This window comes from Serinicoccus sp. CNJ-927 (genome assembly GCF_001942435.1).
GTDB classification, from domain to species: Bacteria; Actinomycetota; Actinomycetes; order Actinomycetales; family Dermatophilaceae; genus Ornithinicoccus; species Ornithinicoccus marinus.
The window spans coordinates 112,801-170,471 of sequence record NZ_MKKF01000022.1; the positions used below are offsets into that span (position 1 = coordinate 112,801).

Genomic DNA, 57,671 nt, shown 5'->3' on the forward strand with positions numbered 1-57,671 from the left:
GCCACACGGCCACTCAGTCAACGGGGAGGTGGAAGTGATTTACGCAGGATCCGGACCCCTGCGATCGGTGGCTAGGTACTGGTACGTCATCCTGGCGCTGGTGGTCGCGGGTGCGATTGGCGCGGGTGTCGCCGGACAGGCACTGCCTGGAAGGACCTACTCTGCCGAGGCCGAGCTGATCGTTCCCATGGGGCAGACCGACGCCGTGCCAGCCGCCTCCAGCAGTACTCTGCCCACTGAGCCGTACGATGCCACGCAGCTGGCTAGCTCGTATGCCATCATCCTCCGCTCTGAAGCTGAGTTGATCGGGGAGTTGGCTGAGGCGACCTCGTTGTCGACCGCGCAGGTAAGGGATGGCCTGACAGCGACCCACCTTCCGTCGACCCGAATTATTCGCGTGAGTTTTGTCGCAGAGGATAGCGACACGGTCGCTCAATTCTTCGAGGCTCTCGACGGACTCCTGGCGGAAAGCCCGAGCCCACATCTTCCGTCGGGGAACCTACAGTTCTTGTCTGAGCCTGGGCAGCCGACAGCGACCACCTCGATGAAGATGCTGGCTCCGTGGGCCGGTGCCGCGGCGGGTTTCATTCTTGGTCTCGCACTTGCGCTGTCCCTCGCCCGTAGCAGGGACACGCGGCCTTGACCCGTCCCGTCGCTTCGGGTTTCCAGGCTGCCGCAGCGTGCGCAACTGTAGGTCTTGGAGTGGGGGCCAGTGCTGTGCTGGCCTGGTACATGCCTGTTCTTGCGGCTGGAGCCGTGCTCTTGACCACCGCGATGTGGCACCGTCCGCCCTTGGCTGGAGCCGTGGTCGTGGCGCTGTGTCCTGTCCTCTCCGGCCTTGGGCGCGGCTTGGTGGCTCCTGGGTTAAAGATCTCGGAGCTGCTCCTGGTCCTCGCGGCGGTGGTGGTCTTCCTCCGCGCCCCGCAAGCGCGACGGCCGCTCAGCTCAGCGGAGCAGTGGCTGCTGGTTTTCGCCGTGGTCAGTGCCGGTCTGGCGGTACTTCACCTGCAGGTCGGACAGGTCGGCCTGGGTTCCACGATCCGGATCGGCCTTCAGCCGGTGATCCTCTACCTGACTTGGTGGACAGCATCGCGCGCTGTCACGTCAGTGGAGGAAATACGTTTCGTGCTGCGGTGGGTGGTGCTGGCCACGGCGGTCATGGCGACCGTAGCGATCCTGCAATATTTCGACATCGCCGGCGTGCGGGAGGGCATCATTGCCGTGGTGGGGCCCAACGTCGCCCCTGAGCCGGGTGTGCACCCGGCGCGGGTCACAGGACTCTTTCCCATTGCCCACAGTATGGGTGGGCAGATGCTCGTCCCCCTCGTGCTAATGGTTGCCCTCCTTCTCCGACGGGACAGATCGGTGCTACCGCTGTTCGTCGTCGGGATGGCACTCGCTACCTGCGTGAGCGCGGTGATGCTCAGCGTGACGGTGACCATCATCTCGTGGGTTTTTTTCGCCATCATCATTGTGGCATTGCGGGTCGGCCGAATAGGTGGTGCTCTGACGTATGTGGGGGCCGCCGTACTAGGCGGGGCACTGCTCTTCCGAGAGGCGTTCGCCACCCGTCTGGCCCAGCAGAGTGTGGAGAACGTGAAGGTGCCAGGGACGTCCGTGCTGCCCGAGACCGTGGCCTACCGCATCTTCATCTGGCAGCGCGACTACATCCCCCTACTCCGGCAGAGCCCGGTCGTCGGCTTCGGGACTGACGCCCCACCGTCGGTCATGTTCACCTCCACCGAGAACCAGTTCGTCACGTACATGCTCAGGGGAGGTTTGTTTCTGACGGTGTTCGCGATCATCTGCTTCGCAACCATCGTCGCGGGCGCTATTTCTACAGCCGAGACCGGGTAGGTACGGCGGCCCTGGTGCAGCACGCCGTCTTTGCTGTTGGACTACTGCTGCCCCTAACTTGCTTGGCCTGGCCTTACCTGACGAACGCGGGGTTCCCGCAGTCGTTCCTGGCCCTTGCTGCTCTAGCATCAGCCGGTTCTGGAGAACCGAGTAGTCGCACGGCCAGCCCGCCGCTGGCACAGAAGGTTCACGCAACCGCGTCTAGGACTTCGCGGACCTGACGGACGAACACCTCTCTGCCAAAATTCTCCTGCGCATAAGAGGCTATGTCTTCCGAGTCCCACTCTTCGCGCTCGAAACGGTCGATCGCGGCCACGATCAGCTGCGGCTCCGCCTCGGAAAAGAACACGCCAGTGCGGCCCTCCTTTACGGTCTCCTTGGGGCCGCCTTTCTGTAGAGCCACAACGGGCGTTCCTGCGGACATCGCCTCGACGGGAACCAGCCCGAAGTCGTCCTCCGACGGAAAGATGACGGCTCGTGCCCGGCTGTAGGCGCGGGCGAGAAGGGCGGTGGTGACCTGTCCGTGGAAGCGCACGTTCGTGGGGGCTGTTGCCTGCAACCGGTCTTTGTCCCGCCCGTCCCCCATCACGACGAGGCGCCGGTCAGGCCGCATCCGGAATGCCTCGATGAGCGGCTCAAGACGCTTGTAGGGTTCGACAATACGACCGACCCACAGGTAGTCCCCACCCCGCAACACCTCGGGCTGGTAGGTGAACGATGGATCTACCGGCGGGTAGGCAGTCGCCGCGGGCTCGATCCCGTAGAACCGTCGTATGCGGTCCGCAACGACGTGGCTGTTGGCGACATAGGCGTCCGCCGACAGAGCGGCGCGCCGGTCCAGCATGCGATATGCCTGACGGGGGCCGGTGGCGGACCTGGAAGCCAGGCGAGCCACCCGGGGCATGGACCGCTCGTACATCTGCGTGCCGCTCCAAAGTTGGCGCATCGGGCTGTGGCAATAGACCACTTTGGCGCCTGATGTGTGAACGTGGTGTGCAAAGGCATACGAGGAAGCGAGCACGTTGGTGCTGAGTGGTCGGCTCAGGGCCAGCGCCGGCGGCAGGCCAGGAGAGAGGCGCCGGTAGGTCTGCTCCGTCAGGCACGGAAAACGGAAACTCTGCTTTACCACTCCCAATGAGGCGAGCACCTGAGGCTCTCCCGCCAACGATAGGAGGGGGCGGCTAGGCGCCAGTTCTTGAGCCAGGACGGCTGAGACACGTTCCGCACCCCCCACGACGAAAGAGAAATCATGTACTACCTGCCAGTCAAGGACCGGGTCCACGTCTGTCTCATCCGGATCAGTCGAGGGAGGACGCCCACTCATGTTTGGCACCTCTGCCGCACGGAGAGCGACCTGACCGTGCGGAGATCCTCGAACGTCACCTCGTGCGCTTCTCTCCTGAGCGCTAGCCCACGCGAACTCGCGACGCTAGCAATCTGATCTTGATGGTCGTCCACGTGCTCGTCAAAGGACGCGCGACGAGGGATCATTACCGGCACCTTACCCGCGGACAGGCAACTGATGAAGGTCCCGACACCGGAGTGGGTGACCACCACGTCTGCAGCAGCAATCTCGGCCTGGAACTCTTCGTCCGACATCATCGAGGTGTAGTCGATATCCAGGTCTGATACCTCGGTTACTCCCGTCTGGTACCTCACCTTTACGTTAGCGGGAATGATCTCGTGCATGCGGTCGACGAGCCGTCGGAACTGCCAGGGCTTGGTGGTCCCCAGTGTTACGAAGACACGTCGAGGGTCCTGCATGCTCTGCCCCTGGGTCGCCTCGAAGCGGTCCAGCAGGCTGTGCTCGTAACGCCACCTCCCCTTGGCGTTCTGCGGGTACTGGGTGTAGACGGGCACCCACGGGAGGTGAGAGAGGACGCGGCCGGTGAGCGATGGGGCGGAGGGGCGCGCCAAGCTGTCGATATAGACGGGGCGCACCCCGGCCAGGCGGGAGAGTGGCAGACCAGCGAGCGCGAGAGCAGCCCCGGTGCTGTATACCGCGTCCACCCGGTGTTTGCGCATACCACGCAATACCTGGGCGGTCCTACGCAGAACGGTGGCCCATTGCCGGGCATGGATCTCAGGGATCCATAGCACTCGTCTGTCGACCAGCATGCTTTCTGACTGGGGGTGCGGTGGGTGATCCACAGGGCGTCATGGTGGCGAGTGGGCTCCAGCACCGGCGACAACATCATCATCTGAACCAGATGGCCACCTGTTGTCGCTAGAAACGCGGGACGCGAGTGCACGTGCTTGGGCCTCCTGCCATGTAGTTTGGTGGATAGAACGACTTCTTTGTGTGCCGAGGACGTACTAACTCGACCGGCGACCATATCTGCGTCAGCCATGAGTGACACCTTAGGCTACGACACTGTCCGGGGGCCGTGCGAGAACGCCCAGACTGTCGGCTTGAACACCCGCCTTCGCGACGGGCAGACTTGTGGCATGCCTCGTCAGACCACTCCCGTGCTCTACGTCACTTGGCAGAAGCATGCCGGTCGTGCGGTGGAGATCTCAGCCGCGCTGGGCGGCCGCGCCCTGCACGTTTTTCACTCACGGATTTCCCGAAGGGCCTGGGTGCCGCTGCGGTATGCAGTCAGTGCTGTCCACACAGCCGGTGGCCTGGCTCTGCATCGGCCAGGCTCGGTCATCGTCGTCAACCCTCCGGTGATCCCCGGTCTGGTGGTCGCCGCCTACTGCAAGCTGCGGGGTGTGCCCTTCGTCCTTGACTCCCACCCTGGGTCCTTCGGCGACAAGCACAACGACGTCAGCAGGCGGCTGATCGGGGTGACGCGGTTCTTGGCGCGTCGAGCCGCCGCGGTGATGGTCACCGTTGACGACTACGCGGCGCAGGTGCAAAGTTGGGGCGGTCGAGGAATCGTTGCGCACGAGGCGCCCCCCGGCTGGTCACTGCCGCACAAGATGGTCGGGGAGCGGTTCGCTGTCCTGTTCATCTGTGTCTTCGCGCCTGATGAGCCCGTGGCGGCCGTCTGGGAGGCTGCTCGGCGCCTCCCGCAGGTGGACTTTCTGGTCACGGGTCAGCGCGAAAGGTGCCCAGAGCAGTTGCGACGGTCGGCACCCTCCAACGTGACCCTGGTTGGATTCCTGGACCAGGCCCGCTACGTCCAGCAGATCGGGGAAGTCCATGCCGTCCTCTCGTTGACCACCGCTCCCACCTCGGTGATGCGCTCGGCCTACGAGGCTGTCTACGGGCTCCGTGGGCTCGTGACCAGCGACTGGCCGGCCCTGCGCAGGTACTTCCCGTCGGCTGAGCATGCGCAGAACGGCGGTGCGGAGATCGCGGCTGCCGTCAGTCGGCTCGAGGAGCGGCTGCGCCGACCCGGCGCGGCCGCCCAACTAACCCGTGCCAGGGCGGTGCAGCTGGAGCGCTGGAAGGCACAACTCACTCAGGTCCGCACGGCGCTGTCGCATGAACCCGCTGGGTTGCCGGTGTGAGGCGGATCGTCCTCGTCGCCGTGGGGTTCCTCGTACTCCTGTTAGCTGTGGCAGCGCTGCCCCGCATCCTGCGTTCCGATGCACCGCCACCGCAACATCAGGAGGAGAGCGCCTCTGCGAAGACTTCACCTGCCCCGAGCCTGTTGACCTGGGAGCCACCGGAGCTGGACGACCCCGCAGTAGTCAAGGTGTCGGACGAGCGCCGCAGCCTTGAGCTAGATCCGGACGGCGACTACATCATCCAGTTGCCCGAGCAGCCGCTCATTGTGGACGGCGGTCTGACCATTACTGGCGGGAGGAACGTTGTGCTGATCGGCGGTGAGATTCGGATGGAGGAGGGAGAGGGACTCTCCGGCCGCGCCCTGCTGCTCAGGGACCAGACGGGCACGGTGCACGTCGAGGGCCTGCTGCTCACCGGCCCAGGTCTGACCGAGGGCATCAATCTGGACCAACGACAGGGTGCCGTGGTGCAGCTGCAGAACATCCACGTGAGCCTGGTCGACGGGTCCAGCGGCGATCACCATGCCGACCTCGTCCAGTCATGGGCGGGACCAGGCGAGCTGCGCGTGGACCGGTTCACCGGCGTGACCGCCTACCAGGGGTTCTTCCTGCAACCGCTGCAGTTCGGCGACCAGACGCCACGCCGCTTCGACTTTCGTCGAATCGATATCGTCGGCACCGAAAAGGCTGGCTACCTCCTCTGGCGCGACGATGCCTCCTGGCCGATGACGACGTCCGACGTCTGGCTCCGGCACGAGGGAGATGTCGATGACTTTGTGTGGTCCGACGGCAATCTCCGGGACGAGGTCGGTGACGGGATAAATCTCGGCACGCCGCCTGGAGGCAGCTTTGCGCCGGCCGACGTGGTCGGAAGAGACTACGTGAGCCCCGGCTACGACGAGCAGCGACAGTGAGCAGCTTGCATTCTGTGGGACACTCACGCACAGTGGAGCGATGTCTGCCGACACCATCCGGTCGCCCGTGATGACGACCCCGTCGGTCAGCGTGGTCGTGCCCACCTATCGACGTCGAGACAACTTGACCGCCGTGATCACCCCGCTGCTGGACGACGCCGCCACGGGGGAGTTGATCGTGGTCGTCGACGGGTGTGATGACGGGTCGCTGGAGCTGCTGCAGGGACTGGCGCGCTCCAACCCTGCCTTGCGTCCGGTATGGACCATCAATCAGGGCGGGGCTGCTGCCCGCCAGCACGGTATCGAGTTGGCGACGCACCCAGTCGTGCTTCTTATCGACGACGACGTGATCGCCGGCCCCGGGCTGGTCAGTGGGCATGCCGCCCACCATGCCCAGGCGGACGACCTGGTAGTACTCGGCTATATGCCCACGCGACCGGCCCCAGAGGGAGCACGAGGCCGCTTCGCCACCGGCCTGTACGCCCAGGAATACGAGGCGGTCTGCCGCGAGTACGAGCGCGATGAGTCGATGATCCTCAAGAAACTTTGGGGCGGGAACGTTTCTATCCGCACCGCACGACTGGCGGACGTGCCATACGAGTCCGGCCGCTTCAGCGCGACGAATCACAGCGACCGGGACTTCGGGCTCCGGGCACACAAGTCCGGTCTCCGCGGTGTCTTCGACCGGGAACTGCTCGCCCAGCACGAGCACGTCCGACCTTTGGACGCCTACCTCAGGGACGCTCGTCGGCAGGGCGAGGGCCGAGTCCTGGTCCACGCGGCGCACGCCGATGTGGCCGGGCAGCTCGATATGGGGGGTACGATTCGCGATCTACCTGCCCCGCTGCGGGTGGCGCTCGTTGGCCTGGAGCGCCAGGACCAGGTGGCGGGGCTCTTGACTTGGCTGCTGCGCCTTGTGACATTGGGCGCGGGCAGGCTGGGCCTCCATGGGATAGAGCTCGGTCTGGCCAAGTTTCTGCGGCGTTACGAGACCCGCGCGGGGATGCGTGAAGGACTGCAGCGGCTGGAGCTCGAGCGGCAGGACGCTGCTTAGTTCTTGGCCTTTCCCGTCAACCACCTGCTTCGCCGAGCCAGAGGCGGTGGCAGTGTCTTCGCAATGACGTCCATCGACTCGCGGCAGAAAAGGCGCACGCCGATCAGGTAGAGAATGCCTCCGACCAGCAAGCTGGTTGCGATGAGGGGGACGCCGTCCAGTCCGAGACCGCGGCAGGTGCCCCATGCCACGCCCCCTGCGAGAGCGCTCACCCCCAGGACGCGCACTACCTCTGAGTAGGAGGAGAGGTGGACAGGGGAAACGCGAGACACGACGACGGTCCGCACAAGCGCCATGAACACGCTCCATCCGGCGATTGCTGCCGCCACCGCGGGCAGCCCGGAGCTGATGACAAGTGCGATGCAGGCAAACTGTCCCGCGACCTGCAGCACCCACAGCCAGAGTTCGGTCCAGGGCTTGCCGGTCGCCAGAAGTAGCGAGCCCTGAGCGCTCTGCAGAGACTCAGCGAGACCTCGGAAGGTCAACCAGATGACCAGCGGGACTGCTGCCTGCCACTTCGAGCCAAAGACTAGTGGAACGAGTTCAGACGCCACTACGGCGACGAGGACTAGGAGGGGAGCAACCCCCATCATGCCCGTTGCGGACGCGGCTTTGAAGGCGGTGCGTAGCCGTGGCGGATCGTCCCGGACCTTAGCCAGCACGGGCAGCGTGACTCGACTGAAGGCTGCGCTCGCCACGTCTGAGACCACGCGCAGGATGCGGTTGGCGACGGTCCAGTAGCCCAGGGCAGTGACGCTGCCCATCGCTGCGATGAGCAGGCCCTCGCCCTCGGTTGACACCTGGCGCAGGAACCCCACGAAGAAGGTGGCCGAGCTGTAGCGAGAGAGCTCGCGCAACACCGCACGGGAGATGGTCCACTGGGGTTTGAAGTCGGTGGCGATCCAGATGACGAGTGTGGAGACCACTAGCCGAACCAGAGTCTGGGCGATGAGTGCCCATACCCCGAGCCCGCCGATGGCCAGCGCCACGGCAACGACGACTGACAGAACTGTGGCGAGGACCTGGCGCATCGCCAGCTCACGAAACTGCATCTGCCGTTGCATCAGGCTCGCGGGCACGATGGCCAGCGCAGACAGCACCAAGGCCCCCGACAGGGTCGGGAGAATGACCTCAAGGACCGGGACGTTCAGTAGGTCGGCAAGCATGCCGGATGAGGCGAGCAGGCCCAACCCCAGGACGATCCCGATCCCGGTGACCCCGAAGAAGACCGTGCTGGCCGCCGCCCGGTCCATGGTGCGGCGCTGCACGAGATACTGGCTGAAGCCGCCCTCCATCAGGGCGGTCAGCACGCCGACGAAGACCATGGCCAGGGCGGCCACGCCGAAGTCGACGGGGTCGATCAATCGGCCCAGGATGACGAACCCCAGTAGAGTACTGCCCCGTACGAGCCACTTTTCGAGAGTCGCCCATAGGACGCCTTGTGCCGCCTCCTGACGTAGGTCGGCTTCTTTGTCCTGCTTAGTCACACCATCACCCGCTCGAATCTGGCACCCTCACGCAGGATAGTATTGTGCGTCGACAGGTGTGTTGTCGCCCTACGGGGCCCGGGAGCCACACGGCAGGAGAATCCTTGTTCTACCGCAGCGTCAACCAGTTGAACCGTGATCTGGCTCGATGGAGTCATACCTTCCCTTCGGACATTGTCGGGGTGGTGGGGATACCCCGCAGCGGGATGTTGCCAGCCACCCTGTTAGCTCTTCATCTCCACCTTCCACTGGCCGATCTGGAGAGCCTCATCCAAGGCCGGTGGTACAAACCGGGCGAACGGATGAGCGGAGGGGGCAGCCGGCCCGGAACTGAAGCTGGTCGGGTGCTGGTGCTGGACGACAGCGTCAACAAGGGTGGAGCGTTGAAAGCGGCCCGCGAGCGTATCCTCAGCATGGCTCCTCACCTGGACGGCCGTATCATCTGGGCCTCTCCGTACGTCACGGGTTCTGGCAAGGCGCTTGTGGACCTCTACTACGAGGTGGTCCCCCAGCCTAGGGTGTTCCAGTGGAACGTCTTGCACCACAGCGGCCTTGTAGACGCCTGTATGGACATCGACGGCGTCCTATGCCCCGACCCGGGTGCGGACGACGACGACGGTCAACGATATGCCGCCTTCCTCGATGGCGCACCTTGTTTGCATGTGCCGGCGAGTGAGGTTGGCTGGTTGGTGACCTCGAGGCTGGAGCGCTACCGGCCGCAGACGGAGGAATGGTTGCGTCGTCATGGGATCCGATATCGGCAGCTGCTCATGCACCCGGCTCACACCCGTGCTCAACGTCTTGCCGAAGACAACCACGGAGAGAGAAAGGCCGAGCACTATAAGAGAACGGGAGCCTGGCTGTTCATCGAGAGCGATATCCGCCAGGCCCGAACCATTGCCGATATCGCGAAACGCCCAGTCTACTGCACAGACGCCCATGAGATGATTTACCCTGGAATGTCAGTAGGAACGCGGCCTCTGGGGGCTCGGACCCTCAGTTGGCGGGCACGGGAAGGCGCTCGCCAGAGCCGCAAGCGGATTCAATACCTCTTGCGGAAGCGGAAGTAGAGGAGTGCTCACCTGGAATTCGATGAGACTCGATCTATATGGCCCCGGGTATAGTGAAGACCCTCGTGTGTGGCCAGTTCCGGTGCGTTGGCCTGGTGGTTGTTGTTCCAGTCGACGCATTCGGTGACGGCGATCGCGACGTTGTTGATACCCAGGCTCAGGGAGCTTCGTCGCGGATCAGCTCAGCTTGAACGGTGAGTTCAGCGCGTGAGCGGCGGCGCTGTCGTAGCTGTCGCCCTTGCGCGAGCGAGGCGATGGCTCCGGCCTCTACTATTCGCTCGGTGTAACGGCTGGCTCGGGTATTGGGCTGGCCAGGGGTCGATGCAGACCCACCGTCGGGTGGGAGAGCAGCTGCTCTGTGTAGACCTTGCTGGGGTGGTTCATCGTAGGACCTTATGGAGCCGTGCGCGGAGGGTCACGGCGACGGCTTGAACTTCATCGGCGGACCGTCGTCACCAGTCGGTGGCTTGGGGAAGTACTGGCGCAGCAGTCCGTTGTTGTTCTCGTTGCTGGGCCGCTAGTCGACCTCTACGAGCAGAATCGCGTCACCGGCAGCTTGATCCTCATCGACCAGGCGTCTGGCGTCACGGTCGGTGCGGGGATGATCCGCGGCTAACGGACGCGCGGCCGGGTCCGACCGGCCTGACTACACTCGGCGTCCATGAGTGAGCAGGCGGGGGCTCCCGCGGACCGGCAGGAGCTGCGCAAGACCCTCAAGCCCCGGTGGGTGTGGGCGGTCGCGCTCGGCTCGGCGATCGGCTGGGGCGCTTCGTGCTCCCCGCAGGACCTGCTCGCGCAGGCGGGCCCGCTCGGGGCCAGCCTCGGCCTGGTCATCGGCGGGGCGCTGATGTGCCTCATCGCGGTGAGCTACGGCCTGCTCATCCGCCACTTCCCGGTGAGCGGCGGGGAGTATGCCTACGCCTTCTCCTTCTTCGGCCGCACCCACGCCTTCGTCGCCGGGTGGGCGCTGGTCCTGGGCTACGTCTGGATCATCGCGCTCAACGCCTCGGCGCTCGCGCTGCTCTTCCGGCGGCTGCTGCCGCCGGTGGTCGAGTGGGTGCCGCTGTGGGAGGTCGCGGGCTGGCAGGTCTATCTCGGCGAGGTGGTCGTGGCCTCGGCCGCGCTGCTGCTCTTCGCGCTGCTCAACGCGCGGGGCGGGACGCTCTCCGGACGGGTGCAGTATGCCTTCTGCCTGGTCATGCTGGCCTCCGTCGCCTGCACCCCCTCGTGGATCGCGCTCGGCGTCTGGGTGCTGCTGGGAGTCGTCTTCTACCTCATGCGGCTCCCCGCGAGCCGGCAGATCGACGACGAGGAGATGCGCCGCCTGGTGCTGGGCGAGCACGCGAGTGGGCGCCCGGTCGACGCGCCCTGAGAGCCGCCATACCCGCACCGCCGCCAGGGCCATAGGGTCTTCGCCGTGAGCCTGAGATCCCTGCGCACCCAGCTCTGGCACCTACGCCGGGGTGGCATCGACCAGTGGCGGCGCCATCGGGCGCGTCGGCACATCCCGGCAGCTCACCGCGTTTCGGTGCCGGAGACGCGTGGCCCGGACGAGAGCTACCAGCCCCGGGAGTGGGACCTGCCGACGCACCGGTCCCCTCGTCGCGCGCTCCGGGTGGGGTTGATCGCCGACGAGTTCACCGAGCTCTGCCTGCGGTGGGAGTGGGACCAGACGCTCCTCACCCCGGACCGTTGGCAGCAGCAGGTCGAGGATCTGGAGCTGGTCTTTGTCGAGTCGGCGTGGAATGGCAATGGTGGGGCGTGGCAGTACCAGCTGACCGGGTCCAAGGCACCAAGCGAGCCGCTGCGCGAGCTGGTCGAGCACTGCCGGGCACGAGGCATACCCACCGTGTTCTGGAACAAGGAGGACCCCGTCCACCTGGAGGACTTCCTCGACACGGCCCGCCTCTTCGACTGGGTCCTGACCAGCGACGCCGACAGCGTCCCGCGGTATGTCGAGGAGCTGGGGCACGACCGGGTTGCGCCCATGGCCTTCGCCGCCGCCTCGTGGATCCACAACCCTGTCCGGCCGCGCGGCCGACCGGCGCGGGACATCGCCTTCGCCGGGATGTACTACCGCCACCGTTTCCCAGAGCGGCGCGCGCAGATGGACCTGCTCCTGGGAGCTGCCCATCGCGTCTCACCGCGCATGGCGCCCGGTCTGGAGATCTTCTCGCGATTCCTCGGGGGTGACGAGCGCTACCAGTTCCCTGACGAGGTGACAGATCGGGTGAGGGGTTCGTTGACCTATACACAGATGCTGTCGGCCTACCGTGACTTCAAGGTCTTCCTCAACGTCAGCTCGGTGCCGGAGAGCGCCACCATGTGCCCCCGGCGCATCTTCGAGCTCAGTGCCTGCACCACGCCCGTCGTGTCGACGCCCACGCCGGCGATCGAGGCCTACTTCGCACCCGAGGAGATGGCCACGGTCCGCGACGCGCGCGAGGCCGAGCTGGTGCTGCGGGGGCTGGTGGGCAACGACGAGTGGCGTGACCGGATGGGGCATCTGGCAGCGCGCAAGGTGCTCACCGAGCACACGTATGCCCGCAGGGTCGACCAGGTGCTGGAGCGGGTCGGGCTGCAGGACGCCTCGCCCACGGAGCCCTCGGTCAGCGTCCTGTGCTCGACCAACCGCCCGCACCAGCTCGACCACGTCCTGGGGTCCGTCGCCGGCCAGCGGGAGTTCACGCCCCAGCTGGTCCTCGTCACCCACGGCTTCGAGGCACCGGAGGACCTGCCCGCGCGAGCGCGGGACCTCGGCATCACGGACCTGGTCCGCCTTGCCGCCGACCCCGACCTGACGCTCGGCGAGTGCCTGAACCGGGGGGTGCAGGCCGCCGACGGCGACCTGGTCGCCAAACTCGACGACGACGACCTCTACGGCCCGCACTATCTCGCGGACCTGCGCCGGGCGCTCGACTTCTCCGGCGCCGACGTGGTGGGGAAGCGGGCGCACCACCTGCTCCTGCAGTCCACGGGTGCGCTGATGGTGCGCTTCGGCTACTACGAGCACCGCTTCACCGATCTCGTGATGGGGCCGACGGTCATGACGAGGCGCGAGTTGCTCCAGGCCGAGCCGTTCCCGCCACGCACCACCGGTGAGGACACCCACTTCCTCCGGCGGGTCCTCGCCGGGGGAGGCACGATCTACGCCGCGGACCGCTACAACTTCATCCAGGTGCGCCGTGGTCACGGACACACCTGGGACGCCCCGGACGCAGAGCTGCTGGCCAACGGTCGCGTCGTCGCCTACGGCGCCGGAATTGACCATGTCTTTACCTGAGGAGGGTCGAAGGGGCGCCCGGTTTCTGTAGAGTTCAACGGTCCCCATCCCCACTGAGAGGTCCGTTCCTTCATGTCGCAGACGTCGCCGTCATCGGCCTCGGCTACATCGGCCTGCCCACGGCCGCCATCCTCGCCACCCACGGATACGACGTCCTGGGGGTCGATGTGAGCGACCATCACGTGGAGGCGGTCAGCCGCGGCGAGGTGCCCTTCGTGGAGCCGGACCTGGGCACCCACGTCGCCGGTGCCGTGAGTCGGGGCGCCCTGTCAGCGCAGAAGGAGACACCCGCCGCTGACGTCTACATCATCGCGGTCCCCACTCCGTTCGCCGAGGGCTACACCGCGGACCTCAGCTACATCGACGCCGCCACCGACGGCATCATCCCCCAGCTGAAGGGTGGCGAGCTGGTCATCCTCGAGTCGACATCACCTCCGGGGGCGACGCAGCACGTCGCCGACCGCATCACGCTGCGCGCGCGGAGCTCTCGACCGACGCGGAGGGTGATCCGTCCAACGTCGACGTCGCCCACTGCCCGGAGCGGGTGCTCCCGGGCCGCGTCATGGTCGAGCTGGTGGAGAACGACCGGATCGTGGGTGGCCTTACCAAGCAGGCCGCCGAGCGGGCGAAGGAGCTCTACTCGAGCTTCTGCCACGGCGAGATCTTCCTCACCGATGCCGTCACCGCAGAGATGGCCAAGCTCACGGAGAACTCGTTTCGCGACGTCAACATCGCCTTCGCCAACGAGCTGTCGATCATCGCGGAGAAGGTCGGCATCGATGTCTTCGAGCTCATCGAGCTGGCCAACAAGCACCCTCGCGTCAACATCCTGCAGCCGGGTCCAGGGGTCGGTGGGCACTGCATCGCGGTGGACCCGTGGTTCATCGTGTCGTCGGTGCCCGAGCAGGCGCGGTTGATCCGTACCGCGCGGGAGGTCAACGACAGCAAGCCCGAGTACGTCATCAACCAGGTGGCTGCTCACGTCGAGGGTCGTGAGGCGCCCACGGTCGCGGCACTGGGGCTGGCCTTCAAGCCCGACATCGACGACATGCGGGAGTCGCCGGCCCTGGACATCACCCAAAGTCTGGCGGAGCGGCTGCCCACCGGCACGGTGCTCGCGGTGGAGCCCAACGTCGAGGCGCTGCCCGAGCGGCTCGCCGACCTGTCCAACGTGCAGCTCGCCCCGCTCGCCGAGGCTCTGGAGCGCGCCGACGTCATCGTGCTCCTCGTCGATCACAAGGAGTTCAAGGAGTTGGCCGGTCCTGGACGCGAGGTCCCGGTCGTCGACACCCGGGGCGCCTGGCGCGCGGCGGGAGCATGAGCCAGGTCGCTCATGCCGCTCCGACGTCCGGGACGACGACGGATCTGCGGGCCGCCCGCGCCGAGGCCACGGCGCTGTGGGAGGCGGGACGGAAGGAAGAGTCCCTCGAGGTGCTGCGCCGAGCGCGCGTCGAGCTGGGCGGAGACTCGTGGACGGCCTTCGCCTACGGCACCCGTGCGCTCGCTCTGGGTCACGGCTGGGCAGCCCGGGAGGCGCTGCACGACGCGGTCGATTACGACCCGTCGAACCTCGACGCTCTGGAGTTCTACGTCGAGGTCGAGGCGAAGCACCAGGGTCCCCCCGGCGCGCTGACCAAGGTCCTCCACGCCCTGGCCGAGGCACTGCCGATCCGGGAGGGCATCGACAGCGAGGCACTCGCCTTCCTCATCCCCAGCATGAAGAGTCCGCGTATCGCCTCGGCGATCCGCGGGCTCGACCTCTCCGACGACCCGGTGGCCCGCCTGTCCAGTCACCTGGTGGGTGCGAGCCCCGAGATCTGGGACGAGCTCTGCACGACTGCCGACGCGGGGGTCGCCACGCAGGGGCGACTGACGGTGCTGCTCGGCCGTGGGACCTATGGCGAGGCCAACGCCCTGCTCGCCGAGACCGACCCTGCGCAGATCCCTGTCCGAGCTCTGCGCGTGGCCATCCGACGCGAGCTGCGCCGGGGGCGCACGACGCAGGCGGTGCGCCTGCTGGGCCCGTATCGTCGGGTGCGCCCGGAGGACGCCTGGTCCCGGCACAAGCTGCGCGAGCTCACCGCGGTCAAGCCGCTGTCGCACTACCAGCTCGCGACGAAAGGCTTCCCGTTCGGTCGGCCCGCGAGCACCCCGGCCTACGAGGCCGACCCGTCGACATCCCTCTACTGCCTGCACAACTCGCTCCCGCACCATTCGGCGGGGTATGCGACACGCACCCATGGTCTGCTGCGCGGAGTCCGCGCGGACGGCTGGAACGTCCAGGGCGTCACGCGCCTGGGATACCCGTACGACATGCCGGGGCAGGACGAGCTGGGTGAGATCGCCTCGCGTATCGACGTCGACGACGTGCCGTACCACCGCCTCAGCACCACCCCGGGCATCGAGAAGAAGAACCCCATCCAGCCCTACGTGGCACGCTACGTCGAGGCGCTGAGCCAGCTCGCGCATCGTGAGCGGCCCTTCGTGCTGCACGCAGCCTCGAACCACTGGAACGGCCTGAGCGTCGTGGAGTGCGGCCGTCGGCTCGGCATCCCGACCGTCTACGAGGTCCGGGGACTGTGGGAGGTCACCCGCGGGTCGCGTGACCCGGAGTGGATGGAGGGCGGCATGTTCCGCTACATGGCGCGGATGGAGGCGGACGCGGCGCGCGGTGCCACCAGGGTGCTGACCATTACGCAGGCCCTGAAGGACGAGCTCATCGGACGCGGGGTGGACGCCGACAAGATCTCCGTGGTCCCGAACGGCGTCGACACCTCACGCTTCGTCCCCCGGCCACGGAACGAGGAGCTGGCTCGACGCCTCGGGGTGGAGGGCAAGACGGTCGTGGGATACGTCGGTTCGATCCTCGACTACGAGGGCCTGGACCTGCTCATCGACTCGGCGGCCGCCTTGAAGAGGGAGCGGGACGACGTCGCCTTCCTCTTCGTCGGCGACGGTGCCGAGCTCGTGCAGTTCCGGGAGCGTGCGGAGGCCGAGAGCCTCGGAGACGTCGTGATCTTCACCGGCCGGGTGCCGCACCACGAGGTGGAGGACTACTACTCGCTCATCGACATCTGCCCCTTCCCGCGCCTGCCCCTTCCCGTGTGCGAGATGGTCTCGCCGCTCAAGCCCTTCGAGGCCATGGCGATGGGCAAGGCGGTCATCTCCTCGGACGTCGCGGCCCTGGCCGAGATCGTGACCCACGGTGAGAACGGGGTCCTGCACCGCAAGGGAGACTCGGAGGCACTCACCGCCGGCCTGCGAGACCTGCTCGACAACCCTGTGCACCGCGAGCGGCTCGGTGAGTTCGCTCTCGACTGGGTTCGTCGGGAGCGTGACTGGCGCACCCTGGCCGGCTCGGTCTCGGAGGTGTACGCCTCGCTCGGCGGAAACACGGAGAGCGAGGCGCGCCCGTGACCCTGGGAGCCGATAGGGCCGGGGAGTCTCACACGCGAGACCTGGACATGGCTGTTTGCGACAGACAGGACTTTGCGCCGGCCCACAAGAGACCGCCTGATGCTGAGTCGCGCTTCGATGCTCTTCTACAGAATCGCCTCGCCCTCCCACCTCATGCTGAGTGGAACGGAGGGAGTCTGACGGACTGGACGGCGGACCCATTTCGCGACAGGAACTGGCAGTTTCAGCATCACACCCTTCGGTGGCTGGAGTGCGCGCGGCACCTAGCCTCCGAAGGAAATGAGGAAGCAAGAAAATTCTGGGTCGAGGTCGTCAAGAGCTGGGCTGACGCAAATGCCGATCCAAAAACCGCAGTGTCCGAATGGGCCTGGCGCGACATGGTGGACGGAAACCGCGCAATCAACTTATCCTTGGGGGCTCATCTCATGTATGATCAGCCCTGGTACCCAGCCCTTCTTCGCGCTCATCGAGACTGGCTTGCCGACACCTCAAATCTTGCCGCGCGAAACCATGCAATGCATCAGCACGCTGGACTCTTGGTTGTGTCAGCACTCCTGCGTGACCAAGAAGGCATGCAGCTCGCTTACGAGCGGGCCGCCGGCCAGTTTGTCATGTCGTTCGATGAACAAGGCATCAATGACGAGGGTTCATTCGCTTACCATCAGATGAACCTCTCATGGTGGACCCAAATTTGGCTGCGCTTCCAGAAAGAAGGATTCTCCCCTCCCAGTAATGTAGATGAACGCCTCCACAAAGCGGGAGTCGCCCTAGCGCATTTTGCCCAGCCCAACGGCATGCTTCCTCAGATCGGTGACTCAGCCTCAGGTCTTGTGAGGAAGGGCCTCAGCGACCAGTCAGATTTTGTGGCCACCCAAGGCATTAAGGGTCGCGCGCCGGAAGAGAATGCACTAGTTTTTGATCGGGGGTTCATTACGACGCGCAGTGGTTGGAGCGAAGACAGAGGACCTGAACACTCGCACACCGTCATCAGGTACGGGAAAGATCTTGCGGCTCACTCTCATGATGACCGTGGATCAGTTCATATCTATTCAGGAGGAACCGCTTGGTTAACCGATGCGGGTTTTCACAACTATCAACAAAAAAACAAAATTCGAGAATACACGAAAGCGCGATCCTCGCACAATGTCGCAACACTATCAACGGTAGTGCGCACGGCATCCAAAGAGTATAGATTAATGACCTATTCGCTTGATTCGGCGCAGGACTTCTTCTCGTTCTCGGACTCGGCGTACCAGGGCGCTGAAATGTTGAGATCGGTGACGTATTTCCGAGGCCCCGATTGTTGGATTATTGCTGACATCGCGCGAAGCGAATCGCAAACTACGCTCGTTCAACATTGGCTCATTTCCCACGGAGTCAAAGTACGACGGCATGATAGAGGGTTCAGCCTGAGCAAGGGGGCAAAGGAAGCGAACATGTCCTGGGTGGGCCGGACGCCCTCGCTGAGCGCTGCACGTGCTAGAGAGGACCGTCTCCGGGGCTGGATAGCTCCCCGCTACGGAGTGCTGGAGCCTGGCACCTCAATACAAGCCAAGAACAGACAACCTAGTGACTCACCCATGGTGGTTCTTCTTTTCTCCGCTCCGGGAGATAATCCATTAGGCATAGTTCGAAGTCACGTCGATGAGCACGCGAACGTATCGTGCTTGGTCGTCAGGGGGCGGACCAGTTGGAATTTGACGGCGTCTATGAATCGGGCAGGCGCGGAGGAGCAGTGAAACAAGACAATGCAGGATTAAGGAAACCCACAAGAAGTTCTCTAGTAAGGGTCTGGGGAGGGGGTCCCGCATAGAATGACAGAAAAAGAATCGACTATAGAGCATGCGATAAGTGACGTGCTTGCGAGCGTCCCCGGTTTGGGCAAAGCCCGAGTCGTTTTGTCCGATGGGCACAGCCGCGTTCCGGTAGAGGCTGATCCTAAGGCTCTAAGAAGAGCGATCGCAGAGGTTTCCCCCAAGAAGTTCAAGATTCAGATTAGGCGCGACGAGGTGTGGGTGGACACGATCCCTTACCGACAACTAAGAGTTGTGCGTCCGGCAAAAGTAGAATTAAAGACACAAGATGTACATGGCCTCAACAGGGTGCCGTCGAAAGATGTTCTAGAGCTGCGTGAGTCTGCGAACATGGAGGCGGCGGTGAAGAGGATAGCCCGCGGATTCTCAGAAGAGCGCAAAGGCGGCCTGTCTGACGATTTCTTGAACGGCTCTAACCAGTTCTTTTCAAAGTACCGGCGGCGCATGGATCGATCGTGGTTCTACTACGCTGCCAGGCAGTCCGAGATATTCTTCTACTTGCGAGATCAGCTTAAGTCAGCAATTGTGTCGGGAGACCCGACGTCGGCTCTTGAGAGGTTGATTAGGTTAAGAGACTGCGATAACGAGCCAGAGCAGGTGGCGCATCTCGTATTGCTCGGAAAGCTGCAGAGTTTGCGGGATCGAAACGAGGCGGCGGAGACATTCGCTGAAGCCTTGGCGCGTGACTCAGAGGACTTGGTTGGCAGGTTTTTTGTTGACTCAGGCGCACGGTCGTACTTTTCTGAGCCTATGGTTGACATGGCTGAATTGGAGGAGGCAAGAAGCGAAGTTGTCGGGGGGTTTGTTGAGGCAGGTGAAAACCGGGGTGTTAGATCCGATGCCTCACTGTTGGTGGCAATGGACGAGAAATTCTTTCGAGTGTATGGGATTCAGTTTTATGCAATGGCACAGCAGCTGCCGCATCTGGATTTTGATCTCGTCCTATGTTGTTCCCCTGAAGATGCCGCCCGTTTGGCTGAAGAAGGCGAGCGGCTCGCCAGAAGTCTTGCCAAGTTCAATCTGTTGCCTGTTCCAGAGAACGTGAGCACGTGGTCGCTGGCGACTCCTGCGGTGGTGAGAGATCGGCGAGCTTTCTTCGCGTCCGCCCGGTTTTTTGCGGCAAGTGAATTGTTTGCTCACCGTGCGCAGATGTATCTTGCTGACGCTGACCTCATGTTCACGAAGGATCCGTCTGCGTATATGAGATCACGGAAGGAGAAGCCAGTATATTCAAGTGACCGATCGCGAGGTGTGTCCAGCTTGTCTCCATGGCGCCGCTACACGGCTGGCAGTGTGATTGTCAACAGGAGCGATGGAGCGAGGCGGTTTCTGGCTGATGTGCAGCAGTATGTTTGTGCAGGATTTTCGCTTCCCCAGGCGTGGACGGTGGATCAGAATGCGTTGGCGTATGCATCGAGCGATCGTCGCATCTCTGGGCAGGATTGAATGATAGGCCCGGCATGCAAATACCGATCCGGACTACATGGGAAGAGAACTTTACGGCGCGCGCGATGACCAAGGGTAGGCATTTCTGAGGGGATGGGCTGTCGGAGGTGAGAGCTGGCCCTGAGGGGATTGACGGGTTAGTTCGGAGTCAATCAGCCTGGGAGTGTCATTCGGGTCCTGTCATAGATGAGGGTGGGGGCGGGGAGCGGGTGCGTCGGTAGGCGGTAGGTGTCGAGCTCTTCCGATGATGGACGTTCCTTCGCTAGCCTTCCGAAGGTCCTTTACTGCCCGCGCCATCTTCACGCGCCCGACCTGACTTCCGTCATTGGCCCTAGAACCTCAACCTGTGGGCCGGACGCTGCTCCAGCGGCACCGTGCTGGGCTCGGGTGCTGGGTTGTCGAATCTCACGACTGGCGCCACCGGTGCGCCGTTTGCTCGCGAGGCTGGCGTCAAGACAGCACTCTGGCGGCTGAGCTGCGGGCGAAGCCTCTCACGCCGGCCTGGGTTGGGGCCTGGTGAGGATCGTGGTCGGCCCCTTGTCGAGGGCCCGCGTCGTCGAAGGACTCACAGTGGTCTGCAACGCAGGGAACGAGGCAGTCTTGACCAAATGCCAGCGTCTGATTATCAACCACCTGGCCCGCCTTGATGGGGTCCGAGTGATCGTGGTCGATGAGGACGTTTGGCGACACATGAGCAAGGGAGACAAGTACGTGACCGCGATCATCGACTTCACCCCTGTGCGGGACGGCATCGTCCTTTCCGGCGGTGGTGATTCTCGAAGGCCGCTTCAAGAAGGGGGTTCTACGGCTGGCTCACCGAGCTGGACCAGGCCTGGCGGGATGGCATCGAGGTCGTCTTGATGGACGGCGTCGACGGGTTCAAGGCCGCCCTGACAGAGGAGCTGCCGGACGGGGTGTCGGTGGTGGACCCCTCACTCAGGGTTCGCTTGGCCAGCAAGGCGCTGAGGGGATGCCGCCACGGGCCCAGCAAGACCTGCGCGGTACCCAGTGCCAGGGCCGGCGATGCGGGGTTGGTCATCGACGCCGTCGCCGGCAGCGTCCCGGCACCGCTGGTCGAACTCCGCAGACTCTGCCGTACCCCGGGCATGCGCGCCGAGGACGTCCTGGCCCAATCTGACCAGACCCGCACCAGCAACGTTCCCATCGAAGCCGTCAACGGACGACTCAAGCACCTGCGCGGGCTCGCCCTCGGCTTCCTCGACCTCAAACACAACGTCGCCCCAGCGGTCCGCCAGCCCGGTGGTCTCGGACCCCGAGTACGCCCTGGGCTTTGCAAACGGCTTAGGCGTAGTCGAGTCGAGAACGCAGTTCAGACAATTCTTTTATGGCCACGGTGCGCAGATATTCCGGAATTTCGACTGGAGGCCCTGTGTATTTGTTGCTGCCGCCGCGTGCATCCACGTCTAGAGCCCGCTCGCCTGCGAAAGGGACACCGAGAGTTTGGCCAAGCTTGGTGATCTGTGTGCGGGGGTCACGCCGAAGGTCTTCGTATCTAACTATGGCATCAGGGGTTGAATTCTTGCCTCGTTCATAGAAGTTCTTGACAAATTGAATATTGCGCTGCAGATATGTGAAGTCATCTTCTTTGCTGAACTGCTGGGCGCGGTAGTCTGGTTTCCGAAAGGTTCGGGATATGACGACGTCAAGTGGGTCACGAGACAGTAATATCAACCGCCTCGGGTCTGGCATCAGTTGGTGCTGTCCCCAACCGCGGATATGCGCAGTGTTGATAAGTGGAAGTTTGAGGGATTGATCTATTGGCCGGTATGCCTGCAGCAGATGGCTTGCATCGAAGAGGAGGCCACGAGGAGTATCGCCGAGTGAGGCCCCGGCGGTCATGAATGCGGGAGGGAGATAAACGTCTCCGCAAGGATTCATATTGCCTGCGTCCGCCATCATTTCCTGCAGCCAGTGTGATCCCGCACTGCCTGGGTTCACTACAAAATAGGTCATCGGGCGGTTGGTTGCCCGCTCGCGTGCCCAGGCCATCAGCGTCTCATAAACCTCTTCGAGATCACGTAGTCCGTTGCGAGTCCGGAATTTTTCCACCATCTTCTGCTGGCGTGCCGCCATTTGCACGCGCTCGCCCGACCACAGGGATGCTGGCTCGTGAACCAAGCGGTGCACGAGGTCATCGACAGTTTCCTGCTGGCTGGTAGGGACACTCGCGTCAGGCTGGACACCTCCGGACCCGACATGTGGGGTAGGGCTGGGGCGATGAGTCTCGGGTTGGCGATGAGATGAGATGGAGACCGCCGCTTCAACGATCCGTCGGCTCAGGTCGTTGTAAACACTATCTGTGTAGTGAAAGGGGGCCGGGCCCCAGGCATGGTGTGGGTCCGCGGCCACGTCGTGGATCGTTACGAGATCGACACCGGTGATCTGCGACGCAGTGCTGTGATAGTCATGGAAAAGCCGGTTCGCGCGCGCGGGATCGAGCCCGAAGGACGTCGGGACCCGGCTGCCCTCGCTGGTATGGGTCGCCCACGCCGGGGCGAGCAGGAGCGTGCGCTGACGAAGGCCCAGCTCGTCCAGGAGCGTCCCGAAGCGGCGGAGCGCGTGCAGGAAGAGCACCCTGTGGCGCCCGGAGGCGAAAGGCACGAGCCGGAACTCCTCGAGCTCGGCGTCGACGCCGGCCCGGATGCTGTCGACCGACCGCGTCGCCCACGCATGCATGGTCGGCCGTCTGCTCAGGCGCTCCAACCGGCGCAGGCCGACCCGCTCGTCGCACAGGTCCCACAGCAGCAGGTCGACGCGATCGGCGTGCTCCCGGAGCTGCCGCTCGAGCGAGCTCTCCCAGTCGTTGGTGATCATGCGACGCTGGAAGTCCGAGCGGGTGTCAGCGGTGGGGAGTGTCCGTGTGGTCGACGGGGTGAAGGCGCTGACGAGCGACTGCCGGGCGACGTATCCCAGGAGCTCGAAGTCACGCGGCAGCCGCTCGAAGGTGTCGCGTGACACGCAGCTGCCGTAGATGAAGGTTCGGACGGTCACAGCTTGTTCTCGCTCTCTCGGGCGCTCCGCAGCCCTGCGGCCTCGTCTTCGGCGGCCTCGACCCCGGTGCGGGCGCCCCTCGCACGTGCGAGTAGGTCGTCGGCGATCTCGCGCTTGCCCTTGGCCTGGTTCCAGGCCCACCATCGGTAGGCCTCCGCGGTCTCCGGCGCGGGCCCGTCCTGGATGAGTGCTCCCTCATGCAACCACAGCGCCCGGCTGCAGGTCTCCTCGATGGTCTTCGCGGCGTGCGAGACGAGGAAGACCGTGCCGGCCCGCGCGCGCACCTCGTTCATCCGCGCCTCGGCGCGCTCCACCGATGCCGCGTCACCGGTCGACAGGACTTCGTCGAGCAGGAGGATCTCCGGCTCGGCCGCCGCGGCGATGGCGAAGCGCAACCGACCACCCATGCCGGAGGAGTAGGTGCGGATGGGCCTGCGGATGGCATCCCCGATGCCAGCGATCTCGAGGACCCGGGGTAGCGTCTCGATCACCCTGGCGGGTGTGAATCCGAGCGCGAGCAGGCCGAGGCGGGCGTTCTCGAGGCCGGTGAGGTCTTGCTGCAGGGCGGCGTGCACCCCCAGCAGCACAGGCTGCGAGACCGCACGCACCTCACCCCGTGAAGGCTGGTCGAGCCCGGCGATAAGACGCAGCAGCGTGCTCTTGCCCGAGCCGTTGGTGCCGACGATGCCGATCGACTCGCCACCGTGCGCGACGAAGGAGACGGATCGCAGGGCGTGTACCGAGACTGTCGTGACGGGGCGCAGGACTCGCGCCAGCCTGCCGCGCCCCTTGGTGGCGTGATCCTGTCGGACAGCTGTCTCGAACGTCCTCGAGACCCCGTCCACGAGCACCGTCGCGTCACTCATGGCCATACCCCTCCTCCCCCTGCCAGAAGTACCAGAATCCCAGAACGGGAGTGATCGTCGCCCACACCAGCAGCAGCGCCCAGTTTTCGAGCGGGGGCACGGTGTCGTAGATCAGGACGTCCCTCGACATGTCGAGAACGATGTACATGGGGTTGTTCTTCATGACCGCGAGCCACACCCCACCATCGACGAACCGGTCGATCGAGAAGAAGACACCCGAGGCATAGAACCAGAACCGGGTGAGGAAGCTCACGAGGTGGCGCAGGTCGGGGATCGCGTCACCGAGGCGGCCGGCGTAGAGCACCAGACCGGCGACGAAGAGCGTGTGCAGCGCGAAGATGGGCGGGAAGAGAAGCCACGTCCACGTGATGTCCGTGCCGGGCGGCACGGTCAGCAGCAGGAGCGCGAGCGTGGCCAGCACCGGGACCATCGACAAGGTCTCGCGCAGCAGCAAGGACAGCGGGATCGCTGCCCGAGGGAACGTGAAGGAGGTGATGAGCCCACGGCTCGCGCTCATCACGGTCATGCCCTGCGTGACACAGCTGGTCGTGTGGCGGAAGAGGAAGATACCGATGAGGAGGAAGCCGGTGAAGTTGTCGATCCCCCGGTCGGTCTGGAGGACGAGGGCGAAGATGACGTAGTAGACGACCCCCTGCAGGATCGGCACGCCGACCAGCCAGAGATTGCCGAGGAGCATGTCCCGGTTACCTGAGTAGGCTCTCGCCCGGGAGTCGGCCACGATGAAGTGTCGACGTGCCCACAGCTGATGAAGGTAGTCACCCAGCCCCGGCCGCCGACCGACCGGCAGCAGCGGCCTGGCCACCGGAGTACGCGGTCGTGTGCTTGTCATGTGAACCTGCGTGCCCTCCGAACTCGACTGCGCCCCGGTGCTCCACGGGGTCCCGTGTCCGGCCGCCCGGCGGGGCAGGTTGAACTAGGCTACCCGGATTGCCGCCACGGCCCGTCGACGAAAGGTCCCCATGCGCCTCCGGCCCCCCGTTCTCCTCGGCATGGCGGGACTAGCGGTCGCGCTGCTCGGCCTGCTCCTGGCGATCGTGACCCCCGTCCTGATCTGGATCTGGCTGACCATCGTGGTGCTCGGTCTGCTGGTCGCCGGGGTCGTGGCGCTACGCCTCGGGCGACGATTGCGGGCTGCGTTGCGCGCCGAAAGGAAGCAACTGCGCGATCGTGTCGAGTCCCTCACCGTAGAGCTCACGTCGATGGAGGCACAGCTGACGCTGCTGCGTGGCCAGGCTGACGCTGGTGAGCGTCTGCGGGCACGGGTGGATGAGCGCGCGAGGGTCCATCGGGCGTGGTTGGAAGCGCTGCAGGGGCGCGACGACGACCTGCGTGGAGGCATGGAGAGCCTGACGACCGGCTTGGAGATGGCTGGCGCTCGCACGGAGGAGCTGGCGAACGGAGTGGCCACGCTGACGGCCAGCACGGATGATCTGAGCGCCCATCGGACGGCGACGGACGAGGCGCTGGACCGGCTCAGGCGTGACGGTGTCGTGCTGCGACGCAAGGTCCGGGCGGGTGAGGAGGCGAACGCGGCGCTCCCCGACGTCGTCGCGCGGGTCGAGGAACTCACGAGCGGCCTGCTCGAGCAGATGGTCATGTCCGGCCGTGACCCCAGCCGGATCCTCACCCCCACCGAGAGCCGAGACCTCGTGCCCCGACTCATTGAGGACAAGAGAGTGCTGGCGCTCGTCGCCCTCGCGCGACGGTCGGACCTCCTCAGAGACATCAACCTGACGCAGATGAGGGCACTCTTCCGACTGCTGCGGACCGCGGGCTATTGGGGACTGCAGGAGCAGGTCGCCGCCGCCATGCACCAGGCATCGGGTAATGACCGAGATGAAGAGGTCCGTCGTCAGATCAGCGCGGACCTGACCGTCTTCACGTCACCGGTGCCCACGTGGAGTCCCTCCGCGGATCACAGCTTCTACGATAACACCGGGCCGGTGATCCATCTGGTCGGCAAGGCGCTGCCGGTGACCCAGACCGGTTACACGCTGCGTACTGCCTACACCGTGCAGGCCCAGTTCGCGCTCGGTATACCCGCTATCGTCGCGGTCCAACCCGGTGGTGACGAGATCGAGCACGAGACCGACGTCGAGACCGAGCACGACGGCATACCCCGAGTGGCACTCGCCGGCCCGACGAGAGGCGGCGCCCCGCTGGATGTCTGGCTCGAGGGATATGTCGCTGCCCTCGACCGCCTCGTGGCGCAGCAGCGTCCCAGTGTGATCCACGCGCATTCCGACTTCCTCAACGGTGCAGCGGCGGTGGCCGTCGGGCGTGCCCGAGGGATACCGGTCGTGTACGAGAGCCGGGGCTTCTGGGAGGAGTCCTGGCTGTCGCGGACGGGAGACTTGCTGGGCCTAGGCCCGGAGCCCGAGTCGGCGCTGGCGCCGATCGGTCTCCCCGAGGCCTACACGCTCCGGCGGCAGGCGGAGAAGCGGGTCCGGGCCTCGGCCGACGCGGTCGTGACCTTGGCGACGGTGATGCAGGAGCACATCGAGCGGGAGCATGGTCATGCTGCCCAGCTCTCCCGAGTCAAACTGCTGCCCAATGCCGTGGACCCGGAAGCGTTCGCGCCGAAGGATCCTGACCGCGTGACGGCGGAGGAGTTCGGCATCTCGCCCGATGACGTCGTCGTCGGGTACGTCAGCTCGATGGTCGAGTACGAGGGGGTGGACCTGCTCATCGATGCGATGCGCGGTCTGCGCGCACCTGCTGACCGACCAGGGGCCAGGGTTCATCTGCTGCTGGTGGGTGACGGGCCCGTGCTCGACCAGTTCCGTCTTCGCGCGGAGGGCAGCGACGCCTCCGTGATTATCACCGGGCGGGTGCCGCACGAGGAGGTGCAGCGCTACTACTCGCTGATCGACATCTTCGTCGTACCGCGCCGCGCGACGCCCGTCACCCAGTTGGTGACGCCGCTCAAACCTTTTGAAGCGTTGGCTTCCGCCAAGGCGGTCGTCATGTCGGATGTCCACGCCCTTCAAGAGATCGCCGACCAGAGCGGAGCAGTCGACACCTTCAGGGCGGGCGACGCGGTCGACCTCCGCCGGCGGCTGCAGAGCCTGCTCGACGACGAAGGACGTCGACGAGACCTCGGTCGTCGTGGTCGGGAGTGGGTGTTGCAGGAGCGCAGCTGGGAGGCCAACGCGCACAGCGCCTTGAGTCTCTACCAGGAGCTGGGGGCATCGTGGGCGGCCAGCCAGATCCTCGAGGCGGAGATGCAGCTGAGTCGACGAGAGATCGATCCGGACGACGTGCTCCGCCCGCTGCTCGAGACTCCCGCGCCCAGGGCTGGCTGGTTCCGGCCCGATGCCTCGCCAGGCGCACTGAGCGATGTCATGTCCGACGGCTGGGTTCTACACGGGCGGCCGCCGGTCAAGCTCCATGAGATCAGCGACTGGTCCAGCTATGCCAGGATCGACAGGTCCTGGGCCTTCCACCTCCACTCGTGGGAGTTCGTCGACTCCTTCATGCTCCTGAACGAGAATTTGAGCGTGGATCAAGCCCGCTACCTCGCCACCGTGGTCCTCGACTGGGTCGCTGCCCGTGACGCTCGGCGGGCCTCCGAGGAGCCAGATGAGTCGATGGCGTACTACGACATGGCACTCGCGCTCCGCGCGCCGCGCCTCCTGCTGGTGCTCCGGGCGCTTGCTGCGCACGAGACCACTCGGGCAATCCTGCCGGTCGTGGTCGAGCTGATCCTGCACGACCGGGACAAGCTGCGCGAGGACGACGCCTTCACCGATCGGACCAACCACGGCTTCTACACGGCTGCCGCCCAGCTGCACCTCGAGAAGTACCTTCCCGGCCTGCCGGACCACGACGAGGTGGTGGCCCAGGCGAGGGAACGCATGTCGCTCCTCGTCCGGAGCCAGTTCGCCGACGACGGCGGTCATCTCGAGCACTCGCCCGACTACCACCGCATGCTCCTGGGTTCTTTCCACGCGGCCGTGCGGGACGGACTCATCGAGGACGAGGAACTGCGGTCCCGGATCGGTAGGGCGGCGAACGTCCTCGGGTGGATGACCCAGCCGGACGGCACGATCGTCACGATGGGTGACTCGCCGTCGCGCCGACTTAAGCGTGCCCATGCCATGGGTGACGAGCACACGCTGTGGATCGCCACGGACGGGGGTGAGGGGAGTCCGGAGGACGCCGAGCTGCTGTCGCTGCCTGACAGCGGGTACGTCTTCGTCCGGAGCCCGCAGCCGCATGAACCCGGGAAGAGGTCGGAGTCGTCCTACCTCGCTGTGCAGGCAGGCTTTCACTCGCGTGCTCACAAGCACGCGGACGACCTCTCCTTCGTGTGGTTCGACCGGGGTCAGGAGATCTGCGTCGATGGTGGCCGCTTCGGCTACGGCCAGCTGCTCCCACCTGACGATCCCCTGCGCTCGCAGGGTTTCTACTACGCGGATGCCCGTCGTCAACACGTCGAGTCGACGCGAGCCCACAACTCGCTGGAACTCGACGGGAACATCCAGGACCGCCGGCGGCCGCCGTTCGGCTCAGCTCTCGTGTCGGCGGAACGTGAAGGGACAGCCTTCACGATCGTCGCCCGGGCGCCTTATGCCGACTACACCCATCGCCGAAAGCTCAACCTGGTGCCGGGGCGAAGACTCATCGTGCTCGACTCGGTGCATTCGCAGATCGACGACCAGCGTGAAGCCGTGGCGTGGTTCCTCCTCGACGGAGCGCTCGAACTGATCGATGTGTCGGAGAGCGGTGCTCTCTTCGGACTGCCGTCGGGTGATTCTCTCCAGGTCTCGAGCAACGCGCGGCTGATCGCGCCGGCCCGTGGTCAGGAGTCACCTTTGCGCGGGTGGCGTTCACGCCAGGAGGGCGAGCTGGAGCCGGCCTGGTCCCTCGGTGTCGGCTTCGACGTCAGGACACGCGGAGGCGCACAGACGGAGCTGCGACTGTCGCGTTCCTAGTTCCAACGCTGCTGACTCGCATCGAAGTCCGGCAGGCGCTCACCCGATCCGAACATCTGCTTGATCGCTGCGACGCATCGTCCAGCCGCCTTGCCGTCGCCGTAGGGGTTCACGGCGCGTGCCATGGACTCGAAGGCAGAGCTGTCGTCGAAGAGGGTGCTGACCTGATCGACGATGCGCTCCTCGTCCGTACCGATGAGCCGCACGGTGCCGGCTTCCACCGCCTCGGGACGCTCGGTGTTCTCACGCATGACCAGCACCGGTTTGCCGAGCGATGGCGCCTCCTCCTGCACGCCGCCGGAGTCCGTGAGGACGACCGTCGCCAGGCTCATGAGACGCGTGAACTCGCCGTAGGGCATTGGCTCGGTGACTAGGACGTTGTCGAGGTTCTCGACCTGGGGCAGGATCGCCTCCCGGACGATGGGGTTGCGGTGCGCCGGCATGATGATGGCGGTGTCGGGGTAGCGCTCCGCGAGTCGCCGCAGCGCCCGGCCGACCCCCTCCATGGCACCCCCCCAGTTCTCGCGACGATGGGTCGTCACGAGCAGCACGCGACGCCCGGAGTCCTCGATGTCCCGGAGGCGTGGGTCGGAGAAGGGGATGTGTTCCCCGACGGTGTGCAGCAGCGCGTCGATGACGGTGTTGCCGGTGACCGCGACGGTGTCCGGATCGACGTTCTCGGCGAGGAGATTGGCCTTCGAGGTGGCTGTCGGTGCGAGATGGAGTCGTGCGACCTGCGTGGTGATCTTGCGGTTCGCCTCCTCGGGGAAGGGCGACAGGATGTTGCCGCTGCGCAGTCCGGCCTCCAGGTGGACCACGGGGATCTGTCGGTAGAAGGCGGCGATGGAGGCGGCGGCCACCGTCGAGGTGTCACCCTGCACGAGCAGGGCGTCCGGTCGCTGGTCCTCGAGCACCGGGTCCAGGCCGCAGAACACCCTGGCCATGAGCACGTTGAGCGTCTGGCCGTGGGCGAAGACGTCGAGGTCGTGGTCCGGGGTGATACCGAAGACCTCGTTGACCTGGTCGAGCATCTCGCGGTGCTGCCCGGTCACGACGGTGACCGAGCTCAGGTCACCATTCGCCCCGATCGCCTTGACGACAGGAGCGACCTTGATCGCCTCAGGTCGAGTGCCGTACACGGTCATCACAGTCTTGGTGCTCACGAATGCCTCTCTGGGTGGTGGTCCAGCCCACCGGTCGCACGCGGACGTGCGCGGTGGTCTGCGGTTGTCTCGACATGACGGGTGCACAGGGCGTACACCTCTCGGTAGTTCTCGGCGAGCGCCCCCCAGGTCCGGTCGGCAGCCAGGACTCGACCGCGGGCCGCGAGTTCCTGGCGGCGGTCCTCGTCCCGCAACAGACTGTCGACCGCCTCCGCGAGCGCGGCCGGTGCTCCGGGCGGGGCGAGGACCCCGGTCTCCCCGGGCACCACGATCTCGGCCAGCGCCGGCAGGTCCGAGGCGATGACGGGGCGGCCCGCGCCCATGGCCTCGACCACCTTGAGCGGCGGCACCAGCCGGGTCACCTCGTGGTCCTCCCGCGGCACCACCACCACGTCGAGGGCGTCGAGCCAACGCAGGGCGTCGTCGCGGTCGAGCCGGCCGGGGAGGAGGAACGCCCCCTCGAGGTCGAGCTCAGCCACCCGGCGGCTCAGGTCCGGCCAGGCCACGCCGTCGCCGACGACCGCGCCTCGCACGTCCACCCCCTGGGCGCGCAGCAGCGCCACCGCCTCCACGAGGTCCGTCAACCCCTCGTAGTGCACGACCGAGGACACGGCACCTACCCACAGCCCCGAGCCGGGCAGCCCGAGCACACCACGGGCCCGCTCCGGCGTGATGTCGCGCTGCAGGAGGGAGGCGTCGATGCCGTTGGGGACGACGCTCACCCGGCCCGGCTCGACGCCCCGCCGGACGAGGTCGGCGCGCATGGTCTCGCTGATGGTCACGACGTGGTCGGCGGCGGCCGCCAGCTCGGCCTCCCGGGCGCGCCACGCGACGAACCTGCTGCTCGCGTAGGGCGCAGGGTCACCGGCGCGACGCCGTGCCGAGGCCCAGGTGCGCTCCAGCTGGCCGCGCACCTCGTGCACCCAGGGCAGGTCGAGCGCGCGGGCCGCGGCCTGGGCGGCCAGCGCGTTGGGGTAGTGCGTGGTCGAGTGCAGGTGGGTGGCCCGGTGCTCCCGGGCGACACGGACCAGCTCCGTGGCCCAGGTGTCGATGCGACCCGCCTCGCCGGGTGGGAGCAGCGTCGGCACGACCCGGCGGTAGGCCACCCCGTCGACGAGGTCCACGTCGTCGCTGAGGACCCGCCCGATGGACACCGGGTAGGCCGGCCGCGTCACGGCGGTGACCTCGATCCCGGCCTCCTGCTGGGCGCGCAGCACCGCCTGCGTGCGATGGGTATACCCCGAGCGCGTCCACGGCAACGAGTTGGTGAGCACGTGGACCACCCGGTGCTCCTCACCCCGCGACGCCCAGTCGCGTGGCGGCGCGGAGGGGACCGGGCGCGGCCCGGGGCGCAGCGCCTCGACGTCACCGGACAGCTTCGCGGCGAGGCGCTCCGGCACCCGGCCCGAGTCCACCAGCGCCTGCGTCCGCTCCAGGTCGCCCACGAGCCAGGACCATCGAGCCAACGCGCCACCGGCGGCGTCACCGGTCGGCTCCGCGCCCGCGTGCACAGCGAGCGCGCGCGAGAGCGGCCCGGACCTGCGCTGCCGGGCCAGCCGCTCCCGGGCCCGCTCCGGCCGGTCGAGCAGGAGCTCGCCCCACACCGCGTGCGCAGCCGGGCTGTCGCCGCGCGTCGCGAGCCGGCCCACCGCGCCGCGCAGCCGGTGGGGGATGCGTCGGCCCGCCTGCACCGTCAGCCAGGCCGGGTCGTCCGCGGCCATGGCGACGAGGGTCACGCCCGCGGCGCCGAGGTGCCGGGCGCGGCGCCACAGGTGCAGCGGCCTCATGCCGGAACCCGCTGCCGGGTCAGCGACGCCAGCGCCTCCATCAGCCGGGCCGACGCGCCGGACTCCGTCGCGTGCTCCTCCAGCCACGCACGCATCCGCGGCCGGTCGGGGGAGGGCCCCCGCGCCGCGAGCTCCTGCCAGGCAGCCGCCAGCGCCTCGGCGTCCTCCGGCGGCACGGCGAAGCCCGCGCCGGTGCGCTCCACGATCTCGGCGGCCTCCCCGGCGACGGACGCCGAGACGTGCAACCCCAGGGCAAGCGCCTCGTAGAGCTTGGACGGGACGGTCCGGCACAGGCCCGGCCAGTCGCGCAGGCTCATGAGGAAGGTGTCGCACCACGCGTAGTGCTCGGCCACCTCCTCGCGGGGGACCGGGCCGACGAGCTCGACCGGGGCCTGCAGCTCGCGCACCAGGTGCCGGACCGGGGCGAACCGGGCCCCGGTCCCGACCACGCGCAGGACGACGTCCACGCCCGCCTGCCGGGCGAGGTGCGCCGCCCGCACGGATGTCTCCAGGCCCTGCGCCCGGCCGACCGTGCCGACGTAGATCACGCGCAGCTGGCGGGAGCGCGCGCGGGCGGGTCGCCGCTAGGGCTCACCGGGCAGCTCGTGGTGGGCGTTGCGCACCGTGACCACCCGGGCGACCCCGCGCTCGCGCAGCGCCGCGCCGAAGCTGTCGGTCGTGGTGACGACGAGGTCGGCCGAGCGCTGCAGCACGGTGACCCCGGTGCGGGCGGCGCCGAGCACCGCACCCCGGACCGCGCGGCGGACCAGGGGCGCGGACGGGTCGCCGACGCCGCCGAGGATGTCTGGCCAGGCGTCGCGCATCTCGAGCACCAGGGGCGCGCGCAGCAGCGTGGCGACCGCACGGCCCGCCGCCGCGGTCGGGATGCCCGGCACCGTCGCGATGACGACGTCCGGGCGCAGCTCCGCCCGCCGGCGCCACCCGGTGAGCACCGTGTGCGCCGCGGTCACGCCCTGGTCGAGCAGCAACGACAGGGCCGTGCCGGTCGAGGGGCGGAACGGCACCCGGTGCACCGTCTCCCCGTACTCACCGGTATGCCGGTGGCCGACCTGGGCGGGGTCCTCGCCGGGCAGCAGCTGGCCGCTCGGGTAGTGCGGGGCCGGGGTGATGACGTCCACCTCGTGGCCGGCGCCGACGAGGTCGCGGACCAGCGCGGACCACCGCAGCTGCGGCGGGCCCGTCTCCGGGGGGTAGTAGTGCGTCAGCAGCAGGATCCGCATACGTCGGCTCAGGCGTCCTCGAGGCCTGACCCGGCCAGCCCGTCGGTGGGCTCGGGCTCCGTCGGGTCCGGCTCCGTGGGCTCGGGGCCGGTCGGTGCGGGATCGGTCGGCCCGGGGTTTGTCGGCTCCGGCGCGGTCGTCGGCGGGGGAGCCGGGTCGGTCGGCTGCGGGACCGTGGGCTCGGGGGCGGGCGGTGGCTGCCACGGGCACGACCGGGGGCTGCCAGGGGGCCGGGTCGCTCGTCGGCTGGACGGGTGGCTGCGTGGGCAGCACCGGTGCGGCGGTGGGCTCCACAGGTGGCGGCTCGGCGCCGGCTCCCTCGTCCCCGGTGGCGCCGGGATCGGCCGGCGCCGGCGCACCCGCACCCTCGTCGGCAGCAGCACTCTCGCCCTCGCCCTCGCCGGCGGGCTCGCCGAAGACCTCCTGCTGGACGATCTCGGCCCACCGCTGCCCGCCGAAGATGTTGACGCTGAGGGGGTCGCGGCCGGACACCGTGAGGTCGACGATCTCCTCGTCCTCGAAGACCCGGGCGACATCGACGATCTCCGCGTCGGCGTCGTCGGCCCAGTCCCGCACCGCCTCGGTCACCTGTGGCTGCCCGTCGCGACGCGGCGGCTGCACGACGAAGCGCACCTCCGCGCCCGGCAGCGCCTCCTCCAGCTCCTCCTGCAGCGCGCCGAGCTGCTCGGGCAGGTCCTCCGGCGTGTTGGCCCGGCCGAAGCTCACGAGCACGAGGTCCGGGTCGTCACGCACGAAGAGGTCGAGCCGGGCCGCGGCATACTCCGGGGTGCCCTCGACCAGGCTGGCGTTGTCGATGGTGACGGTGGCGCCGTCGCCGCCCACGCTGGCGGTGTCGCCGTAGCGGGTCGGGTCGGCCTCCTGGGTGCTGGTGAGGTAGACCTCGCGCTGCCTCGTGAGCTGCCGCGCCCACGCCGCCACCCAGTCGTTCTCGTGGGTGCCCGTCCGGTCGCCCAGCACCAGCACCTCGAGGTCCTCGCCGTCGGTGTAGCGCTCCTGCACCGAGGGCGGCTCCGGCTCGGCCGTGGTCTCGGCGGTCGTGGACGGGGCCGTGGTCGCCGCATCGGTGTCGTCCTCGGTCGGGGGCGCCGTGGTCGGCGCCTCGTCCTCGGCGTAGGGGTCGGTCACCTGCGGCGGGGACCAGTCACCGCGCAGCGTGTCCCACCACCCGGTAAAGCCGCGCTCGGAGAAGCCGATCGCCACCAGGGCGACGATGAGCACGTTGGTCAGGATGACCACCACGCCCAGCCCGGTGGACCGCACCCTCGACGAACCGCTCACGTCGCACCATTGTGCCGGATCAGCCACCAGATCCCGGCGACCAGCAGAGCCGCGGCGGCCCAGAGCCCGGCGACCGGGGTATGCCCCCAGCCGGGTCGGCGCGACAGCCGCTGGTAGAGATGCTCGCGGTGGGCGTCGACGAGCCGCTCCCCGCGCGCGGCGCGGCGGACCAGCGTCACCCCGGTGTCGACCAGGTAGGGGAGCAGCGGGGCGGCGAGGAGAAGCGGCCGGCCGCCGCCGGCCTGCTCCAGGACGATGCCGGCGGTGAGCAGCGCGCCGACGAGGTAGCTGCCGCAGTCGCCGAGGAACATGCGCGCGCGGGGGAGGTTCCACGGCAGGAAGCCGAGCCCCGCCCCCAGCGTGAGCGCGCCGAGCGCCACCGCCGCCGGGGCCACGCCGCCCAGGAGGGCGATGAGTCCCCAGGCCGCTGCGGTGAGTGCCGTGATCCCGTTGATCCCGTCCATGAAGTTGACGACGGTCACGACCACGGGGAGCGCGAGCGCGGCGAGCAGGGCAGTCCCGACGCTGCCGACGACGGACCCGAGCACCGCGCCGAGCAGGAGCAGGGCCACGATTCGCACCAGCGGCGAGACGTCCCGCAGGTCCACGAGCACGCCGAGGAGCGCGGTGGCGGCGCAGGCGCCGAGGGCGGTCCAGGGCAGGCCGGCCACGCCGAAGGCCGACGCCGCCACGGCGGTCAGGAGCACCCCGGCCAGCGGTGCCAGCCCGCCGCCGCGCAACGTCGGTGTCTGGTGCGACGAGCGGTGGTTCGGGACGTCGACCAGGCCCCAGGACCGGAGCAGGGGCGCCAGGGCCGGGGCAGCCGCCACGGTCAGGACCGCCGCGCCGAGCACGAGGGCCGCGAGGACACCTGCGCTCATGCCGGGTGCAGCACGCTCTCGCTCGGGTCGGAGCGGTCCCGGAGCCAGGCGATGAGCTCCGGTGTGCTGGACAGGCGGCCCGAGGGCACCTCGTCCGGGTCCAGGCCCGGCACCCGGACGGACCAGAGCAGATGGTGCCGCGTCTGGTGCTCCTCGTCCAGGCCGAAGAGGTCCTCGGTCAGCTTCTCCCCGGGGCGGAGCCCGGTGTACTCGATCGCCACGTCGCGTCGGCCCGACATGGCGATGAGCGTGCGCGCCATGTCGTCGATCCGGACCGGGACCCCCATGTCGAGCACGAGGACGTCGCCGTCCGAGCCCAGCGAGGCTGCCTGCATGACGAGCTGGCAGGCCTCCGGGATGAGCATGAAGAAGCGCTCCACGTCCGGGTGGGTCACGGTGACTGGCCCGCCGCGCTCGATCTGCTCGGTGAAGATCGGGATGACCGAGCCGCGGGAGCCGAGGACGTTGCCGAAGCGGACCGAGACGTAGCGGCCCGGCTGGCTGAAGGCGAAGTGCGCCGTGAGCCGCTCGGTGACCCGCTTGGTGAAGCCCAGGACGGAGGTGGGGTTGGCCGCCTTGTCGGTGCTGATGTTGACGAAGGTGCCCACGCCGTGGGCCGCGCAGGCGCGCAGCACGTTGAGGGTGCCGGTGATGTTGACCCGCCAGGCCTCGAGCGGGAAGCGCTGCAGCAGGGGGAGGTGCTTGAGCGCGGCGGCGTGGAAGACGACGTCGGGGCGGTGCTGGGCGAAGGCGCGGTCCACCATGGCGGCGTCGGAGATGTCGCACAGGACCAGGTCCTCGCTCTGCAGCAGCCCGCGGCCGGTGACCGAGAGCTGCACCGCGTGCAGGGCGGACTCGTCGCGGTCCAGCACGATGAGCCGACGTGGGTGGAAGCGGGAGATCTGGCGGCACAGCTCGGACCCGATCGAGCCGCCGGCGCCGGTCACCAGCACGACCTTGCCGGTGAGGTGGTCGGCGATGGCGGCCTGGTCCAGCTCGGTGCGCCGACGCCCCAGGAGGTCCTCGAGGTCGATGTCGCGCAGGTCGTCGGCGTGCGGGTCGGCGTCCAGCAGCCGGTCGAGGTTGGGCAGCACCTTGACCGTGAGCCCCGTCTGACCAGCCAGGTCGTTGACCGCTCGCATCAGGGTCGCCTCGGCGCGCGGGATCGCCACGATGAGGTGCGTCGCCTCGTACTTCTGGGCCACCTTGGCGATGGCATTCAAGCCGCCGCGCACCCGGATCCCGTCGATCCGCAGCTTGCGCTTGCTGCGGTCGTCGTCGAGGAAGGCCACGGGGCGGAACGGCGAGGTGTCGTCCTGCAGCATGTTGGCGACCAGGCGGCGACCGAGCACGCCGGCGCCGTAGATGATCGCGTTGTGGTCGACCTCCCGGCGCACCGCGGCCCGGGCGCGGTAGGAGCGCACCACGAAGCGCGAGGCCAGCATGAGGGACATCGCCACCGCGGCACCCACCGTGGGCACCGAGCGCGGCACGACGTAGGGCTGCAGCCAGATCGCCCACACGCTCAGCACCAGGGCGGTGAGGAGGGCGGCCCGGCAGACCGCCGTGACCTCCTCGAAGGACCCGCGGATGTGCTTGATGAGGTAGGGCCCGAACAGCATGCCGAGCGTGAGGTGGATGGCCGCGGCGGCACCGGCGACGATCCACGTGTCGGTGACGAAGGCGCGACTCAGGTCGTACTGGAACCGGATCCACGTCATGGCGATGATCGCCAGCGCCCAGACGGCGCCGTCCCCGAGCGCCCAGAGCACGCGTTTGAGCGCATCCGGGATGCGGCGGGGACGTGGGCTCACGTGCGTCCTGGAGGGAGAAGGATCGGCGGGCGAGAAATGGGCAGAGACAAGAATGGCCCGTGCTCGCCGGAAACGCAAGACCGCAGGTCAGAAATGTGCCGAGAATGCGCGTCAGGTCACGCAATCACGCGCTGGAGGGGCGGCTTTTCCCCTTGACGAATTCTTGACCTTCCGGTCAGTTCGTCTCGTCGGCGATCTGCTCGGGGCTCTTGCCGCTCGCCTTGGCGATCACCTTGGTCGACTCCCGGTTGGCCAGCATCCGCGCCAGCCCGACCAGCGCGCCGGAGAGCACCGCGAAGGCCACGGCCTCCTTGAAGTCGATGTCCGGGTCCTCCGGGTTGGTCGGGGAGTCGTTGCCCGTGACGAACTTCCAGGTGCCGTCGGTGACCTTGCGCGCGATGGAGCTGGCCGCCAGGACGGCGCCGACGGTCATGGCTTTGGCGACGAGATTACCCATGACCCGAATCCTGCCACACGACCACCGGACTCACCCTGTGGGGTGAACTCGCCTCTCGCGGCTTTCTTGCTATCGTGTAAGCGCTTTCATCCCCTGGCGGCGTTGCCGGGGGTGGGCTTCTTCGCCCCCGACCCAGCGTCCCCACCGGAGAGGTAGACCGCCGAGCCATGCCGTTCAAGCTGCCGGCCTGGGCCGTCCTCCTCCTGTGGATCCTGCTCGCCGTCGCCGCCCTGGCCGTCTTCTTCGGCAGTGCCCGGGGCACGCTGCGCGGTATGGACGTGGTGCTCGGTCCTCCGGAGCGCGACGAGGAGCACGGGGACGGCGGGGAGCAGGGGGACAGCGGGGAAGGCAGGGACGGGGACGACCGGGACGACGGTGATAGTGTCGGCGACGACCACGACAGGGGAGCGCCCGAGCGCTGAGAGTGCGGCACCCGCCGCAGACCCTCGAACCTGCACCGGCTAGCACCGGCGAAGGAAGTCGATGAGGAGCATCGCCATGACCGCGTCAACGACACGCACACGCAGCCGACGGATCACCTCCACCCTGGTCCTTGCGGCCACCACCGTGACCCTGGCCTCCTGCACGCTCACCGGCGGCGGGGGCGGGGAGGACGAGCCCACCGGGAGCACCGAGGCGGCCGACCCGGGCCCGACCGGCACCGCCGACGCCGGGGACGAGACCGCTGCGGCGCCCACCCCGGCCGACACCGGCACCGTGGTGCTAGCCGCCCACGACTCGTTCACGCTGCCGGATGACCTGGTCTCCGCCTTCGAGGCCGACACCGGCTACGACCTGGAGATCCAGCTGGCCGGCGACGCCGGGCAAATGGCCAACCAGGTCGTGCTGACCGCCGGCAATCCCACCGCCGACGTCGTCTTCGGCATCGACACCACCTTCGCCAGCCGGGTCGTCGCGGCCGAGGCGCTGCAGGCCTACCGGCCCGACGCGCTGCCGGAGTCGGCCACCGAGCACGACCTCACCGAGGGGGGCCAGGCATACCTCACCCCCGTCGACTACGGCGACGTCTGCGTCAACATCGACACCGCGTGGTTCGCGAACGAGGGCATCGAGCCGCCGGAGACGCTGACCGACCTGACCGAGGAGCAGTACGAGGACCTCTTCGTCACCCCGGGCGCGAGCACCTCCAGCCCGGGCATGGCCTTCCTGCTGGCGACGATCGGCGAGTTCGGCCCGGGGGAGTGGCAGGGCTACTGGAGCGACCTCATGGCCAACGGGACCAAGGTCACGAGCGGCTGGACCGACGCCTACACGGTCGACTTCACCGCCGGCGGCGGCGACGGCGACCGCCCGATCGTGCTGTCGTATGCCTCGAGCCCACCCTTCACCATCCCCGAGGGTGGCGTCGAGCCGACCACCCGGGCACTGCTCGACACCTGCTTCCGCCAGGTGGAGTATGCCGGTGTCCTCGCCGGCACGGACAACCCCGAGGGTGCGCAGGCGGTCGTCGACTGGCTGGTCAGCCCGGCGGTGCAGGCGGCCATCCCCGACGCGATGTATGTCTTTCCCGTCGACGACGAGGTCGAGCTGCCCGAGCTGTGGGCCCAGTGGGCGCAGGTCGCCGAGGACCCGATCGTGGTCGCCCCCGGGCAGATCGAGGCCGAGCGAGAGACCTGGCTGCGGGAGTGGGCCGACATCGCCACCGGGTGAGCGGCTCGGGGTCGCCGGCCGTACGGGCCGTGGCCTTCGACCTCGACGACACCCTCGCCCCCTCCAAGTCGCCCGTCCCCGAGGTCACCGCCACCGCGCTCAGCGAGCTGACCGCGGTGGTGCCGGTCTGCGTGATCTCCGGCGGCAGCTTCGAGCAGTTCCGCGAGCAGCTGCTGGCCCGGCTGCCGACCCCGGCCACCGGCTGGGGCGGTCTGCACCTCATGCCGACCTGTGGGACGAGGTACTACCGTCGCGCCGCCGGGGCGGCGGACTGGGTCCTGGTCGAGAGCCGTGAGCTGGACCCCGCCCGGCGGCGTCGGGCCGTGCACGTCGTGGAGGAGACGGCGCGCGAGCTCGGGTTGTGGGAGCCCGAGGACCGCGTGACAGGGGCACGCATCGAGGACAGGGGGTCGCAGGTGACCTTCTCGGCGCTGGGGCAGCAGGCCGCCATCGCCGACAAGCAGGCGTGGGACCCCGACGGCGCCCGCCGCGGCCTGCTCGCCCGTCACCTGGCGCAGCGGCTGCCCGACCTCGAGGTCCGCGTCGGGGGCTCGACCTCGGTCGACCTCACCGAGCGTGGGGTCGACAAGGCCTACGGCGTCGGTCGCTTCGCCCGCGAGGTCGGCGCCGACCCTCGCGAGGTGCTCTTCGTCGGCGACCGGCTGGACCCGCTGGGCAACGACTACCCCGTGCTGCGGCTCGGGGTCCAGGCCCGGCCCGTCGCCGACCACCACGAGACCGTGCAGGTGCTGCGCGAGCTCCTGCAGCGGCTGCGTGGGACGGCGCCCGGCCGCGCCTGACCGTGCGGGTCGCTGCTCACCGGCACGGCCCCCGGCGCCGGCACGCCCCGAGCACGCCCCCGGCACCGGGCGATCCGAGCCCGCCACGCTCAGGGGTGCCGCTGCCGCCAGTGCTCGACGACCACGTCGGCGGGCACCGGCTCCACCCAGCGGCCGGGGAGGCCGAGGGTGGGCGCCGGTGCCCCCTCCCACCGGGCCTCACCCTCGCGCCGGGTCGAGCGCACCCACACCCCGCTGTCCCGGCTGTCCCCGGCGTCGTCGAGATCCGCCCCGGGGGGCGCGTCGAGCGTGAGGTGCGCCGGACCGGGCGGCCAGGGCAGCCGCAGCACCGCCTCGGGGCGGGTCACCTCCACCACGGCGCGGCAGCGGGCGAGCACCCGTCCGGGTGGGTCCCCTCGGTGCACCCGGGGGTCCGGCGGCACCGGGGCCGGGTGCGGCACCCAGACCCCGAGGTCGCCCAGCCGCAGCAGCGCCTCCACGACGACGACGACCTGGCCGGGGGACCACGAGGCGCACCCCGGTCCCAGGACGGCGACGACGTCGGGCTGGGTGTGGTGCCACCCACGACCACGGACGAGCGGGTGGGGTATGCGCTCGGCCAGCGCGGCGGTCTCGGCGTTCTTCAGCCGCGCGATCCCCGCGGCGTCGCCCTCGTGTCGCCCCGCCAGGTCGGGACCGTCGTGCCAGGCGAGGGCAGCCGGCTGGTGGCGCAGCCGCGCCCCGGTGAGCCAGGCCCGCCAGGCCAGGTCCCAGTCCTCCCCGCCGTAGCCGGTCAGCGTCTCGTCGTAGCCGCCCACCGCCTCGAAGACGTCCCGGGAGATCGCGCTGACCGCCCCGATCACGTAGCGGAATGAGGTGTCGTCGGCATCCCGGAGGTCGCGGGTCGCGGCATACCCCTCACGCAGCCACCCGGGCTCGGTCAGGCACGCCGACGGCGGCCAGTCCTGGTCCGTCCCGGCGCCGCCGAGCCGGGCGTGCCGCCGACGCCCCACCGCGAGGGTCGGGCCCTCCAGGCAGGCGCGCTGCAGCGTCGCCACGTAGTCGTCCTCCGGCGCGGTGTCGCCGTCGAGGAAGACGATCACCCGGCCCTGCGCCCGGGAGGCACCGAGGTTGCGTGCGGCGGCCAGGCGGAAGCCGAGGTCCGGCTGCCGGACGACGGTGACCGGCAGCCGCATCGGGCCGATGACCGGCTCGGTGGGGGAGCCGTCGTCGGCGACCACCACCTCCAGCCCCCCGAGGACCCCGCGCTGGGCGTCCAGCCGGGCCAGGACGAGATCGAGCATCGGCTGGTCGCGGTAGTAGGGGACGACCACCGTGCACGCGGGACGGTCGGCCACCTCCCGCACCGCCCGCGCCGCCTCCGGCGAGGACGGACCCAGGGTGACCCCCTCGCCCAGCCAGGTGAGGTCGGGGTCGAGCAGCGCCGTGGTCACCGCCCGCGCCAGCCCTCCCGGCTCGACGAGCTGCACCGCGCCCGGCAGCCGGTGCGCCAGCTCGCTGGTGTAGCGCGAGCGGAGCACCAGGGGTCGCCTGCCCGCCGCCAGCCAGGTGGCGATGGACCCGGAGGCGGACACGTGCTGGTGCCCGGCCACCGGCACCGTCGCCGCGGCCAGCAGGCCGGGCAGCGCCTCGTCCGCCACCCACCCGGTCGTCGACCAGGACACCCCCGCCCGCCGGGCGCGGTCCGCCAGCAGGTCGGGAAGGTCCTCGTGGCCGCGGGATGCCCGCCCCAGGTTGCGTCCGACCACCGGCACGTGCCGGAGCGCCGGCTCCCGCGCCGCGGCCGCCGTCGCGTCGATCACCTGCTCCAGGCCCTTGCCCGGATAGAGGTAGCCCAGGGTCACCACGCTGCGCGGTCCGCCTGCCCGCGGCTCGACCGGAGGGCGGTCCGGCGTGACCGCGCCCGGCAGCGGGTCGACCGGCAGCGGGACCACGTGGGTGCGGCGGTCCACGGCGTCGGCCACCAGGCCGCCCCGGGCGTGCCGGACGGCGGCGCGCAGCAGCAGCCGCTCGTGCTCGCTGGCCACGACGACCGCGTCGGTCCCGGCGGCGAGCGCGGCATAGAGCCGCACCCGGTCGGAGCGCCACCGCCCGTCGCTGGCCTGCGGCAGGTCGTGCAGCACGACCGTGACCCGTGCCGCGCCGGCGCAGGCACGGCGCCACGCGGGGAGAGCCCCGGCGGGCTGCCTCGCCAGCAGCCGGTCGGTCACCTGGGCCAGCACCGTCCTGCCGGCCAGCGCACCCTCGGGCAGGTCCTCCAGCGTGCCGGGCCGCAGCAGCTCGGCATCGCCCAGGTGCGGGTGCAGCGTCACCCCGTGCCGCACCACGCCGTGCTCGGCCGGGCCGGGCACGAGGTGGGCCAGGGTCAGGGGCGCCATCCCAGCGCCGCGAGGCGGGCACCCTTCTTGGCCAGGCCGACCTCGACGACGCGCGGATGCCGGGCGTAGAACTCCAGGTGCGCCTGCGCCACCTCCTCGTCCGTGACCTCCTCGCCGTCCACCAGCCAGTGCTCGCGTGGCTCACCCGGCAGCCCCAGGGCCTGCAGCACCTCGGCGCGCAGCGGGGTGCGCACCGAGGACAGCAGCACCCGGCCCGGGTCCGAGACCCGGGCGCGGGGTGTGTCTCCTCCGATGTCGTCCACGACGCGCTGGGCCAGCCCGAGGAGCACCTCGTTGCCGGGGTGGTCGACCGTCCACCCGGCCCGTGCCCCGGCCTCGGCGACCAGGTCGCTCACCGGCAGCGTGCCCTCCGCCTGCTCGCGCCGGCGGAGCTCGGCGCCGGAGTCCGCCGCGACCTGCCGCACCGCCTCGGCGGGGAGCGTGGCCGGGCCGCTCCAGCCGGCAGCCAGACCCAGCCTGCGCACGTCGTGGTAGGGCACGACCGGCGGGTCGACCACCTCCTCGTCCTCGTGCCGGACCAGCACCTGCTCGGGGTAGAGCGCCTCGGAGAAGTAGTTGGCGACCCGGACCACCCGGGCCCCCTCCGGCAGCCGCGTGGCCACCTGTGCGGTGCCCAGCGGCATACCGTGGTAGTCCGCGCCGACCGGCTGGGCCACCAGCACGTCGAGCCGCTCGAGGAGGCGCCACAGGTGCGGCAGGTCGGACTCCACCAGCTCGTGCACCGGGGGCAGCCGGACCCCGCTGACCCGGCCCGAGGTGCCCACCGCCACGCGCAGCGCCTCCGCCTGGCAGTTGCCGTGGACCGCCAGGAGGGGCAGTCCCTCGTCGGGCAGGGGGTCGATCCCGTAGAAGACGCCGTAGTGCCGGCGTCGGCCCTCATCGCTCACGGCACGCCCTCCGTCTCCGCATCGACCCGGCGGCCCGAGAGCACCGCCGCATACACCGCAGTATGCAACGCGGCACCTGCGTCCCGCTGTCTCACCCGCTCCTCCCGGTCCACGCGGGGCGGCGGGGACCCCGCGGCGCGCAGCAGCAGCTGGGCCAGCCGGCCCGGGTCCGGCGGCCGGGACGCCGGACCCCACGACAGCACGCCCCCCTGCTCGCGCAGGTGCCCGACCTCGGGCGCCAGCACCCAGGTCCCCAGGTCGCGGCAGGCCTCGACCCAGCCGGAGTGGGTGGCCCAGGCATAGGGCAGCACGGACACGTCCAGACCGCGCAGGTAGTCCCAGAGCTGGTCGTCCGGCAGCCGCGGGCGACCCGGACGTCGACGACCCCCCAGGCCGGCCCACCCAGCTCGGTGAGCAGCCCCACCACCCGGCGGTCGTGACCGGGCCGGTCCGGGTCCAGCACCTCGGGGTGGGCGCGCACCTCGAGCCGGGCGCCGACGGGAGCACGGAGTCGACCTCCCGCACCGCGGCGGCCAGGGCGGGCAGCGAGCGCAGCGGGGCCAGGTTGGCGCGCAGCGACTTCAGGTGCAGCCCGACCGTCAGCGGCCCGGACCGGGCCGGCCGGGGCCGGCCGACCAGGGGCAGCGGGGCGACGTGCGGGTGCGGCACGACGAGCGGTCGTCGCCCCAGGGTCCGCTGCACCACCTCGGCGGCCCCTCGGTGAGGGTGAGCAGCCCGGCGGCGTGCTCGACGAGCAGCTCCAGGTGCTCGCGGTGCCGCCGCTGGTCCCGCAGCTGGGGGTGGTCCAGGTCGTGGACGGTGTGCACCAGCGGCAGGCGCTGCTCGCGCAGCATCTCCAGCCAGGTCCGGAGCCGGGCGGTGTCCTGGCCCTCCAGCCCGAAGTGGACGTGCACCAGGTCCTGCTCGCCGGCGTGCTCCCGCAACCAGGCCGGGTCGAGGGCGGGGTGCGGCCACCACTGGCCGGGAGGTGCGCCGGGCACCGGCGGGTCCGGCAGGTGCACCACGGCGGGCTCGGTGCGGGGGTCGGGGCGGACGGGCAGGAGGGCGGCGACGTAGGCGTGCCCGGCCGGGATCTGCCGGACCCGGATGGTCACCGGGTCACCTGCCATCGCCCGTCGCCGTCGGGAGCCGCGAGACCGCGCTCGCGCAGCTGCTCCAGCCACCCCAGCATCGGCCACCACCCCCACCGGTCGGCGAAGACGCCGGCGTTGCGCACCACCGCCTCGACATGGTCGACCGGCGGCGTCCGGGTGGGGTGGTGCTGGTGGTATGCCGTCGCGCCCCCACCCAGGTGAGGCTGCCCCCGAGGGAGCCGACGACCTGGGCGAAGTCGGTGTCCTCGCCGCCGTAGCCGACGAAGAGCGGGCAGAAGCCTCCGGTGCGGGCGAAGTCGGCGGCGGTGAGGGCGAAGCTCAGCGACCAGAACCTCGTGAGGTCCGGCTCGGCCCGGGTCTCCCCGGGTGCCGGTCGCACCCGGTCGGGACGGTGCACGCCGACCTCGGCGAGCCGGTGCAGCTGGTGCTCCCAGCCGCCGCACCCGGGCTGCCGGGGCGGCAGGTAGGCCACGTCGGCGCCCAGCACCGCCGGGGACGGGCGGGAGGGGCTCGGGTGGAGGTGGCGGGCATACGTGGTCAGCGTGGTGGGGCCGGGTATGCAGTCGACGTCGAGGAAGACGAGCCGGTCGGCGCCCGCGGCGGTGGCCACCCGGGCGGCGGCGTTGCGCGCCGCGGCGAGGGGCAGGCCGAGCGGGTCGGCCGCGAGCGGCTCCACCAGCACCGGGACAGGGTCGCCGGCCGCCCGCCACGCCCGGTGGGCGACCTGCGCCACGGCAGGGTCGTCCATCGCGACCACCACGTGCAGGTCCGGTCGGCGCACCCCGGCCGCCAGCCCGGCCACCTGGGCCCGCAGGTGGTCGTGACGGCCGTGGGCGAGGGTCAGGACGGCCAGCACCGCTGCTCCTGCAGCCGGGCGGCGGCCTCGTCGAGGCATTGCGCCGCGCGGGCGGCGCCCTGCTGCGACCCCCAGGCCGACCACCCCTCGCCACCGGTCGCCAGCGCGCGGTCGAGCAGACCGGGCCAGGCCTCGGCGGCCGGCCACCCGGAGGCGGTCGCGGCCAGGCCGCGGCGCTCCAGCGCGCGCGCCGTGGCCTCCTGCTCGCCGTGCGGCCGGGGTTGGGCGAGGACGACGGCGGGGCGCCCTGCCAGCGCGACATCGGCCACCGCACCCTGCCCGGCGTGGCACACGACGACCTCGGCGGCCCGCATCTCCGCGAGGAGGTCGGGGGAGGGCGGGTGGTCACCGCCCCGGACCAGCCAGCGCCGGCCGGTGCTGGCCCGTGCCGCCTCGAGGTCGTGCTCATCGGGTCCGGCGCCGCCCGAGCCCCAGACGACCAGGACCCCGCCCCGTCTCGGATCGACCGCGCCCAGCGGGCCCCGCCCCGGATCGACCGCGCCCGTGGCACCCTGCCCGCTCCCGGCGGGGAGCGCACCCGGCTCGCCCTGCCCGGTCCCTGGCCGCGCCGAGCCCTCACCGGGCGCGCCACCGGCGACCGCGAGGGCGCTGATGCCCCCGACCTCCCACGTCCTGGGCGCCGGCCCGCTCGCAGCGCCGTCCCCGTGAGCGCCCGGCGGCCACGGCGCCAGGACGGCCTCGGCGAGGGATCGCGCGAGGCGGTGCGGCTGGTCCTCGCGGTCCCCGGGCATACCGCCCAGCACGACCGGCACGCCGCACAGCCGCACGAGCACGGCGATCTCCACCGACACGTCGACCACGACGAGGTCAGGACGGGCGCGGTCCAGCCACCGGGCGACCTGATGGTGACGCCTGGCCAGACCGGGATGGTGCAGCGGCACCCAGTGCAGGGCACCCCCGGCCTCCGGCTGCGAGAGTCGCGGGTCCACCGGGGGCTGGTCGTCGCGCTCCAGCTCGACCCAGTCACCGGGCCAGCCCGCGGGCGGCCCACCCGAGCCCAGCCCGACCACCTCGGTCCGCAGCAACCGCGCCACCGCCGTGCCGCGGCGCCGGTGTCCCTGCCCGACGTGGTGCAGGTAGTAGCCGATCACCGCGCGGCCGCCGGGCCGACCGCCGCACCCAGGGGGCGGGGTGGTGCGGCCGCGAGCACGTCGTCGTAGACGCCGAGGTAGTCCTCGACCATGCGGTCCATCGAGTGGTGGGCGACCGCGTGCGCCCGGGCCCTGGCGCGGGGGAGCCGCACCACGTCAGGGACCAGCGCCGCGGCCTGCTCCACGAGGGTCGCGTCGTCCGCCGGGGGGACCAGCCGACCCACGCCGGGTCCGACCACCTCGGGCAGCCCGCCCCGGGCGAAGCCCAGCACGGGGGTGCCGCAGGCGAGCGCCTCGGCGGCGACCAGCCCGAAGGGCTCGTCCCAGGCGGGCGTCACGAGCAGGGCCGCGCTGCGGCCGACGAGGCGGGCCAGCTCGGCCGTCGGGAGGTGCCCGGCATAGCTCACCCCGCCGTCCCGCCCGCACCAGGGCCACAGCATCTCCCGGGCGTAGTCCTCGTCGCTGACCGGACCGGCGATGGTCAACGGCAGGCCCGCGCGGCGGGCGATCCGGGCCGCCAGGTGCGGCGCCTTCTCCGGGACGATGCGGCCGGACCACACCAGGCCCGGGCCCCCCGGCCCTGGTGTCCACTCCCGCACGTCCACCCCGTTGCGCACCACGCGGGCCGGAGTGACGTGGCGCCAGGCCGCCGCCGTCCACCGGCTCACCGCGGTGACGTGCAGGCGGTCGCGGCGGGGAGCGGTGCCGGCGATGGCGATGGCCGACTCCAGCCAGGGCGTGGGCGGTGTGTGCAGCGTCAGCACGGTGGGCACGCCCAGGGTCGGCGCCATCGCCGCCGGAAGGTGGTGCAGTGCGTGCGTGTGGACCAGGTCGACATCGGTGCGCCGCGCCAGGTGCAGCATGAGCTGGAGATAGGCGTGATGACGCTCCATCCAGCCCTCCTCCGGCATCGACACGTCCCGCCGGGCCGCCTCGGACAGCTCGAGCCGGTCCGGCCACAGGTAGTCCACGCCGGGGATGGGATCGCTGTGCCGGTCGGCGAAGACGCTCACCCGGTGACCGCGCGCCACCAGGCCGCGGGCCAGGTGCCACGTCACCGACTCCAGCCCGCCCGCGAAGGGTTGGGAGATGGGGTGGCGCGTGTGGGCGACGACGACGACGTGCACCGGTGGTCCTCCTTAACGGTTACGGCGCGGGCGGGACGAGGGGTCGACCCGGACGGCGCCCGGCGGGTCCCGCGCGGCGCACCAGCGACACCCTAGGTCGGCCGGTCGCCTCCCGCGCGCCGGATCGTCCGGGTGGACCCCGACCCTGGGCACCCCGGGCCCGGCCTGCCCTGTAGGCTTCGGGCGACCGACAGGGGAGCCTCGAGCTGAGAGTGCGGCACGGCCCGCAGACCCTTAGAGCACCTGCTCCGGCTAGCACCGGCGAAGGGAGTCGACGTGGACCAGCCTGCCGCGCCCCGAGCGCGACGCGGGCCGTCGGCATACCTCAGCGGCCCGGGCATCGCCCTCGGGCTGGCCGCGGTGATCCCGCTGGCGTTCCTCACGGTCTTCTTCGCGCTGCCGGTGGGCGGGATGCTCGCGCGGGGGCTGTGGCCGGAGGGCCGGCTCGACCTCAGCGCGGTCCCGGAGGTGCTTGGTCGTGCCCGCACCCTGCGCGTCCTGACCTTCACCTTCGTCAGCTCGCTGGCCGGCACCGTCGTCACCCTGCTGCTCGGGATCCCGGTCGCCTTCGTCCTCTACCGGCTGCGCTTCCCCGGCCGGACGTTGCTGCGCGCCGTGGTCGTCATGCCGTTCGTGCTGCCGACGGTCGTGGTCGGCGTGATGTTCCGCTCGCTGCTCTCCGACGGCGGGCCGCTGGGCGGCCTCGGGCTGGACGGCACGTGGGTGCCGATCCTGCTCGCCTTCGTCTTCTTCAACCTCGCCGTCGTCGTGCGGACCGTCGGCGGGCTCTGGGAGGGGATGGACCGGCGCGCCGAGGAGTCCGCCGCGACCCTGGGCGCGACGCCCTGGCAGGTATGGCGCACCGTCACCCTCCCCGCGCTCGCGCCCGGCGTCATCTCGGCCGGCACCCTCGTCTTCCTCTTCTGCTCCACCGCCTTCGGAGTCGTGCTCACCCTCGGCGGGCTGCGCTACGGCACCATCGAGACCGAGATCTACCTGCTGACCGTGCAGTTCCTCGACCTGCAGGGCGCGGCCGTCCTGTCGGTCCTCCAGCTCGTCGCCGTCGTGGCGATGCTCGCCGTGGCCGCCCGCGCCCGGAGCACCCGCGAGCAGGCGCTGCGCCGGGTCGACGTCCGGGCCTCCGCGCGCCGCCCCCGGCGCGACGACACACCCGCCCTGGCGGTGACCGCCCTGGTCGTCGGCTTCGTGCTGCTGCCGGTCGGCACGCTCGTCGCCCGGTCGCTGCGGGTGGGGCAGGGGTGGGGCCTGGCCCACTACCGTGCGCTGACCGACCCGGAGGCGACGAACGCCCTGCGGGTCAGCGTGACCGAGGCGATGGCCAACTCGCTGCGCACCGCGGTCGACGCCACCGTGCTCGCGATGATCCTCGGGCTCGTCGTCGCGGTCATCGTCTCCCGTCGGCCACGTCGGCCGGGGTGGGCGCGCACCGTGTCGGTCCTGGACGGGGTCTTCATGCTGCCGCTCGGGATCTCCGCGGTGACCGTCGGCTTCGGTTTCCTCATCACCCTGGACCGTCCGCCGCTGGACCTGCGCACCTCCCCGATCCTCGTGCCGATCGCGCAGGCCATGGTGGCGCTGCCGCTCGTCGTGCGGACCCTGGCCCCGGTGCTGCGCTCGGTCGACCCGCGCCAGCGCGAGGCGGCCGCGACGCTCGGCGCCGGGCCGTGGCGAGCGGCGTGGACCGCCGAAGCGCCCGTGCTGGCCCGCCCGCTGCTCGCGGCGACCGGCTTCGCCTTCGCCGTCTCGCTGGGGGAGTTCGGCGCGACCAGCTTCCTCGCCCGACCGGACCGGCCTACCGTGCCCGTCGTCATCTACCAGCTCATCTCCCGGCCCGGCGCCGACCACCTCGGGATGGCGCTCGCCGCCAGCGTGCTGCTCGCGCTGGTGACCGTCGTCGTCATGGGCGTGGTCGAGCGGCTGCGGGTCGGCTCGGTAGGGGCGTTCTGATGCTCGAGCTCACCGATCTCACCGTGACCTTCCCCGGGGCCACCGCCGTCGACCACGTGTCGCTGCAGGTGGCGCGGGGTGACGTCCTCGCGGTCCTCGGGCCGTCGGGCTGCGGCAAGTCCACGCTGCTGCGGGCGGTCGCCGGGCTGGAGCAACCCTCCGCCGGCACCATCCGCTGGCGCGGCACCGACCTCGCCGGCGTGCCCACGCACGAGCGTGGCTTCGCCTGATGTTCCAGGACGGGCAGCTCTTCGCCCAGGCGAGCGTGGGGGACAACATCGGCTACCCGCTGCGGTTGCGCGGGGTCGGGCGCGGCGCGCGGGCCGCCCGGGTCGCCGAGCTGCTCGATCTCGTCGGGCTGCCCGGGTATGCCGACCGCCGCCCCGCCACCCTCTCCGGCGGCGAGCAGCAGCGCGTCGCGCTCGCCCGGTCGCTGGCCGCCGACCCCGAGCTGCTGCTGCTCGACGAGCCGCTCAGCTCGCTGGACCGGGCGCTGCGGGACCGGCTCGCCGGGGACCTGCGGGAGATCCTCGTCTCGACCGGCACCACCGCGATCCTCGTCACGCACGACCACGACGAGGCCTTCTCCGTGGCCGACCGGATGGCCGTCATGCTGCAGGGCCGGATCGCCCAGGAGGGTGCCTCCACCGAGGTCTGGCACACGCCGGCCTCCCGCGAGGTCGCGGCCTTCATCGGCTACGACACGATCCTCGAGGGCCCCGCCGCAGCCGTCCTGCGCCAGCACCTCCCACCCGACCGGGCGTCCGGGCCGGTGGCCCTGCGCCGCAGCGCGCTGCGGGTCGACCCGCGGGGCACGCTCTCCGGCACGGTCCGCCGGTCCACCACCGTCTCCGACGCCGTGCACCTCACCGTCGACGTCGAGGGGCTCGGTCGTTGCGAGGCCCTCTCCGCCGACCTCGGGCCGCAGGTCGGCGACACCGTCAGGCTCGCGGTGGATCGCCGCGGCGTCGCCCCGCTCCCCGACTGATCTGCGGTCGAGGCGGCGCATCTGTGCGGAACCTGCCGCGTTGCTGCGTGACGCGCGCTTCGGGCGGAAGGACCTGCATACCGCAAGGAGGTATGCCGATGCCGGAACCGCGGGTGTCAGGCCCTAGATTGGTGCCCCATGGAGACCCCTGACGGATGGCGGCCGGACACGCTCGCGGTGCGCGGCGGCCTCATGCGCAGCCCCTTCGACGAGACGGCCGAGGCGCTCTACCCGACCTCGGGCTACGTCTACTCCAGCGCGCAGGAGGCGCAGGCGGCGTTCGAGGAGAAGATCGAGCGCTTCGTCTACAGCCGCTACGGCAACCCGACGGTCGCCATGCTCGAGGAGCGGATGCGGGTCATGCACGGCGCCGAGGCGGCGCAGGCCACCGCCTCGGGGATGTCCGCCGTCTTCACCGCGCTCGGCGGGCTGTGCGCCGCCGGTGACCGGATCGTCGCGAGCCGGGCGCTCTTCGGCTCCTGCTTCGTCATCATCGACGAGGTGCTGCGGCGCTGGGGCGTCGAGAGCACCTTCGTCGACGGCACCGACCTCGACGCCTGGCGCGAGGCGCTCGCCACCCCGGCCGCGGCCGTCTTCTTCGAGACCCCGAGCAACCCGACCCAGGAGCTCGTGGACATCGCGGCGGTGAGCGAGCTCGCCCACGCGGCCGGCGCCACGGTCGTGGTCGACAACGTCTTCGGCACGCCGGTCTTCTCGCGGCCGCTGGACCACGGCGCCGACATCGTCGTCTACTCCACGACCAAGCACATCGACGGTCAGGGCCGGGTCATGGGCGGCATGATCCTGGGCCCGGAGGAGCTCGTGGCGGGCCCGATCCAGACGCTGCTGCGGCATACCGGACCGGCGATGTCGCCCTTCAACGCCTGGGTCACGCTCAAGGGGCTGGAGACGATGGCCCTGCGCGTCGAGCGGCAGGCGGCCACCGCGCTCAGCCTCGCGCAGGAGCTCGAGGCCGACCCGCGGGTGCTGGCCGTGCACCATCCCTGGCTGGAGTCGCATCCGCAGGCCGAGCTCGCGCGGCGGCAGATGACCGGCGGCGGGACCGTGGTGACCTTCACCCTCGACGCCGGGCAGGAGGAGACGTTCGCCTTCATGAACGCGCTGCAGGTGGTCGACATCTCCAACAACCTGGGTGACACGAAGTCGCTGACCACCCACCCGGCGACGACGACCCACCGGCGGCTGCCGGAGGAGGCGCGCCGGGCCGCGGGCATCACCGAGGGGACGATCCGGCTGTCGGTCGGGCTCGAGGACGTCGACGACCTGCGCGCCGACCTGGAGCGGGGCTTCGCGGCCGCCTTCGGCTGACCTCGTCCGCCCCATAGGCACCGCTCATCACGTGATGCCGGGAAACTCTGATCCGCGCGAGCTATAACCTGCGCGGATCAGAATGTCCCGGCGTTTCGGGGCGGGTGGGACGCCTGGGGCTGAAGGGAAGAGCAGGCCGGCCGCGCGCGACGTCCCGGTGGTCACGGTCGGAGCGCCCGGTGTGCCGCAGCGGTCGTGGCTGCGGGCCGGTGTGCCGCAGTGGTTGTGGCTGCGGGCCGGTATGCCTCAGCGGTCGGTGACGGGCCCGCCGGAGGACTCCGAGGTCGCCGGGCCGACGGGCTGGGCGCAGAAGCTGAAGTCCTTGCCCTGCGCCGCGTGATAGCTCGCGTGCTCGCCGTCGACCTCCAGGACGAGCTGGTGCCCGGGGACGAGCGCCTGGGTATACATCATCCCCTCGCGCGGGCAGCCGATCGAGCCGTCGCTCCACGTGACGTCGGCATATCCCGCCACCGTCACGGCCTCACGGCGGACCCCGGCCCGCTTGGCCTCCGCGTCGATCGCGGCCTGGACGTCGTCGCGCTGCACGATCGCGTCAGGCACGGCCCCGAGCGGCAGCGACGCCTCACCGGCAGGTCCGGTCTGGATCGGCGTGTCCCCGATGGGCTCGTCCTTGGTCACGGTGCTCCCGTCCTCGGTGGTCTCGTCGCCGGTCTCGTCGCCACTCTCCCCGGCAGCCTCGTCGCTCACGCCGGCCGACGACGCGGTCGGTCCGGCCCCTGCGGTCGCATCGGTCTCACCGCAGCCGGCGAGCGCGACGCTGAGCGAGAGAGCCGCGAGGGCGAGCGTGATCGGGCGGGTGCGGGTCATGGGATGACACCTCCAGGTCGCGTCCCCGCCAGTGTAGGTCGGTGCATCGGGGGCGTGATCCGCGGTGCGATGAGGGTGAGAGTGTGGGGCGCCGGTCCCTGATCCGGCGCCCCACCCTCCTGTCACCCCCACCGTCCCGCACGAGTGCGGCCCCTCACGACGGGGTGTGTCGGCTGTCCCGAACCGACACTACCTAGACGTCGGTGAGAGCCGATTCGTTGCGCCCAGATACTGTGATCTGCATCACATCCACTCGAGGTATGCCTCAGCGCGCCGGGCGCAGGGTCAGCGCCTGCACCAGCGTGCCCACCGGACCCGCCTCGTCGTGCACGACGCTCGAGGTCTGGCCCACGCCGGTCGGGCCCCACGAGACGCGGGTGTCCAGCCCCACCCACGGCCCCTCGGGCAGGCGGTGCAGGTGGAGCGTCAGATCGACGTTGGGGAAGGCCCAGTCGTGCGGCGCCGCCCGCCCCGCGGTCCCGTTGGCCGTGTCCAGCAGCCCCACCCACGAGGCCAGGGCCGAGGCCTCCTCCGCACCGTCGACCAGGGGCACGGACGTCCGCACCCAGGTGCGGCCGCGCCCGGCCCGCGACCCGGGCACCGAGCGGAAGTCCAGCGAGCGGATGAAGCCGCCGTCCCAGTGGTCCATCCCGGTCCACGCCTTGAGACCTTCGGGGCCGGGCAGGTCGGCGTGCTCGGTCTCGGCCACGGCGGTGGTGTCGCCCGTGACCAGCCGCCACGCGGTCATCCGGACCGCAGCACGACCGGCGATCTCGACGCTGGACTCCAGCAGCTCGATGGTGCGCCCCGGCCGGAGCACCCGGGTCGTGACGGTCATCTCCTCGCGGCGGATGAAGCCCAGGATGTCGACGCTCAGCCGCGCCCACTGCAGGTCCTCGCGCGGATGGTTCAGCTCCAGCGTGTGCAGCAGCAGCCCGATGACCGGGGCCACGTGCTGCTCGTCCGGCGACCAGGCCCCCTGCACGTGCTCGGTCGGCTGATACCTCCCCTCGCCCAGCGCTGTGAAGTAGTGCCGCCCGTCCGCCGTCATGGTGCGCGAGTGTAGTAATGGACCCATGCCACCTCGCGCAACGACCCCGGGCGACGCGACCGGCGCAGCCACCACCGCCGCGCGGCACGCTGCGGACTGGAGCAGGATCGCCCTCGAGGTGATCGGCACGGCATACCCCTGGGCGCCGGCGCACGTCGTCACCGGCCCGGACGACACCGACGTCACGCCGCACCGGCTGCACCCGGCCTTCTACGGCGCCCTCGACTGGCACTCCTGCGTGCACATGCAGTGGTCGCTGGTCACCCTGCTCACGAGGTATGCCGGTGCGCTCGGCGAGCGCGAGGCCGCCGCCGCGCGCTCGCTGCTGGAGGAGCGGCTCACGCCGGAACACCTGCAGGTGGAGGTCGCCTACCTGCGCGCCCGCCCCGGGTTCGAGCGGCCCTACGGCTGGGCCTGGGCCGCCCAGCTCGCGGCTGCCACCCGCGAGCTCGGCGAGCGTGACGCGCGGGCCGCCCGCTGGGCGCGGGGCCTCGCCCCGCTGGCGGACCTCCTCGCGGAGCGGGTGCTGGAGCACCTGCCGCGGCAGGCCTACCCCGTCCGCCACGGCAAGCACCAGAACGACGCCTTCGCCCTGCTGCTCCTGCGCGACGCCTACGGCCGGCTGGGCCGGGAGGACGTGGTGCGCGCCTGCGAGGAGGCGGCGCGGGCGTGGTTCGCCGACGACGGGCCGGCGCCCACGGACGCCGAGCCCGGCGGGTCGGACTTCCTGTCGCCGGCGCTCACCGAGGCGCTGCTCATGACGGCGGTGCTCGAGCCGGGCGACGCGCGGCGCTGGCTCGAGCGGGTGCTGCCCGGGCTCGGCGAAGGTCGGCACGAGCACCTGCTGGCGGTCCCCCAGGTGCTCGACCCGACCGACGGCCAGGGCGCCCACCTGCTCGGGCTCGCCTTGTCGCGGGCCTGGGCGCTGCGGGCTCTGGCACCCTGGGGGCACGAGCAAGCGGCCGCACGGCTGCGGGCGGCGGCCGACGAGCAGGAGGGCGCGGTGCTGGGCCACATCACGGACGGCGACTTCATGGCCACCCACTGGCTGGTGTCCTTCGCGCTGCTCGCCGACGGTGCCCTGGACCGGTCGTGAGCGCTGAGGTATAGGGGCGTGTGGCCCTTCCAGGGTGCAGCGCCGCTCGCCACGCGCCGGGGTGCACGAAGAGGTGGAGCAGGAGCTGAGGTGGAGCGGCGGGGCCGAGGCGACGGTCACGGGGGACTTCGACGGGACGACGACTGACGCGCGCCGGCCGCACCTAGGCTGAGCGGGTGAGCACCCAGGGTCCGCCGGCACCGCCCACCGCGCTGTCGCGGCGCAGCCTGCTCGTCGAGACCCTGCTCGTGCTCGGCGTCAGCTCGGGGCCTCGGCGATCTGGTCGGTCCTGTCCCTGATGCGCAAGCTGACCGCCGAGGGCGGCCTCGCGGCGCAGACGACGAGCATGAACACCAGCGCCACCCCCGACCGGCCCTGGCTCGACCTGGCCTATCAGCTCGTCGGCATCGGGCTCGCCCTCGTGCCCGTGGTGCTGGCCGTCCACCTGCTCGGGCGGGACGTCGCGCGTCCCTGGCGGCTGCTCGGGCTCGACCGGTCACGTCCCCTCCGCGACCTCGCCCAGGGGACGATGCTCGCCGCCGTGATCGGCATACCCGGCCTCGGGCTCTATCTCCTCGCACGCGAGCTGGGCGTCAACACCACCGTCGCCCCCTCGAACCTCGCGGACGTCTGGTGGGCGGTGCCGGTCCTCGTGCTCGCCGCCGTGCAGAACGCCGTGGTGGAGGAGGTGGTCGTCGTGGGCTACCTCTTCACCAGGTGGGCGCAGGCCGGCTGGTCGACGTGGACGATCATCGTGACCTCGGCGCTGCTGCGCGGCAGCTACCACCTCTACCAGGGCTTCGGCGGCTTCATCGGCAACGTCGCGATGGGCGTGATCCTCGGCTGGTTCTACACCCGCACCCGCCGGGTCATGCCGCTCGTCGTGGCGCACACGCTGCTCGACGTCGTGGCCTTCGTCGGGTATGCCGCGCTCGCCGGCCGGGTCGACTGGCTCTGAGCCTGACTCAGCCGCCCGCGGCGACCGAGGTCAGCGTCGCGGTGGTCTCCTCGCCCTCGACCACGCAGGTCATCGTGTAGGTCTGGGCCGTCGTGGCCAGGGTGCTGGTGCCATCGGGCAGTCGCAGGACCTCCTGGCCCGCCGCATCCGTGACGACGAGCCTGCCCTCGCCGACCACGCTGACCTCGTGCTCGCCGGGCGCGACCTCGTCGCGGTTGAGGCCGCACCCGTCGAGGACGACCTCGAGCGGTGCGGAGGCAGGGTCCGGCGGCGGGTCGCCCAGGCACGCCGACACGGTCGGGAGGAGGCACACGAGGATGACGACGTGCCACGCGGCGGGTCTGCGGTCGGCAGCCATGTCACCTCCCTGGTCACGGCGCATCCGGGTCCTGCGGACCACTGTAGGGGCGTGCGGAAGCGGTGGGGGCTCGACCGGGCCCGCCGGGACCTGACCTCGGGACTGACAGGTGAGGCACAGGTCGCGCTGGGCAGGGGCATACCGGGGGAGCGGAGCGTGGGGTCATCGCCGCTCCCTGCGGCGGACCGACGAGCCGGAAGGATCCACCATGAAGACCTCCACCGCCACCGCCCTCGGTGTCACGGGCCTGACCGCCGCCGTCATCGGCTTCGGTGTGGCCGTCCCGAGCCTCGCTGAGGACGACGAGCAGACGACCACGACGGTCGACGCCGCAGCGGGCACCGCCGAGCCGGACGCGCCCCAGGCGCCGGAGGGTGCGCCGACGCCGGAGGGCACGACGCCCGACGGCACGACCCCGCAGGAGCCCGGGATGCCGGCCGCGCCCGGGCCCGGCGCGATGGCCGGCTCGCAGGGACTCTCGCTCGCGACCGCCGCGGAGGTGCTGGGCCTGGACGAGGAGGATCTGCTCACCCAGCTGGCCGAGGGCACGACCCTGGGCGAGGTGGCCGACGCCCAGGGCGTGGCGCGCCTGGAGCTCGTCGACGCCCTGGTCACCGAGACCGAGGAGCAGCTCACCGCCCTGCTCGACGAGCCGATGACCGGGCTCGGTGGACCGGGCGGCGGCATGGTGCCTGGTGGCGCGCCAGGGGAGGGGCAGGGCACGGCGCCCGGCCAGGAGGGAACCAAGGACCTGCCCTGGGACCCGGACGGCTCGACCGGGCAGGACGGGTCGGGCACCGGCGAGGAGGACTCCACGGCGACCACCGACGGCGGCACCGCGTAGGGACCGGCGGGGCGCGGCATACCCTGGGCGCATGACGCAGATCGACCACCTGCCCGAACGCGAGCGCTGGGTCGCCCGGTCCGAGGACCGCGAGATCGGCTACCTGTCCTACGAGCTGGAGGGCGGCGTCCTCGACCTGCAGCACACGGTCGTCCAGCCCGAGGCGCGCGGTCAGGGACTCGGCGGCCGGCTGGTCGAGGAGGCGCTGGGGTATGCCCGGGACGAAGGGCTGCGGGTGCGGCCCACCTGCCCGTTCGTCCCACGCTACGTCGCCGAGCACCCCGAGCACGCCGACCTGATCGTGGGTGCTGGGGACGTGGCGCAACCGCGGCACGACGACGAGGTGGTCGGCGAAGACGAGCCCGACGACGTGCCCACCGTCGAGATCCGCGACCAGAGCATCCGCCTGGGCCAGCTGCTCAAGCTCGCCGGGCTGGTGCCCGACGGCGCGATGGCCCGCATGGTCATCGAGAACGGCGAGGTCGCCGTGGACGGTGAGACCGTGATGCGGCGCGGCACGCAGGTGCGGCCGGGCCAGGTCGTGACCTATGCGGGGGAGTCGGTCTCGCCGGTCAGCGGTGGCTGACCGGGTGCCGCTGCCGGTCGCGGGCGCGAGGGTCCCACTCCCACTATCGTGGGCGGGACCCGAGGAGGCCCGATGACTCTCTCCCCGCACGGATCCAGCGCCGTGGCGACCGGCTCCCTGCGCAAGGGCCTGCCGATCATGCTGCTCGGCGGGGTCCTCGCGTGGGTCGCGGGGCAGTCGTGGAGCGTGCAGCGCGGCTCCGGCGAGGTCTTCCAGGTGCTCATGGCCTACGGCAACCTGGCGGTCATGGCGGTCGCGGCCCAGCTCATCGCCGGGCCGCGTGGCCGCGCCTGGATGATGGCGACGGCGGGGGCCGTCGGGATGACCGTGCCGTGGTTCTTCGGGCTCGCCTTCGCCCAGCAGGGCCAGGGGGTGCTGCTGCCTTCGCTCGTCGTGCTGGTGACCAGCTGGGGTATGAC

Annotated in this window: 45 protein-coding genes, 4 pseudogenes and 2 riboswitches (1 of these 51 running past the window's edge); of the genes and pseudogenes, 25 read left to right on the forward strand and 24 right to left on the reverse strand. The window is 69.9% G+C overall.

Annotated elements, in window-relative coordinates; translation table 11 throughout:
• Positions 1 to 100: 100 nt before the first annotated feature.
• The gene (locus tag BJF86_RS18805) at positions 101 to 643 is read left to right on the forward strand and encodes a hypothetical protein (RefSeq protein WP_237768134.1); all 543 of its coding nucleotides are present in this window, start codon (positions 101 to 103) and stop codon (positions 641 to 643) included.
• Positions 644 to 756: 113 nt separating this feature from the next.
• The gene (locus BJF86_RS08020) at positions 757 to 1,857 is read left to right on the forward strand and encodes a hypothetical protein (protein WP_075817990.1); all 1,101 of its coding nucleotides are present in this window, start codon (positions 757 to 759) and stop codon (positions 1,855 to 1,857) included.
• Between the two features lie 187 nt (positions 1,858 to 2,044).
• Here BJF86_RS08020 and BJF86_RS08025 read toward each other — a convergent pair whose 3' ends face one another.
• Both BJF86_RS08025 and BJF86_RS08030 read right to left on the reverse strand, forming a co-directional pair.
• Positions 2,045 to 3,181 (reverse strand): glycosyltransferase, encoded by a 1,137-nt coding sequence (locus BJF86_RS08025; RefSeq protein ID WP_083652816.1) that lies wholly within the window; start codon positions 3,179 to 3,181, stop codon positions 2,045 to 2,047.
• Entirely contained in the window at positions 3,178 to 3,717 is a 540-nt protein-coding gene (locus BJF86_RS08030; RefSeq protein ID WP_158068394.1) for a glycosyltransferase, read from the reverse strand. Before BJF86_RS08030 ends, BJF86_RS08025 begins: the two co-directional genes overlap by 4 nt.
• A gap of 588 nt (positions 3,718 to 4,305) precedes the next feature.
• Here BJF86_RS08030 and BJF86_RS08035 point away from each other — a divergent pair.
• Genes BJF86_RS08035 through BJF86_RS08045 form a run of 3 tightly spaced genes read left to right on the forward strand, consistent with a single transcriptional unit; the run spans position 4,306 to position 7,284 of the window.
• A complete protein-coding gene (locus tag BJF86_RS08035) occupies positions 4,306 to 5,316 on the forward strand; it encodes a glycosyltransferase family 4 protein (protein ID WP_143553752.1) in 1,011 nt (336 codons plus the stop codon).
• Positions 5,313 to 6,230, forward strand: coding sequence for a hypothetical protein (locus BJF86_RS08040; RefSeq protein ID WP_075817998.1), 918 nt, complete (start codon positions 5,313 to 5,315; stop codon positions 6,228 to 6,230). Before BJF86_RS08035 ends, BJF86_RS08040 begins: the two co-directional genes overlap by 4 nt.
• A 40-nt stretch (positions 6,231 to 6,270) precedes the next feature.
• Positions 6,271 to 7,284 carry a glycosyltransferase gene (locus tag BJF86_RS08045; RefSeq protein ID WP_075818000.1) on the forward strand — a complete coding sequence of 338 codons (1,014 nt, stop codon included), beginning with the start codon at positions 6,271 to 6,273 and terminating at the stop codon, positions 7,282 to 7,284.
• Here BJF86_RS08045 and BJF86_RS08050 read toward each other — a convergent pair.
• Positions 7,281 to 8,771, reverse strand: coding sequence for a lipopolysaccharide biosynthesis protein (locus BJF86_RS08050; RefSeq protein ID WP_075818002.1), 1,491 nt, complete (start codon positions 8,769 to 8,771; stop codon positions 7,281 to 7,283). The genes BJF86_RS08045 and BJF86_RS08050 overlap by 4 nt on opposite strands.
• Before the next feature lie 104 nt (positions 8,772 to 8,875).
• Between BJF86_RS08050 and BJF86_RS08055 the strand changes: the two genes are divergently transcribed.
• The 8 genes and pseudogenes from BJF86_RS08055 to BJF86_RS19785 all read left to right on the forward strand — a co-directional run.
• A complete protein-coding gene (locus tag BJF86_RS08055; RefSeq protein ID WP_075818004.1) occupies positions 8,876 to 9,841 on the forward strand; it encodes a phosphoribosyltransferase family protein in 966 nt (321 codons plus the stop codon).
• A 661-nt stretch (positions 9,842 to 10,502) separates the two neighbouring features.
• A complete protein-coding gene (locus BJF86_RS08065; protein WP_237768135.1) occupies positions 10,503 to 11,213 on the forward strand; it encodes an amino acid permease in 711 nt (236 codons plus the stop codon).
• A 45-nt stretch (positions 11,214 to 11,258) separates the two neighbouring features.
• Complete coding sequence (locus BJF86_RS08070) at positions 11,259 to 13,124, forward strand: glycosyltransferase family protein (RefSeq protein WP_075818009.1); 1,866 nt, start codon at positions 11,259 to 11,261, stop codon at positions 13,122 to 13,124.
• A gap of 53 nt (positions 13,125 to 13,177) precedes the next feature.
• A pseudogene (gene wecC / locus BJF86_RS19360) lies at positions 13,178 to 14,445 on the forward strand (UDP-N-acetyl-D-mannosamine dehydrogenase).
• Complete coding sequence (locus tag BJF86_RS08080; protein WP_075818011.1) at positions 14,442 to 16,541, forward strand: glycosyltransferase family 4 protein; 2,100 nt, start codon at positions 14,442 to 14,444, stop codon at positions 16,539 to 16,541. Before wecC ends, BJF86_RS08080 begins: the two are co-directional and overlap by 4 nt.
• A gap of 47 nt (positions 16,542 to 16,588) precedes the next feature.
• Positions 16,589 to 18,280 (forward strand): heparinase II/III domain-containing protein, encoded by a 1,692-nt coding sequence (locus BJF86_RS08085; protein ID WP_143553754.1) that lies wholly within the window; start codon positions 16,589 to 16,591, stop codon positions 18,278 to 18,280.
• A 276-nt stretch (positions 18,281 to 18,556) separates the two neighbouring features.
• Positions 18,557 to 19,801 carry a hypothetical protein gene (locus tag BJF86_RS17490; RefSeq protein WP_143553755.1) on the forward strand — a complete coding sequence of 415 codons (1,245 nt, stop codon included), beginning with the start codon at positions 18,557 to 18,559 and terminating at the stop codon, positions 19,799 to 19,801.
• A gap of 818 nt (positions 19,802 to 20,619) precedes the next feature.
• Positions 20,620 to 20,781, forward strand: a pseudogene (locus BJF86_RS19785) (ISL3 family transposase); the annotation flags it as partial.
• Positions 20,782 to 21,103: 322 nt separating this feature from the next.
• Here the strand turns inward: BJF86_RS19785 and BJF86_RS08095 are convergent.
• The 3 genes from BJF86_RS08095 to BJF86_RS08105 are packed head-to-tail and all read right to left on the reverse strand — an operon-like array spanning position 21,104 to position 24,376.
• The gene (locus tag BJF86_RS08095; protein ID WP_075818017.1) at positions 21,104 to 22,813 is read right to left on the reverse strand and encodes a DUF6270 domain-containing protein; all 1,710 of its coding nucleotides are present in this window, start codon (positions 22,811 to 22,813) and stop codon (positions 21,104 to 21,106) included.
• Positions 22,810 to 23,679: an ABC transporter ATP-binding protein gene (locus tag BJF86_RS08100; protein WP_237768136.1), complete on the reverse strand. Its 870-nt coding sequence runs from the start codon at positions 23,677 to 23,679 to the stop codon at positions 22,810 to 22,812. Before BJF86_RS08100 ends, BJF86_RS08095 begins: the two co-directional genes overlap by 4 nt.
• Complete coding sequence (locus BJF86_RS08105; protein ID WP_158068395.1) at positions 23,672 to 24,376, reverse strand: ABC transporter permease; 705 nt, start codon at positions 24,374 to 24,376, stop codon at positions 23,672 to 23,674. The genes BJF86_RS08100 and BJF86_RS08105 overlap by 8 nt, the downstream gene beginning before the upstream one ends.
• 283 nt (positions 24,377 to 24,659) lie before the next feature.
• Between BJF86_RS08105 and BJF86_RS08110 the strand changes: the two genes are divergently transcribed.
• Complete coding sequence (locus BJF86_RS08110) at positions 24,660 to 28,637, forward strand: glycosyltransferase (RefSeq protein WP_075818024.1); 3,978 nt, start codon at positions 24,660 to 24,662, stop codon at positions 28,635 to 28,637.
• Here the strand turns inward: BJF86_RS08110 and wecB are convergent.
• The 7 genes and pseudogenes from wecB to BJF86_RS08140 all read right to left on the reverse strand — a co-directional run bounded on the left by wecB (position 28,634) and on the right by BJF86_RS08140 (position 37,279).
• Positions 28,634 to 29,782: a non-hydrolyzing UDP-N-acetylglucosamine 2-epimerase gene (gene wecB, locus BJF86_RS08115; protein WP_075818304.1), complete on the reverse strand. Its 1,149-nt coding sequence runs from the start codon at positions 29,780 to 29,782 to the stop codon at positions 28,634 to 28,636. The two genes, BJF86_RS08110 and wecB, sit on opposite strands and share 4 nt — an antisense overlap.
• A 14-nt stretch (positions 29,783 to 29,796) precedes the next feature.
• Positions 29,797 to 31,587, reverse strand: coding sequence for a glycosyltransferase family 4 protein (locus tag BJF86_RS08120; RefSeq protein WP_075818026.1), 1,791 nt, complete (start codon positions 31,585 to 31,587; stop codon positions 29,797 to 29,799).
• Positions 31,584 to 32,144 (reverse strand): annotated as a pseudogene (locus BJF86_RS16925) (glycosyltransferase); the annotation flags it as partial. The pseudogene BJF86_RS16925 and the gene BJF86_RS08120, both read right to left, overlap by 4 nt.
• Before the next feature lie 27 nt (positions 32,145 to 32,171).
• The gene (locus tag BJF86_RS16930; RefSeq protein ID WP_143553757.1) at positions 32,172 to 34,127 is read right to left on the reverse strand and encodes a glycosyltransferase; all 1,956 of its coding nucleotides are present in this window, start codon (positions 34,125 to 34,127) and stop codon (positions 32,172 to 32,174) included.
• Entirely contained in the window at positions 34,124 to 35,008 is an 885-nt protein-coding gene (locus BJF86_RS08130; RefSeq protein WP_075818027.1) for a hypothetical protein, read from the reverse strand. The genes BJF86_RS16930 and BJF86_RS08130 overlap by 4 nt, the downstream gene beginning before the upstream one ends.
• The gene (locus BJF86_RS08135; protein ID WP_237768137.1) at positions 35,005 to 36,822 is read right to left on the reverse strand and encodes a polysaccharide biosynthesis protein; all 1,818 of its coding nucleotides are present in this window, start codon (positions 36,820 to 36,822) and stop codon (positions 35,005 to 35,007) included. Before BJF86_RS08135 ends, BJF86_RS08130 begins: the two co-directional genes overlap by 4 nt.
• Positions 36,823 to 36,997: 175 nt before the next feature.
• Positions 36,998 to 37,279: a DUF4235 domain-containing protein gene (locus BJF86_RS08140; protein ID WP_075818029.1), complete on the reverse strand. Its 282-nt coding sequence runs from the start codon at positions 37,277 to 37,279 to the stop codon at positions 36,998 to 37,000.
• 167 nt (positions 37,280 to 37,446) lie between these two features.
• Here BJF86_RS08140 and BJF86_RS17930 point away from each other — a divergent pair, with 167 nt between their 5' ends.
• The 3 genes from BJF86_RS17930 to BJF86_RS08150 all read left to right on the forward strand — a co-directional run bounded on the left by BJF86_RS17930 (position 37,447) and on the right by BJF86_RS08150 (position 39,750).
• Positions 37,447 to 37,701, forward strand: a complete 255-nt coding sequence (locus tag BJF86_RS17930; protein WP_158068397.1) for a hypothetical protein — start codon at positions 37,447 to 37,449, stop codon at positions 37,699 to 37,701.
• Positions 37,671 to 37,775, forward strand: a riboswitch (TPP riboswitch). Its footprint overlaps the gene before it by 31 nt.
• 2 nt (positions 37,776 to 37,777) lie before the next feature.
• Positions 37,778 to 38,950: a thiamine ABC transporter substrate binding subunit gene (locus BJF86_RS08145; RefSeq protein WP_075818031.1), complete on the forward strand. Its 1,173-nt coding sequence runs from the start codon at positions 37,778 to 37,780 to the stop codon at positions 38,948 to 38,950.
• Positions 38,947 to 39,750 carry an HAD-IIB family hydrolase gene (locus BJF86_RS08150; RefSeq protein WP_075818033.1) on the forward strand — a complete coding sequence of 268 codons (804 nt, stop codon included), beginning with the start codon at positions 38,947 to 38,949 and terminating at the stop codon, positions 39,748 to 39,750. The genes BJF86_RS08145 and BJF86_RS08150 overlap by 4 nt, the downstream gene beginning before the upstream one ends.
• 89 nt (positions 39,751 to 39,839) lie before the next feature.
• On the opposite strand, the gene BJF86_RS08155 is transcribed toward BJF86_RS08150, so the two are convergent.
• The 7 genes from BJF86_RS08155 to BJF86_RS08180 all read right to left on the reverse strand — a co-directional run bounded on the left by BJF86_RS08155 (position 39,840) and on the right by BJF86_RS08180 (position 47,246).
• Positions 39,840 to 42,128 (reverse strand): glycosyltransferase, encoded by a 2,289-nt coding sequence (locus BJF86_RS08155; protein WP_075818035.1) that lies wholly within the window; start codon positions 42,126 to 42,128, stop codon positions 39,840 to 39,842.
• Positions 42,116 to 43,036, reverse strand: a complete 921-nt coding sequence (locus BJF86_RS08160; RefSeq protein ID WP_075811363.1) for a WcbI family polysaccharide biosynthesis putative acetyltransferase — start codon at positions 43,034 to 43,036, stop codon at positions 42,116 to 42,118. The genes BJF86_RS08155 and BJF86_RS08160 overlap by 13 nt, the downstream gene beginning before the upstream one ends.
• Positions 43,033 to 43,353 (reverse strand): hypothetical protein, encoded by a 321-nt coding sequence (locus BJF86_RS18165; protein ID WP_083652829.1) that lies wholly within the window; start codon positions 43,351 to 43,353, stop codon positions 43,033 to 43,035. Before BJF86_RS18165 ends, BJF86_RS08160 begins: the two co-directional genes overlap by 4 nt.
• Before the next feature lie 282 nt (positions 43,354 to 43,635).
• Positions 43,636 to 44,151: a hypothetical protein gene (locus BJF86_RS17935; protein WP_083652831.1), complete on the reverse strand. Its 516-nt coding sequence runs from the start codon at positions 44,149 to 44,151 to the stop codon at positions 43,636 to 43,638.
• Positions 44,152 to 44,155: 4 nt separating this feature from the next.
• Positions 44,156 to 45,007, reverse strand: coding sequence for a galactosyltransferase-related protein (locus BJF86_RS08170; RefSeq protein ID WP_202817327.1), 852 nt, complete (start codon positions 45,005 to 45,007; stop codon positions 44,156 to 44,158).
• Positions 44,992 to 46,119, reverse strand: a complete 1,128-nt coding sequence (locus BJF86_RS08175; protein WP_075818037.1) for a glycosyltransferase — start codon at positions 46,117 to 46,119, stop codon at positions 44,992 to 44,994. The genes BJF86_RS08170 and BJF86_RS08175 overlap by 16 nt, the downstream gene beginning before the upstream one ends.
• Entirely contained in the window at positions 46,116 to 47,246 is a 1,131-nt protein-coding gene (locus BJF86_RS08180; RefSeq protein WP_075818039.1) for a glycosyltransferase, read from the reverse strand. The genes BJF86_RS08175 and BJF86_RS08180 overlap by 4 nt, the downstream gene beginning before the upstream one ends.
• 182 nt (positions 47,247 to 47,428) lie before the next feature.
• Positions 47,429 to 47,533, forward strand: a riboswitch (TPP riboswitch).
• Between BJF86_RS08180 and BJF86_RS08185 the strand changes: the two genes are divergently transcribed.
• The 3 genes and pseudogenes from BJF86_RS08185 (at position 47,523) to BJF86_RS08195 (ending at position 51,531) form a co-directional block, all read left to right on the forward strand.
• Entirely contained in the window at positions 47,523 to 49,214 is a 1,692-nt protein-coding gene (locus BJF86_RS08185) for an ABC transporter permease (RefSeq protein WP_083652833.1), read from the forward strand. It overlaps the preceding riboswitch by 11 nt.
• Positions 49,214 to 50,202: pseudogene (locus tag BJF86_RS08190) on the forward strand (ABC transporter ATP-binding protein). The gene BJF86_RS08185 and the pseudogene BJF86_RS08190 overlap by 1 nt, the downstream one beginning before the upstream one ends.
• Positions 50,203 to 50,340: 138 nt before the next feature.
• Complete coding sequence (locus tag BJF86_RS08195) at positions 50,341 to 51,531, forward strand: O-succinylhomoserine sulfhydrylase (protein WP_075818041.1); 1,191 nt, start codon at positions 50,341 to 50,343, stop codon at positions 51,529 to 51,531.
• Between the two features lie 246 nt (positions 51,532 to 51,777).
• Here the strand turns inward: BJF86_RS08195 and BJF86_RS08200 are convergent, their stop codons facing one another.
• Both BJF86_RS08200 and BJF86_RS08205 read right to left on the reverse strand, forming a co-directional pair.
• Positions 51,778 to 52,359 carry a hypothetical protein gene (locus BJF86_RS08200; RefSeq protein ID WP_075818043.1) on the reverse strand — a complete coding sequence of 194 codons (582 nt, stop codon included), beginning with the start codon at positions 52,357 to 52,359 and terminating at the stop codon, positions 51,778 to 51,780.
• A gap of 265 nt (positions 52,360 to 52,624) precedes the next feature.
• Positions 52,625 to 53,410, reverse strand: coding sequence for a thioesterase family protein (locus tag BJF86_RS08205; RefSeq protein WP_075818044.1), 786 nt, complete (start codon positions 53,408 to 53,410; stop codon positions 52,625 to 52,627).
• A gap of 25 nt (positions 53,411 to 53,435) precedes the next feature.
• Between BJF86_RS08205 and BJF86_RS08210 the strand changes: the two genes are divergently transcribed.
• From BJF86_RS08210 to BJF86_RS08215, 3 genes are all read left to right on the forward strand, one after another.
• Positions 53,436 to 54,506, forward strand: a complete 1,071-nt coding sequence (locus tag BJF86_RS08210; protein WP_075818046.1) for a DUF2891 family protein — start codon at positions 53,436 to 53,438, stop codon at positions 54,504 to 54,506.
• 176 nt (positions 54,507 to 54,682) lie between these two features.
• A complete protein-coding gene (locus BJF86_RS19555) occupies positions 54,683 to 54,805 on the forward strand; it encodes a hypothetical protein (RefSeq protein WP_321166165.1) in 123 nt (40 codons plus the stop codon).
• Positions 54,805 to 55,464, forward strand: a complete 660-nt coding sequence (locus tag BJF86_RS08215) for a CPBP family intramembrane glutamic endopeptidase (protein ID WP_143553759.1) — start codon at positions 54,805 to 54,807, stop codon at positions 55,462 to 55,464. The genes BJF86_RS19555 and BJF86_RS08215 overlap by 1 nt, the downstream gene beginning before the upstream one ends.
• 7 nt (positions 55,465 to 55,471) lie before the next feature.
• On the opposite strand, the gene BJF86_RS08220 is transcribed toward BJF86_RS08215, so the two are convergent.
• The gene (locus BJF86_RS08220) at positions 55,472 to 55,822 is read right to left on the reverse strand and encodes a hypothetical protein (RefSeq protein ID WP_143553760.1); all 351 of its coding nucleotides are present in this window, start codon (positions 55,820 to 55,822) and stop codon (positions 55,472 to 55,474) included.
• 208 nt (positions 55,823 to 56,030) lie between these two features.
• Between BJF86_RS08220 and BJF86_RS08225 the strand changes: the two genes are divergently transcribed.
• Positions 56,031 to 56,666, forward strand: a complete 636-nt coding sequence (locus BJF86_RS08225; RefSeq protein WP_075818050.1) for a hypothetical protein — start codon at positions 56,031 to 56,033, stop codon at positions 56,664 to 56,666.
• A gap of 31 nt (positions 56,667 to 56,697) precedes the next feature.
• A complete protein-coding gene (locus BJF86_RS19560) occupies positions 56,698 to 57,252 on the forward strand; it encodes a GNAT family N-acetyltransferase (protein ID WP_083652835.1) in 555 nt (184 codons plus the stop codon).
• Positions 57,253 to 57,479: 227 nt separating this feature from the next.
• On the opposite strand, the gene hisC is transcribed toward BJF86_RS19560, so the two are convergent.
• Positions 57,480 to 57,671, reverse strand: partial view of a histidinol-phosphate transaminase gene (gene hisC, locus BJF86_RS08240; protein ID WP_414819936.1) — the end only. Its footprint extends 1,152 nt past the window's final position; the window shows 192 of its 1,344 coding nt (coding positions 1,153-1,344); its start codon lies off the right edge, out of view — the gene reads right to left on this strand; the stop codon is at positions 57,480 to 57,482.

What these genes read in the sequence shown, in the direction of transcription:
- BJF86_RS08025 (WP_083652816.1), bottom strand. Translation starts at nt 3,181, where the DNA reads ATGAGTGGGCGTCCTCCCTCGACTGATCCGGATGAGACAGACGTGGAC.
- BJF86_RS08035 (WP_143553752.1), top strand. Translation starts at nt 4,306, where the DNA reads ATGCCTCGTCAGACCACTCCCGTGCTCTACGTCACTTGGCAGAAGCAT.
- BJF86_RS08045 (WP_075818000.1), top strand. Translation starts at nt 6,271, where the DNA reads ATGTCTGCCGACACCATCCGGTCGCCCGTGATGACGACCCCGTCGGTC.
- BJF86_RS08065 (WP_237768135.1), top strand. Translation starts at nt 10,503, where the DNA reads ATGAGTGAGCAGGCGGGGGCTCCCGCGGACCGGCAGGAGCTGCGCAAG.
- BJF86_RS08080 (WP_075818011.1), top strand. Translation starts at nt 14,442, where the DNA reads ATGAGCCAGGTCGCTCATGCCGCTCCGACGTCCGGGACGACGACGGAT.
- BJF86_RS08085 (WP_143553754.1), top strand. Translation starts at nt 16,589, where the DNA reads ATGGCTGTTTGCGACAGACAGGACTTTGCGCCGGCCCACAAGAGACCG.
- BJF86_RS08100 (WP_237768136.1), bottom strand. Translation starts at nt 23,679, where the DNA reads ATGAGTGACGCGACGGTGCTCGTGGACGGGGTCTCGAGGACGTTCGAG.
- BJF86_RS08105 (WP_158068395.1), bottom strand. Translation starts at nt 24,376, where the DNA reads ATGCTCCTCGGCAATCTCTGGCTGGTCGGCGTGCCGATCCTGCAGGGG.
- BJF86_RS08110 (WP_075818024.1), top strand. Translation starts at nt 24,660, where the DNA reads ATGCGCCTCCGGCCCCCCGTTCTCCTCGGCATGGCGGGACTAGCGGTC.
- wecB (WP_075818304.1), bottom strand. Translation starts at nt 29,782, where the DNA reads ATGACCGTGTACGGCACTCGACCTGAGGCGATCAAGGTCGCTCCTGTC.
- BJF86_RS08120 (WP_075818026.1), bottom strand. Translation starts at nt 31,587, where the DNA reads ATGAGGCCGCTGCACCTGTGGCGCCGCGCCCGGCACCTCGGCGCCGCG.
- BJF86_RS08130 (WP_075818027.1), bottom strand. Translation starts at nt 35,008, where the DNA reads ATGAGCGCAGGTGTCCTCGCGGCCCTCGTGCTCGGCGCGGCGGTCCTG.
- BJF86_RS08140 (WP_075818029.1), bottom strand. Translation starts at nt 37,279, where the DNA reads ATGGGTAATCTCGTCGCCAAAGCCATGACCGTCGGCGCCGTCCTGGCG.
- BJF86_RS17930 (WP_158068397.1), top strand. Translation starts at nt 37,447, where the DNA reads ATGCCGTTCAAGCTGCCGGCCTGGGCCGTCCTCCTCCTGTGGATCCTG.
- BJF86_RS08145 (WP_075818031.1), top strand. Translation starts at nt 37,778, where the DNA reads ATGACCGCGTCAACGACACGCACACGCAGCCGACGGATCACCTCCACC.
- BJF86_RS08155 (WP_075818035.1), bottom strand. Translation starts at nt 42,128, where the DNA reads ATGGCGCCCCTGACCCTGGCCCACCTCGTGCCCGGCCCGGCCGAGCAC.
- BJF86_RS08195 (WP_075818041.1), top strand. Translation starts at nt 50,341, where the DNA reads ATGGAGACCCCTGACGGATGGCGGCCGGACACGCTCGCGGTGCGCGGC.
- BJF86_RS08200 (WP_075818043.1), bottom strand. Translation starts at nt 52,359, where the DNA reads ATGACCCGCACCCGCCCGATCACGCTCGCCCTCGCGGCTCTCTCGCTC.
- BJF86_RS08205 (WP_075818044.1), bottom strand. Translation starts at nt 53,410, where the DNA reads ATGACGGCGGACGGGCGGCACTACTTCACAGCGCTGGGCGAGGGGAGG.
- BJF86_RS08210 (WP_075818046.1), top strand. Translation starts at nt 53,436, where the DNA reads ATGCCACCTCGCGCAACGACCCCGGGCGACGCGACCGGCGCAGCCACC.
- BJF86_RS08215 (WP_143553759.1), top strand. Translation starts at nt 54,805, where the DNA reads ATGCGCAAGCTGACCGCCGAGGGCGGCCTCGCGGCGCAGACGACGAGC.
- BJF86_RS08220 (WP_143553760.1), bottom strand. Translation starts at nt 55,822, where the DNA reads ATGGCTGCCGACCGCAGACCCGCCGCGTGGCACGTCGTCATCCTCGTG.
- BJF86_RS08225 (WP_075818050.1), top strand. Translation starts at nt 56,031, where the DNA reads ATGAAGACCTCCACCGCCACCGCCCTCGGTGTCACGGGCCTGACCGCC.
- BJF86_RS19560 (WP_083652835.1), top strand. Translation starts at nt 56,698, where the DNA reads ATGACGCAGATCGACCACCTGCCCGAACGCGAGCGCTGGGTCGCCCGG.